Origin of the sequence: Streptomyces sp. CBMA152 (genome assembly GCF_014596475.1) — a bacterium.
Taxonomy (GTDB): domain Bacteria; phylum Actinomycetota; class Actinomycetes; order Streptomycetales; family Streptomycetaceae; genus Streptomyces.
Window position 1 is genome coordinate 170826 of sequence record NZ_MECJ01000028.1, and the last position, 57671, is coordinate 228496.

At 71.0% G+C, this 57671-nt stretch carries 48 protein-coding genes and 1 pseudogene (2 of these 49 cut by a window edge); 25 read left to right on the forward strand and 24 right to left on the reverse strand.

The annotated features are described in order from the left end of the window. Positions 1-1135, forward strand: the 3' portion of a protein-coding gene (locus BG418_RS24275; protein WP_188276096.1) for a TPM domain-containing protein. Its footprint begins 377 nt before the window's first position; only the last 1135 of its 1512 coding nucleotides appear in the window; the start codon falls outside the window, past its left edge; it ends in the stop codon at positions 1133-1135. A gap of 41 nt (positions 1136-1176) precedes the next feature. After that, a complete protein-coding gene (locus tag BG418_RS24280; RefSeq protein WP_188276097.1) occupies positions 1177-1914 on the forward strand; it encodes a PspA/IM30 family protein in 738 nt (245 codons plus the stop codon). 20 nt (positions 1915-1934) lie between these two features. Here BG418_RS24280 and BG418_RS24285 read toward each other — a convergent pair whose 3' ends face one another. The 6 genes from BG418_RS24285 to BG418_RS24310 all read right to left on the reverse strand — a co-directional run bounded on the left by BG418_RS24285 (position 1935) and on the right by BG418_RS24310 (position 8318). Then, on the reverse strand, positions 1935-4487 hold the full coding sequence (locus BG418_RS24285) for a SpoIIE family protein phosphatase (RefSeq protein WP_399000067.1): 2553 nt from the start codon (positions 4485-4487) through the stop codon (positions 1935-1937). Positions 4488-4655: 168 nt separating this feature from the next. Further along, entirely contained in the window at positions 4656-5060 is a 405-nt protein-coding gene (locus BG418_RS24290; RefSeq protein ID WP_188276098.1) for an anti-sigma regulatory factor, read from the reverse strand. A gap of 147 nt (positions 5061-5207) precedes the next feature. Continuing rightward, complete coding sequence (locus tag BG418_RS24295; RefSeq protein ID WP_188276099.1) at positions 5208-5636, reverse strand: (deoxy)nucleoside triphosphate pyrophosphohydrolase; 429 nt, start codon at positions 5634-5636, stop codon at positions 5208-5210. A 47-nt stretch (positions 5637-5683) separates the two neighbouring features. Further along, a complete protein-coding gene (locus tag BG418_RS24300) occupies positions 5684-5863 on the reverse strand; it encodes an SPOR domain-containing protein (protein WP_188276100.1) in 180 nt (59 codons plus the stop codon). 242 nt (positions 5864-6105) lie between these two features. Next, on the reverse strand, positions 6106-6858 hold the full coding sequence (locus BG418_RS24305; RefSeq protein ID WP_188276101.1) for a GntR family transcriptional regulator: 753 nt from the start codon (positions 6856-6858) through the stop codon (positions 6106-6108). Positions 6859-7037: 179 nt separating this feature from the next. Further along, the gene (locus BG418_RS24310) at positions 7038-8318 is read right to left on the reverse strand and encodes a DUF4190 domain-containing protein (protein ID WP_188276102.1); all 1281 of its coding nucleotides are present in this window, start codon (positions 8316-8318) and stop codon (positions 7038-7040) included. 165 nt (positions 8319-8483) lie between these two features. Between BG418_RS24310 and BG418_RS24315 the strand changes: the two genes are divergently transcribed. Then, positions 8484-9638 carry a pyridoxal-phosphate dependent enzyme gene (locus BG418_RS24315; RefSeq protein WP_188276103.1) on the forward strand — a complete coding sequence of 385 codons (1155 nt, stop codon included), beginning with the start codon at positions 8484-8486 and terminating at the stop codon, positions 9636-9638. A 149-nt stretch (positions 9639-9787) separates the two neighbouring features. Here BG418_RS24315 and BG418_RS24320 read toward each other — a convergent pair whose 3' ends face one another. Both BG418_RS24320 and BG418_RS24325 read right to left on the reverse strand, forming a co-directional pair. Beyond that, positions 9788-10669, reverse strand: a complete 882-nt coding sequence (locus BG418_RS24320; RefSeq protein WP_188276104.1) for a carbon-nitrogen hydrolase family protein — start codon at positions 10667-10669, stop codon at positions 9788-9790. 77 nt (positions 10670-10746) lie between these two features. Then, positions 10747-11193 carry a MarR family winged helix-turn-helix transcriptional regulator gene (locus BG418_RS24325; protein WP_188276105.1) on the reverse strand — a complete coding sequence of 149 codons (447 nt, stop codon included), beginning with the start codon at positions 11191-11193 and terminating at the stop codon, positions 10747-10749. 147 nt (positions 11194-11340) lie between these two features. Here BG418_RS24325 and BG418_RS24330 point away from each other — a divergent pair, with 147 nt between their 5' ends. From BG418_RS24330 to BG418_RS24340, 3 genes are all read left to right on the forward strand, one after another. Further along, complete coding sequence (locus tag BG418_RS24330) at positions 11341-12336, forward strand: superoxide dismutase (RefSeq protein ID WP_317453744.1); 996 nt, start codon at positions 11341-11343, stop codon at positions 12334-12336. 39 nt (positions 12337-12375) lie between these two features. Further along, positions 12376-12957 (forward strand): Uma2 family endonuclease, encoded by a 582-nt coding sequence (locus BG418_RS24335; protein WP_188276558.1) that lies wholly within the window; start codon positions 12376-12378, stop codon positions 12955-12957. 162 nt (positions 12958-13119) lie between these two features. After that, complete coding sequence (locus tag BG418_RS24340; protein WP_188276106.1) at positions 13120-13593, forward strand: hypothetical protein; 474 nt, start codon at positions 13120-13122, stop codon at positions 13591-13593. A 64-nt stretch (positions 13594-13657) separates the two neighbouring features. Here BG418_RS24340 and ychF read toward each other — a convergent pair whose 3' ends face one another. Further along, positions 13658-14746: a redox-regulated ATPase YchF gene (ychF, locus tag BG418_RS24345; RefSeq protein WP_188276107.1), complete on the reverse strand. Its 1089-nt coding sequence runs from the start codon at positions 14744-14746 to the stop codon at positions 13658-13660. Positions 14747-15007: 261 nt separating this feature from the next. Between ychF and BG418_RS24350 the strand changes: the two genes are divergently transcribed. Next, positions 15008-15604, forward strand: a complete 597-nt coding sequence (locus tag BG418_RS24350) for a DUF6542 domain-containing protein (RefSeq protein WP_399000077.1) — start codon at positions 15008-15010, stop codon at positions 15602-15604. Between the two features lie 72 nt (positions 15605-15676). On the opposite strand, the gene ppgK is transcribed toward BG418_RS24350, so the two are convergent. Next, entirely contained in the window at positions 15677-16417 is a 741-nt protein-coding gene (gene ppgK, locus BG418_RS24355; protein WP_188276108.1) for a polyphosphate--glucose phosphotransferase, read from the reverse strand. 77 nt (positions 16418-16494) lie between these two features. After that, a complete protein-coding gene (locus BG418_RS24360) occupies positions 16495-17484 on the reverse strand; it encodes a 4-hydroxy-3-methylbut-2-enyl diphosphate reductase (protein ID WP_188276109.1) in 990 nt (329 codons plus the stop codon). A 123-nt stretch (positions 17485-17607) separates the two neighbouring features. Here BG418_RS24360 and BG418_RS24365 point away from each other — a divergent pair, with 123 nt between their 5' ends. The 4 genes from BG418_RS24365 to BG418_RS24380 all read left to right on the forward strand — a co-directional run bounded on the left by BG418_RS24365 (position 17608) and on the right by BG418_RS24380 (position 21719). Then, positions 17608-18975 carry an APC family permease gene (locus BG418_RS24365; protein WP_188276110.1) on the forward strand — a complete coding sequence of 456 codons (1368 nt, stop codon included), beginning with the start codon at positions 17608-17610 and terminating at the stop codon, positions 18973-18975. A gap of 165 nt (positions 18976-19140) precedes the next feature. Beyond that, complete coding sequence (xseA, locus tag BG418_RS24370) at positions 19141-20355, forward strand: exodeoxyribonuclease VII large subunit (RefSeq protein WP_188276111.1); 1215 nt, start codon at positions 19141-19143, stop codon at positions 20353-20355. Between the two features lie 10 nt (positions 20356-20365). Next, positions 20366-20617 carry an exodeoxyribonuclease VII small subunit gene (locus BG418_RS24375; RefSeq protein WP_188276112.1) on the forward strand — a complete coding sequence of 84 codons (252 nt, stop codon included), beginning with the start codon at positions 20366-20368 and terminating at the stop codon, positions 20615-20617. Positions 20618-21128: 511 nt separating this feature from the next. Beyond that, a complete protein-coding gene (locus BG418_RS24380; protein ID WP_188276113.1) occupies positions 21129-21719 on the forward strand; it encodes a malonic semialdehyde reductase in 591 nt (196 codons plus the stop codon). A gap of 75 nt (positions 21720-21794) precedes the next feature. Here the strand turns inward: BG418_RS24380 and BG418_RS24385 are convergent, their stop codons facing one another. Continuing rightward, the gene (locus BG418_RS24385) at positions 21795-22331 is read right to left on the reverse strand and encodes a DUF4245 domain-containing protein (protein WP_188276114.1); all 537 of its coding nucleotides are present in this window, start codon (positions 22329-22331) and stop codon (positions 21795-21797) included. A 125-nt stretch (positions 22332-22456) separates the two neighbouring features. On the opposite strand from BG418_RS24385, the gene glpX reads away from it, so the two are divergent. Then, positions 22457-23488 (forward strand): class II fructose-bisphosphatase, encoded by a 1032-nt coding sequence (gene glpX / locus BG418_RS24390; RefSeq protein WP_188276115.1) that lies wholly within the window; start codon positions 22457-22459, stop codon positions 23486-23488. A 66-nt stretch (positions 23489-23554) separates the two neighbouring features. On the opposite strand, the gene BG418_RS24395 is transcribed toward glpX, so the two are convergent. After that, positions 23555-23911: a WhiB family transcriptional regulator gene (locus BG418_RS24395; protein WP_188276116.1), complete on the reverse strand. Its 357-nt coding sequence runs from the start codon at positions 23909-23911 to the stop codon at positions 23555-23557. A 148-nt stretch (positions 23912-24059) separates the two neighbouring features. Further along, positions 24060-24752, reverse strand: a complete 693-nt coding sequence (locus BG418_RS24400) for a DUF1707 domain-containing protein (protein ID WP_188276117.1) — start codon at positions 24750-24752, stop codon at positions 24060-24062. Between the two features lie 217 nt (positions 24753-24969). On the opposite strand from BG418_RS24400, the gene BG418_RS24405 reads away from it, so the two are divergent. Further along, positions 24970-26640, forward strand: coding sequence for a fumarate hydratase (locus tag BG418_RS24405; protein ID WP_188276118.1), 1671 nt, complete (start codon positions 24970-24972; stop codon positions 26638-26640). 596 nt (positions 26641-27236) lie between these two features. Here BG418_RS24405 and BG418_RS24410 read toward each other — a convergent pair. Both BG418_RS24410 and BG418_RS24415 read right to left on the reverse strand, forming a co-directional pair. After that, complete coding sequence (locus BG418_RS24410) at positions 27237-29837, reverse strand: GNAT family N-acetyltransferase (RefSeq protein WP_188276119.1); 2601 nt, start codon at positions 29835-29837, stop codon at positions 27237-27239. A gap of 76 nt (positions 29838-29913) precedes the next feature. Beyond that, positions 29914-31455, reverse strand: coding sequence for a ricin-type beta-trefoil lectin domain protein (locus BG418_RS24415; RefSeq protein ID WP_188276120.1), 1542 nt, complete (start codon positions 31453-31455; stop codon positions 29914-29916). 107 nt (positions 31456-31562) lie between these two features. Here BG418_RS24415 and BG418_RS24420 point away from each other — a divergent pair, with 107 nt between their 5' ends. The 4 genes from BG418_RS24420 (at position 31563) to BG418_RS24435 (ending at position 37600) form a co-directional block, all read left to right on the forward strand. Next, entirely contained in the window at positions 31563-32954 is a 1392-nt protein-coding gene (locus BG418_RS24420; RefSeq protein ID WP_188276121.1) for an aspartate ammonia-lyase, read from the forward strand. Positions 32955-33012: 58 nt separating this feature from the next. Next, positions 33013-33687: a DUF402 domain-containing protein gene (locus BG418_RS24425; protein ID WP_188276122.1), complete on the forward strand. Its 675-nt coding sequence runs from the start codon at positions 33013-33015 to the stop codon at positions 33685-33687. A gap of 270 nt (positions 33688-33957) precedes the next feature. Beyond that, the gene (locus BG418_RS24430) at positions 33958-36015 is read left to right on the forward strand and encodes a SpoIIE family protein phosphatase (RefSeq protein WP_188276123.1); all 2058 of its coding nucleotides are present in this window, start codon (positions 33958-33960) and stop codon (positions 36013-36015) included. 124 nt (positions 36016-36139) lie between these two features. Continuing rightward, positions 36140-37600 (forward strand): catalase, encoded by a 1461-nt coding sequence (locus BG418_RS24435; RefSeq protein WP_188276124.1) that lies wholly within the window; start codon positions 36140-36142, stop codon positions 37598-37600. A gap of 65 nt (positions 37601-37665) precedes the next feature. On the opposite strand, the gene BG418_RS24440 is transcribed toward BG418_RS24435, so the two are convergent. Further along, positions 37666-40047: a transglycosylase domain-containing protein gene (locus tag BG418_RS24440; protein WP_188276125.1), complete on the reverse strand. Its 2382-nt coding sequence runs from the start codon at positions 40045-40047 to the stop codon at positions 37666-37668. Positions 40048-40306: 259 nt separating this feature from the next. Here BG418_RS24440 and BG418_RS24445 point away from each other — a divergent pair, with 259 nt between their 5' ends. From BG418_RS24445 to BG418_RS24465, 5 genes are read left to right on the forward strand one after another with little or no spacing between them, the layout of a single operon-like run. Further along, entirely contained in the window at positions 40307-41014 is a 708-nt protein-coding gene (locus BG418_RS24445; RefSeq protein ID WP_188276126.1) for an ABC transporter ATP-binding protein, read from the forward strand. Next, positions 41011-43353 (forward strand): ABC transporter permease, encoded by a 2343-nt coding sequence (locus BG418_RS24450; protein WP_188276127.1) that lies wholly within the window; start codon positions 41011-41013, stop codon positions 43351-43353. Before BG418_RS24445 ends, BG418_RS24450 begins: the two co-directional genes overlap by 4 nt. 44 nt (positions 43354-43397) lie before the next feature. Further along, positions 43398-43922: a PadR family transcriptional regulator gene (locus BG418_RS24455; protein WP_188276128.1), complete on the forward strand. Its 525-nt coding sequence runs from the start codon at positions 43398-43400 to the stop codon at positions 43920-43922. Further along, positions 43919-44611 carry an ABC transporter ATP-binding protein gene (locus tag BG418_RS24460; protein ID WP_188276129.1) on the forward strand — a complete coding sequence of 231 codons (693 nt, stop codon included), beginning with the start codon at positions 43919-43921 and terminating at the stop codon, positions 44609-44611. The genes BG418_RS24455 and BG418_RS24460 overlap by 4 nt, the downstream gene beginning before the upstream one ends. Continuing rightward, positions 44608-46941, forward strand: a complete 2334-nt coding sequence (locus BG418_RS24465) for an FtsX-like permease family protein (protein ID WP_188276130.1) — start codon at positions 44608-44610, stop codon at positions 46939-46941. Before BG418_RS24460 ends, BG418_RS24465 begins: the two co-directional genes overlap by 4 nt. A 276-nt stretch (positions 46942-47217) precedes the next feature. On the opposite strand, the gene BG418_RS24470 is transcribed toward BG418_RS24465, so the two are convergent. Beyond that, the gene (locus tag BG418_RS24470) at positions 47218-48204 is read right to left on the reverse strand and encodes a LysR substrate-binding domain-containing protein (RefSeq protein WP_317453765.1); all 987 of its coding nucleotides are present in this window, start codon (positions 48202-48204) and stop codon (positions 47218-47220) included. Positions 48205-48356: 152 nt separating this feature from the next. Between BG418_RS24470 and BG418_RS24475 the strand changes: the two genes are divergently transcribed. Both BG418_RS24475 and BG418_RS24480 read left to right on the forward strand, forming a co-directional pair. Further along, a complete protein-coding gene (locus BG418_RS24475; RefSeq protein ID WP_188276132.1) occupies positions 48357-48911 on the forward strand; it encodes a peroxiredoxin in 555 nt (184 codons plus the stop codon). A 17-nt stretch (positions 48912-48928) separates the two neighbouring features. Further along, positions 48929-49462, forward strand: coding sequence for an alkyl hydroperoxide reductase (locus BG418_RS24480; RefSeq protein ID WP_188276133.1), 534 nt, complete (start codon positions 48929-48931; stop codon positions 49460-49462). Between the two features lie 132 nt (positions 49463-49594). Here BG418_RS24480 and BG418_RS24485 read toward each other — a convergent pair whose 3' ends face one another. The 4 genes from BG418_RS24485 to BG418_RS24500 form a co-directional block, all read right to left on the reverse strand. Next, positions 49595-51088 (reverse strand): AI-2E family transporter, encoded by a 1494-nt coding sequence (locus BG418_RS24485; RefSeq protein WP_188276134.1) that lies wholly within the window; start codon positions 51086-51088, stop codon positions 49595-49597. A gap of 173 nt (positions 51089-51261) precedes the next feature. Further along, complete coding sequence (locus BG418_RS24490; protein ID WP_188276135.1) at positions 51262-51960, reverse strand: transglycosylase SLT domain-containing protein; 699 nt, start codon at positions 51958-51960, stop codon at positions 51262-51264. A gap of 367 nt (positions 51961-52327) precedes the next feature. Further along, on the reverse strand, positions 52328-53650 hold the full coding sequence (locus BG418_RS24495) for a PhoH family protein (protein WP_188276136.1): 1323 nt from the start codon (positions 53648-53650) through the stop codon (positions 52328-52330). A 276-nt stretch (positions 53651-53926) separates the two neighbouring features. After that, on the reverse strand, positions 53927-54688 hold the full coding sequence (locus BG418_RS24500) for an isoprenyl transferase (protein WP_188276137.1): 762 nt from the start codon (positions 54686-54688) through the stop codon (positions 53927-53929). A gap of 146 nt (positions 54689-54834) precedes the next feature. Between BG418_RS24500 and mgrA the strand changes: the two genes are divergently transcribed. After that, the gene (mgrA, locus tag BG418_RS24505; RefSeq protein WP_317453745.1) at positions 54835-55878 is read left to right on the forward strand and encodes an L-glyceraldehyde 3-phosphate reductase; all 1044 of its coding nucleotides are present in this window, start codon (positions 54835-54837) and stop codon (positions 55876-55878) included. A 244-nt stretch (positions 55879-56122) separates the two neighbouring features. Here mgrA and BG418_RS24510 read toward each other — a convergent pair. Next, positions 56123-56510 (reverse strand): annotated as a pseudogene (locus BG418_RS24510) (winged helix-turn-helix transcriptional regulator). Positions 56511-56553: 43 nt separating this feature from the next. Beyond that, a protein-coding gene (locus BG418_RS24515) for a DUF2079 domain-containing protein (RefSeq protein ID WP_188276138.1) crosses the window boundary here: on the reverse strand, positions 56554-57671 show its 3' portion. It continues 385 nt past the right edge of the window; the window shows 1118 of its 1503 coding nt (coding positions 386-1503); the start codon falls outside the window, past its right edge; the stop codon is at positions 56554-56556.

Genomic DNA, 57671 nt, shown 5'->3' on the forward strand with positions numbered 1-57671 from the left:
GCTGGGCGCTCTCGACACCGGGAGCAAGGAGGCGCTGGTCGCCGCCGATGACGCCATTCGTACGAGTGAAGAGGAACTGGGTTTCGCCGCCGACCAGTTGGAGGAAGAGGCGGTCCGCCCGTTCGCGGAGGCCGTCGCGTACGCCAGGTCGGAAGTGTCGGCGGCGTTCAGGCTGCGCCAGCAGCTCGACGACGGTGACCCGGAGGACGACGAGGCCCGGCGGGCGCTGCTCGACGAGATCGTCTCGCGCTGCGCCGACGCCGACGAACGCCTCGACGCCGAGGCCGCCGCCTTCGACCGGCTGCGCGACCTGGAGCACAACGCCCCGCAGGCGCTCGCCGCCGCCGAAGCGTCCTTCCGTACGCTCACCGGCCGTACGGCGGCGGCGGATTCGACGCTGACCGCACTGCACCAGCAGTACGAGCCGTCGGCGTTCGCGCCCGTCGCGGGCCATGTCGAGGAGGCCAAGGACCGTCTGGTCTTCGCGACGACCACCCTGAACCTGGCCCGCCAAGCACTCGACGCGGACGACAACGACACGGCGGCGGTGTACGTACGCGCCGCCGAGGGTGCGGTCGCCCAGACGACGTTGCTGGTCGAGGCGGTGGAGCGGCGCGGGCGCGAACTGGCCGACGCCGAGGGGGCGGTGGGTGAGGGGAAGGTGGACGAGGGGAAGGTGGACGAGGGGACGGCGGTCGGCGCGGAGACCTCGGTCGCCGAGGTGGAGGCCGCCGTCGCCATGGCCGAGGTCTACATCACCACGCACCGGGGCGCGGTGGGATGTGAGGCCCGCACACGGTTGTACGCGGCCCGGCGCCACCTCGAACTGGCCGGTGGCGCGGCCGAGTCGGGCCCGGCGGGCGCGCTGGCCCGGCAGGCACAGAGCCTCGCCGAAACCGACGTTCACTCGTTCGAGGAAACCGGGAACACCGGCGAATCGGCACTCGTATCACGAGGGGAAGGCGGGCTGAGCGGGGCGGTGCTCGGCGGGATCATCCTCAGTGGAACGGACACAGACGGAGCAGGGGGTGGCGACGGGACAGGGGGAACAGGGGACTTGGGCGAGACAGGCGGACCGGGCAGCTTCGGGGGCGGGGGCACCCGGCGACGGAAAGGTGGTGGTGGCCGCTTCTGACCATGGGCGCAGTCGCCCCGATCGGTGCAAGGAGAAGAACCATGAGCGACAGGCAGTCGGTTCTCGGCCGGGTCGGCCAGCTGGCGAAGGCCAACATCAACGCGCTCCTCGACCAGGCCGAGGACCCGCAGAAGACGTTGGACCAGCTGATACGGGAGTACACGAGCAACATCGCGGAGGCGGAGCAGACAGCCGCCGCCACCCTCGGCGAACTGCGCCTCATGGAGCAGGACCGGCACGAGGACCTGGTGGCCGCCAAGGAGTGGGGCGACCAGGCGCTCGCTGCCAGCCGTAGAGCCGATGTGCTGCGCGCCGACGGCTCGGCCGACGAGGCCGACCGCTTCGACCGCCTCGCCAAGGTGGCGATCGGCAGAGAACTGCAAGCGGAGAAGGAGGCGCGTACGGCCGAGCCGACGATCGCCGCACAGACGGGGGTGGTGGAGAGATTGAAGTCGGGCGTGGAGCAGATGAGGTCGAGGTTGGCCGAACTGGCGTCGAAGCGGGATGAGTTGGCGACCAGCGCCACGTCGGCGGCACAGACATCGACATCGGCGACGGCACCGAGCCGGATGGCGGACGTGGTCAAGGGCATCAGTGTGCTCGACCCGACCGGCGAGATATCCCGCTTCGAGGACAAGATACGGCGCGAGGAGGCGCGGGCACGGGGCACGCAGACGCTCGAAGTGTCGTCGCTGGACGCCCAGTTCGAGCAACTGGACGCCTTCGACGACACGGCGGAGGTGGCGGCGAGACTGGCGGCACTGAAGGCGACGACGTAGCACTCGGTGGTCCGCGGGGCTCAGAACATGCTCAGCAGTTGCTCCTCCGTGAGCTCGGTGGGGCCGGACTCGCCGTCGGGCAGGGAGAGTTCGAACCAGACCGTCTTGCCGCGCGGGGTGCGGCGCGAGCCCCACGACGCGCTCAGCAGGCCGACGAGCTGGAGACCCCGGCCGCCCTCGTCGGTGTCGCGGGCGCGCCGCCGTCTGGGCTGGACCAGGCCCGCGTCCCACACCTCGCAGACGAGGGCGCGGTCGCGCAGCAGCCGGAGTCTGACCTCGCCCTCGCCGTACCGCAGGGCGTTGGTGACGAGCTCGCTGACCAGGAGCTCGGTGGTGTCGACGAGGTCGCCCAGATCCCAGGCGAGCAGCTGGGCGCGGGCGAGCTCACGGGCGCGGCCGACCGAGCGGGGCTCGCGCGGCAGTCGCCAGTCGCCGACCGCGTCCGACTCCAGGCCCTGGATACGGGCCATGAGCAGGGCGATGTCGTCCTCGCCATGGCGGGTGTCGAGGGTGTTGAGGACCTGGTCGCAGACGTCCTCCAGTTCGGCGACCGGGTCGCTGATGGCCTTGCGGAAGGCCCGTAGGCCCTCGTCCAGGGGGTGGTCGCGGGACTCCACGAGGCCGTCGGTGTAGAGGGCCAGCAGGGCGCCCTCGGGTAGTTCCACCTCGATCTCCTCGAACGGCTCGCCGCCGACGCCGAGCGGCAGGCCGGGCGGCATGTCGAGGAAGAGCGCGGGCTCACCGGGCTCGACCAGGACGGGAGGGAGATGGCCGGCGTTGGCGATGGCGCAGCGCCGTGTCACCGGGTCGTACACCGCGTACACACAGGTCGCCAGGTAGACCTCGGAGAGGTCGGCCTCGCGGGACTTGTGAGAGCCGCGCGAGCCGGGGCGGCCGCGTCGGGCACCGCCGGAGTCGCGGTCGGGGCCGCCGGGGTCGCCCAGGCCCCGGGCGATCTCGTCGAGGTGCGAGAGCACCTCGGCCGGCTCCAGGTCGAGCATGGCCAGGGTCCGTACGGCGGTGCGCAGTTCGCCCATGGCGACGGCGGCCCGCAGACCGCGGCCCATCACGTCGCCGACGACCAGGGCGGTGCGGTGGCCGGGGAGTTCGATCACGTCGAACCAGTCGCCGCCGACCTCGGTGGCCGCGTTGCCGGGCAGATAGCGGCAGGCGATGTCGAGCCCGGCGGCCTCGGGGTCGCCGGGCGGGAGCAGGGAGCGCTGGAGGATCAGCGCGCGTTCGTGCTCCCTGCGGTAGAGGCGGGCGTTGTCGATGCAGACGGCGGCGCGGGAGGCGAGTTCGGTGGCGAGCGCGCGGTCGCGGTCGCCGAAGGGCTCGCTGCCCTTGGCGCGGGAGAACTGGACGAGGCCGACCACGGTGTCGTGGGCGACCATCGGGACGGCGAGCGTCGTGTGCACCAGGCTCCCCTCGTCGCCCGGTACGGCATGCAGACGGCCGGTGCGCAGGGCGCCGGCACAGGGCGAGTGGAAGAGGTAGCGATGGACATCGCCGACGGCGACCACCGGGCCCGGGCCGGACCCGGTGAGGGGCCCGTCCGAGACGGCGCTGGCGAACGCGACGCGGCGCAGCTCGGCGCTGCCGTCGGCCCGGTTCTGGAGGGCGTCGTCCCCGGCGAGCAGGGCCGTGTAGAGGTCGACGGAGGCGAGGTCGCAGAAGCCGGGGACGGCGACGTCGAGGAGTTCGCGGGCGGTGGTCTCCAGGTCCAGCGAGTTGCCGATCCGGTTGCCCGCCTCGTTGAGCAGGGCGAGGTTGCGGCGGGCGTCGGCGGCCTCGCGGGCCGCGTTGTGACGGCGGGTCACATCGATGCCGAGGCTGGCGACGCCGATGGGCCGGCCGGTGCCGCTGTGCACCCGGTAGAGGTTGATCGACCAGTGCCGGCGGGCCGGGTCGCCGGGTGCGGTGCCGACGAGCTGGAGGTCGGTGACGGACTCGCCGGTCTCCAGGACGCGCTGGAGGGCGGCGGCCATCCGGTCGGCCTCGGCGCGGTTCAGATAGTCGTGGACGGTGTGGCCGCGGTGGTCGGCGGGGTCGCCGCCGAAGACGGTGGCGAAGCGCTTGTTGGCCCGGAGCACGGTGAGGTCCGTACCGAACAGCAGGAAACCGAAGGGAGATTGGCCAAAAATGGCCTGCGACGCGGCGAGGTCCGTCTCGATGCCGCGCAGCGCCCGGACGTCGACGACGATGCAGAGCGCGCCGCGTTCACCGGCCGCCGTCTCACTCGGCATCACATAGAGCTCGGCGAACCCGTGCCGCCCCTCGTTCTCCGGCAGCCGGAACGGGACGATGCCCGTCCACTCCCGGCCGTCCAGGATCTCGGTGACCCGTCGATGGCCCTGCGAGCGCAGCTCAGGAGGCATGAAGGCGTCCACCGGGTCGAGCCCCACGACCTCGCGGGCGGCCAGGCCGAACTGCTCCTCGGCCCGCAGGCTCCACTGCTCGATCAGCCCGTCGGGTCCGATCGAGAACGAGGCGACCCTGATGTAGTCATAGATCGAGCCAGGCGGGCTGCTCTGCCACACGACACCGCCAGACGTCTCAGGTATCTCGCTCACGCGACCGTCCCCTCCAGCTCACCGCACCGGACCGGCCTTGACCGCAGTATTCAGTACTACGGCCCCCACCGACACGGCGTTCACGATCACATCCCGGTCTCGTTCTTTTCCGGCCGCCGCGCGACCTCGTCGTCCGAGGCGGTGGTGATCGTTCGTCCCTCCCTCCTTCTAACCAGGCAGGGCCAGCTCGAACCACACGGTCTTGCCCGTCCTGCCGCGTCTGGTCCCCCACCGCCGAGCAGAACAAGCCACCAACTGAAGTCCCCGGCCGCCCTCGTCGTCCGGCCCGGCGTCCCGCTCGACGGGCTCCTCGGGCAGCGGGTCGGAGACCTCCACCAGCAGGGCGCCGGGCTCCAGGCAGGCCATGCGGACCCCGATGGGCCCCGACGCGTACCGCAGGGAATTGGTCACGAGTTCGCTGACCAGCAGCACCGCCACATCGCTCACGGCCGGGTCGAACGACCAGCCGCGCAAGGTGTCCCTGACGGCGTGCCGAGCGGTGCGCACGGCACCCGCCTCCGCCGGGAAGGTCCACTCGGCGCAGCCGCCGGAGGTGTCGATCACACCGCTCACCCGCATCCGACTCTTCGGGGGGTTTAGAAGGATTAATAGCCACATACCCGATATATGACGTCAACTATCCCCACGCGGGGCGCACGGTGGCACGAACGGCGTACGGCGTGGAGCGCGGGGTGCTGTCCTGCCGCGCGGGGACCCCGGTCAGCTCCCCGCGTGCCGCTCCCCCGCCGCCAGGGTGCGCTCGGCGAGGATGCGGGCCGCCCGCGCCACCGCCGGGCGGTCCTGGGGCAGCCAGTCGACCTCGTCCGTAGCGTCCGGGGCGAGCCAGCGCAGGGCGTCGTGGTCCTCCAGGGGGCGCGGGTCACCGGAGAGCAGCCGGGCGGTCCACACCCACAGCACATAGCCCGGCTTGAGCGGCCACTCCCCAGGGATCCGCTCCAGCGTCTCGACCTCCACGCCCAGTTCCTCGCGCAGCTCGCGCACCAGGGCCTGCTCGGGGCTCTCGCCCGGCTCCACCTTGCCGCCGGGCAGCTCCCAGCGTCCGGCGAGCTCGGGCGGGGCGCTGCGGCGCGCGGCCAGCAGCCTGCCCCCGTCGAACACGGCCCCGGCCACCACCACACGATCGTCCATGCGCCGGAGCGTAACCCGCACCCGGCGCGGCCCCACCCACGGGCCCGTTACTGCGCCGGCTGGCCGATGCGCTCGACCCAGTAGAGCTGCCGGTGGCCCCGGTCGTCGAGGCTGTCGACGATCTTCTGCGCCTCGGCGCGAGTGGCGTACCTGCCGACGCGGTAGCGGTTGCCGTTGTCGTCCTGGCGTATCACCTGCCAGGAAAGCACCGTTCCGCTCTCGTTCATCGCACCCCTCCCGCCGTCGGCATGCAGGTCGGCCGAGATCCCCAGGAAACCGCATTCCGCATATGCCTGAGCCTACGCCTGACCTTTACGCACCGGATACGTGTTCTCACAAAGAGATACGGATCCGGCCACAGAGGGCATGCCGACGGGGGCGCACTCATTCGAGTGCGCCCTCGTTACGGGAGTTGACACTGTGTCAGCCCGTCGTCGTCACCCCCACGTAACCGACGCGCGGTAGGCGGTCACTTCACCGGCAGGTGGTACGCGATCCGGTAGCGGTCCGCCGGGACGACGACGTCGGCCGTCTCCACGGCGAGCCCCGACGCGTAGTACGTCCGCTCGATGACCAGCACCACATGGCCCGGGACCCCGCCGAGCGCCAGGAGCTCCTCCGCCAGCCCCGGGCGCGCGCCGACCTCCTCCACCACGTTGTCCACGACCACCTCGATCGCGGCCATCCGCTCCACCACGCCGCACCCCCCGAGCGGGCCCTCCTCGGGCAGCATCACCGGGGTGCGCCCGGTGACCGCGAGCGGCTCCCAGGAGGTGGAGAGCATCATCTGCTCGCCCGCGTCCCGGTACACGTACCGCGTGCGCATGACCCGGTCGCCGACCCGGATGCCGAGCCGCTTGGCGATCTCGGGGGACGCCTCCTCCTGCTCGCTGCCCGACTCCCAGGTGCCCCGGGTGCCGTCCTCGGCCTGCTCCTGGCGAAAGGGGCTGGCCCCCTTGGCCGGGCGGTACCCGGAGCGGGCGATCCGGCGCGGGACCGGGCGCTCGCGCACGTACGTACCCGACCCGGAGCGGCCCTCGACCAGGCCCTCCGCCATGAGGACCTTGCGGGCCTCCAGGGCGACGGTGTCGGACACCCCGTACTGCTCGCGGATGCGCGCCTGCGAGGGAAGGCGGGTGTGCGGCGGCAGCGAACCACTGACGATCTTCTGCCGGAGATCGCTGGCGACGCGCAGATAGGCCGGCTGCTCACCGAAAGTCACTGGCCACTCCCATCAGGTTGACAGACTGCAACAGCGTGGCAACCGTCGGTTGTGCGCCGCAAGCCAAGGCCAGAGTTTCACCCGATGTGATGACGTGGCTTTTACGCAGGGCGTACCGCGGGTATCCAACCGATCAGCCGGCTGTCCGGCCCCAGGGGGCTACCCGTCCCATCCTCGCCTCAGACCGATTTGGAACCGTCACTTCCGGTTCCGCTGCCCGACCCGTTGCCGGATCCGCTCCCGGTGCCGGGTCCGGCGTCCGTGCCGCCGTTGTCGGACTCGCCGGTGGAGCCGCCATCGGCGCCGCTGGTACCGCCCGTGCTGCCGCCGGAGTCGGTGGCCGGCGGGGTCGTGGCGAGGTGCAGCGCGCGCCGGGCCGCGATCTCCGTGGCCTGCCGCAGCGCGTGGTCCGCCGCGCCCGAGTGCAGATAGAAGGCGTCCGCGTCGGTGGCCGTGGCCGCCTTCGCCCATTCCTTCTGCGCGAGTTCGAACTCCTTGATCCGGGCCTGGACCTGCGCGTCGGCGCTCGCGGGCCAGGTGCGCCCGCGCAGCCGCGCGCTCTCCTGCGTCAGTACGTCCGAGAGCTTCCCGGCCCACTTCCTGAACCCGTCGAGGTCCTCCTCGACCCGGTCCTTGTCGGGGGCGGACGCGAACGCGCGGTCGTACGCGTTGGAGGACCGCAGATACGTCATCTGGTCGGCGTCGAGCCGGAGCGCGTCATTGCGCACCGACCCGTGGAGCTTGCCGCTGGAGGTGGCGAACGCGCAGGTCACGGAGTGGTCGCCGAGCCGCCAACTGCGTTGGCTCGGCGTGTAGTAGTACGACTCGGCCTCGGCCGGCAGGGCCCAGCTGTCCATCGCGTACTCCTGCTCGACCGGCCAGCAGCGGCGGTCGGCGAGCGCGGTGATGGCCTTGTCGCCGGGGAAGGCGGACCCCGACAGCTTGAAGGAGCCGGAGACCTCGCCGTCGTGCGGCTTGTCGCACGGCACGACCGTGACGTTCACGACCTCGCGCTCCAACTCCCCTCCGGGGACGTTGAAGCAGTCGCCCCTGCGCAGGTTCATGGTGCTGCGGGTGTGCTGGGCGTCGTGGACACCGCTCTTGAACCCGTCCCAGAACGAGCCCGCCGCGCCGCTGACGACGAAGACCACCGCCAGGACCGTACTGACCGAGGAGAGCACCACACCGGTGACGGCCATGCCCTTGCCGCGCAGCCCCTTCTTCCTGATATGCCCGAGCGCGACGCCGCCGAGCACCGCGCCGAGCGGCGGCACACAGCAGACGATGCCGGTGACCAGCGAGGCGACGGCCAGACCACTGGTCCTGGCCGGCTCCGGGAACGGCTGCGGATACGGGTACCAGGGCTGCTGCGGCCCGGGATACGGGGGCGGCCAGCCGGGGCCGTGGCCCTGGCCCGGCTGCGGGTGCGGCTCGGGCGCGGGCGGCGGCGGTATGTCCACGGGTAAGGGCTCCTCGTCGAGGTCAGACGAACTGCTGCGCGAATCGTACGCGGGGGCGGGGTAGGGGTGACGGGGGTTGTGGACCGCCGCGTTCCGGGCGTGCGCGGTCCGCCTGGCGGCGAGCTCGGCACGGGTGGATTCCCGGAGTCGATCTAGGGTCGTCGTATGACCTCTCTGAACGCGACGCTTCCCGGTGCGCAGGAGCGGGCGGCGGTCTACCGCTGCCCCGAGGACGGGACGCGCGTCCCCGTCGAGGCCGCCGCCCCCTGGTGCTGCCCGGTCTGCCGGGGCCCCTGGGACCTGGACTTCTCCCCCGCGCCGGTCGACCTCAAGTCGCTTGCCGGACGCGTCAATTCGCTCTGGCGCTACGCGGAGGCACTGCCGCTCGACGGACCGCCGCCGGTCACCCTGGGCGAGGGCCGCACCCCGCTGGTTCCGCTCACCGACACCGTCTCGGCCAAGCTGGACTTCCTGATGCCGACGCTGTCGTTCAAGGACCGGGGCGCGGTCGTACTCGCCGAACTGGCACGGCGGTTGGGGCCCGAGCGGGTGGTCGCGGACAGCAGCGGCAACGCGGGCACGTCCGTCGCCGCGTATCTGGCCCGGGCCGGTCTGCCCTGCACGGTGTACGTGCCCGAGTCGACCTCGCCGAAGAAGGTCGAGCAGATCGGGGCGCACGGGGCGCGGGTCGAGCGGATCCCCGGCGACCGCGAGGCCACGGCCCGGGCCGCCCGTTCCGCCGCCGACGCGCCCGGCACGTTCTACGCCTCGCACGTCTTCAACCCGTACTTCCTGCACGGCACGAAGACGTACGTGTACGAGCTCTGGGAGGAGCTGGGCGGACGGCTGCCCGACGCGATCGTGGTGCCCGTCGGCAACGGCACGCTGCTGCTCGGCGCGGCACTCGCCACGTCCGAGCTGTACGCGCACGGGCTGATCGCGTCGCGACCCGCACTGGTCGCGGTGCAGGCGGAGGCGGTGTCACCGCTGGCGTCGGCGTTCCGGGCGGGGGCGGAGGGGTTGCTGGACGCGGGGGACTTGGCCGCCGCTGACACTCTGGCCGAGGGGATCGCCATCCCGCGGCCGCCCCGGGCACGGCAGATCCTGCGGGCGGTGCGTTCGTCGGGCGGTACGTTCCTGACGGCTACGGAGGCCCAACTCCACGCCGCACAACGGGACTTGGCGGGACGGGGTCTGTTCGTTGAGTCGACCGGGGTTGCCTGCTGGGCGGCGGTGAGCGCGGCGGCGGACGCGTTCGCGGGGCGGAGTGTGGTGGTGCCGTTGTGCGGAGCGGGGCTCAAGACGGGCCTCAGCGGGTAGCTGGGTCGTTTGGCTGCGGACCGTAGGGGCTGATCGCGCAGTTCCCCGCGCCCCTGACTACCTAGGGGCGCGGGGAACTGCGCGAGCAACCCAGCACGATCCGCAGGCAAACAGGGTCCGGGGCGCAGCCCCACCCACCCCCGGAGGGTTTAGGGAAGGGGTGGGGTGGGGGCCACCGGCCGTACCGGGGTCGCCGCCCGTACCGACACCCTCGGCTCGCCCCCCGTCTCCCGCAAATCCCGCAGCATCGGCTCGGCCTCCCGCGCGGAGCGCAACGCGGCCGGGTCGAGGTCGGCGTACACGATCTCCTCGTCCGTGGGGCCCGCCTCGGTCACGACACGGCCGTCCGGGCCCCACACCGCGCTGCTGCCGCAGGTCGTCCAGTCGCCGGTGCGGCCGATGTGGTTGGCGAGGACCGCGTACACCGTGTTGTCGAAGGCCCGCGCGGGGAACCAGATCCGCGACTCGTGGTACCCGTTGCCGACGCTGAACAGCGCGCCCACCACGTACGCGTGGCAGCCGTCCAGAGCCGCCGCGCGCGCGTGCTCGGGGAACCCGGAGTCGTAACAGATCCCCAACCCGAGCCGCCACTCGCCCACTTCGAGGGTGCACCCGGCCCGGCCGTGCCGGTAGACGGCCTGCTCGGACTTGAACAGCGTCTGCTTGTCGTAGCGGGCGCGAACCCCGCTCCCGTCGATGACCAGCGCCGATACGTACAGCTCACCGCCGTCGTACACCGCCGCGCCGACGACCGCGACCACGCCGCTCTCCCGGCAGGCGTCCACGATCACCCCGAGCCGGGGGTCCCCGGCCCCGTTCACGGCGCACCGCTCGGGCTCGGCCCGGATGAGCTCGGGCTCGTACCCGCTCAGGAACTTCTCGGCGAGCACGACGACTTGCGCCCCACCGGCCCCGGCGGCCCGTACGAGCCGGGCGGCAGTGGCGGCGTTGGCGCCGACGTCACCGGCGACAACGTGCGCCTGAGCTGCGGCGATACGGAGGGGACGGGAGGGTATCGGGAAGTCGATCACGGATCTCGACCCTACCCCGGGGTGATCGCTTCCAGAAGGGCATCAGGATCCGGTCCACCCCTTCCACAGGTACGGCGTCAGGCTCCGGGACGCTCCCGCTCCAGCAGGGAGACGCACCGCCCGAGCAGCCCGATGAGCGCGTCCCGCTCCTCGTCCGTGAACTCGGCGGCCAGCGCCCGCTCCACCCGCACGGCCCGACCATCGGCGTCGGCCATGACCGCGCGGCCCTCGTCGGTGAGCCGGGTCTCCAGAACGTTGCGGTGCCACTCGTGCGGGGTGCGCACGATCAGCCCGCGCTCCTGGAGGTTCTTCAGGACCGTGTTCATCGTGGGCGGCGTGACCCCGCACAGGCGCGCGAGGGCCGCGGCCGAGATGCCCGGGCTCTCCGCGAGATGGAGCAGCGCCGCGTACTGCGGCACGGTCAGGCCCGTCGGCTTGAGCACGGCGGCCTTCGTCGCGATGAGGGCCTGTTCGGCCCGCTTGAGGTGGGAGCCGAGGCGCTCGGAGGCGGGCAGGGACGTCATCTCCGGATGATATCGACCGAACAGAAGCAAAGCATTCATTCAAAGATAACGATGTTGACGAGCATTAGAGCTCTAACCTAGATTCGTCCTCAAGCGGGGCCAGCCCGCCCACCCGCACCACCTCGGCCACACCCGAAAGGCATCGCCGTGTCCCGTACGCTCCTGCGCCGCTCCCTGATCGCCGCCGCCGCGGCAGCCCTCGTAGCGATCCCGTCGCAGGCATCAGCCCACACGCACCACCCCACCACTGGCATCTCCACGGCGTACGAACTCCCCGGCGACCACGCGTACCCGGAGGGGATCGCGGCCGACCCCCGCACCGGGGACGTCTACGTCGGCTCGTACACGACAGGCGCCGTCTACAAGGCCACCCCCGGACACCGCGCCGCCCAGGTCTTCCTGCCCTCGGGCACGGACGGCCGCAAGACGGCCAACGGGCTGAAGGTCGACCGGGTCGGACGGCTGTGGGTCATCGACTCGACGACCGGAGTCGCGGTCTACGACGTCCACAACCGCACGCTCCTGGCCCGCTTCGACGTGCCCACCGGCACGACGCGCTTCCTCAACGACCTGGCGATCGGGCCGGACGGCACGGCGTACGTGACGGACAGCCTGCGCCCGGTGATCTACCGCATCACCCCCGCGCAGCTGACCGACGCGGCGGCACACGGCGGCCGCGCCGCACTGGCCGACCACTACGACCTGAGCGCCGCGGTCCCGTCGCACCCCGCCGGCTCGTTCACCCTCAACGGCATCGCGGCGGACCCGTCCGGCCGCTACCTCCTCGCGGTCGACATGACCGGCGGCGGTCTCTACCGCGTGGACATCGCCTCGGGCACGACCAGCAAGGTGGCCCTGACCGGCGGAGACCTGGTGAACGGCGACGGCCTCGACCTCACCGGCCACACCCTGCGCGCCGCCCAGAACAAGTCGAACACCCTCACCCGCTGGCACGTCTCCCCCGACGGCACATCGGCCCGCCTGGAACGCCACGTAACCGACACGTCCCTCCAGATCCCCACCACCCTGATCCACGTCCAGGGCCGCACGCTGGTGGTCCGCTCCCAGTTCGACAAGGGCGGCCCGATGGGCCCGGGAACGCCGGAGACTCCGTTCACGGTGGCGTATGTGAAGGGCATCTGACCCGCGTCGGCCAGGGTCAGTCGCTACGGTGAAAGCATGATGACCGCACTGCCCGACTGGATGCGCCCACCGCGCGCGGAAGGCTGGTTCGCGGAGGACCTGGACCGCCTCCCCGAGGCACCACGCCACACCGAGCTGATCGATGGAGCACTTGTCTTCATGATGTCGCCCCAGCGGTGGTGGCACGGCCACCTCGTCACCATGCTCACCGTCGCACTGATGGAGCAGGCACCTCCCGACTCCCGAGTCAGCCGCGAAATGACCATCAAGCTCGATCCGCGCAACCGGCCTGAGCCAGATCTACTGGTGACCACTGCCGACTTCGACGGCGACCGCACCTGGTTCTCACCGGAAGAAGTTCGACTCGTCGTCGAGGTCGTCTCCCCGGAGTCCGCCCACCGGGACCGTACGGTCAAGCTCCGCAAGTACGCGGAAGCCGGCATCCCGCACTACTGGTGCATCGAGGACGAGGACGGAGCGCCCGTCGTCCACGTCTACGAGCTGGACGAACCGACCCGCACCTACGTGCCCGTCGGCATCTGCCGAGGCTCGCTCCAACGCCCGGTGCCCTTCGAGATCAGTCTCGACCTGGAGAAGCTGACTCCGCCCCGGCACACCTGACAGGCCGTACCGCCACGCGGCAGGGGCCGGACCCGAGCGGTTCCGGCCCCCAACTCGCCCACGCACCCGCCTGGTTATCCCTTTGGGCCCCTGCAATACGATCTCCAGTACGAATGCCGAGGCGCATGAGCGTCGGCGCGTGCGAGAGAGAAGGTGCCAGGCGTGAAACTGCTTCCCATCAATGTGGGCCCCCTCAATCCCACCGTGCCCGACCTCCTCATCGGCCTGGTGCTGTTCGCGTTCTGCTTCTGGATGCTGGCGGGGGTGCTGCTGCCGCGCGTGAAGCAGGTGCAGGAGGAGCGCGAGGCCCTCACGGCGGGCCGCTCCGAGGAGGCCGAGGCCATCCTCGCGGAGGCCGCGGCGATCCGCGCCCAGTACGAGTCCGAACTCGCCGCCGCCCGCCACGACGCGGCCCGCATCCGCCAGCAGGCCCACGAGGAAGGCACGGCGGCAATAGTGTCCGCGCGCGCCGAGGCCATCCGCGAACGCGACGAGATCGTGGCCGCAGGCACCGCGACCATCGCCACGGCCCGCGCATCGGCCGAATCCGAACTGCGCCCGTACGTCGACGTCATGGCCCTGGAACTGGCGGGCCGAATCCTCGGCGAGCCGGTCACGGCTCCGGCCGGCCGCTGATTTCCTGTTACGACAACGGGGTCGGCCTGAATCCCTCAGGCCGACCCCGTTTTGGCGTGCGCGACTAGACGTTGAAGCGGAACTCCACCACGTCCCCGTCCTGCATCACATACTCCTTGCCTTCCATCCGCGCCTTGCCCTTGGCGCGGGCCTCGGCCACCGAGCCCGTTTCGATCAGGTCGTGGAAGGAGATGACCTCCGCCTTGATGAAGCCCTTCTGGAAGTCGGTGTGGATGACACCGGCCGCCTCGGGGGCCGTGGCGCCCTTCTTGATGGTCCAGGCGCGGGCTTCCTTGGGGCCGGCCGTCAGGTAGGTCTGCAGGCCCAGGGTGTCGAAGCCGACGCGGGCGAGGGTGGCCAGGCCCGGCTCCTCGGCGCCGACGGACTGGAGGAGCTCCAGGGCGTCCTCCTCGTCGAGCTCGGCGAGGTCCTGCTCCAGCTTGGCGTTGAGGAAGATCGCCTCGGCCGGGGCGACCAGCGCGCGCTGGTCGGCCTTGAAGGCGTCGTCGGTCAGCTCGTCCTCGTCGACGTTGAAGACGTACAGGAACGGCTTCGTGGTGAGGAGGTGGAGGTCGTGCAGGAGCTCCGACTTCTCCGTGCCCTGGACGATGCCCTGCGAGAACAGGGTGTCGCCCTTCTCCAGGATCTCCTTGGCCGCCTCGACCGCCGCCACCTTCGGGACGACGTCCTTCTTGATCCGAGACTCCTTCTGGAGGCGCGGCAGGACCTTCTCGATGGTCTGGAGGTCGGCGAGGATCAGCTCGGTGTTGATCGTCTCGATGTCGTCCTTCGGGGACACCTTGCCGTCGACGTGGACGACGTTCTCGTCCTTGAAGGCGCGGATGACCTGGCAGATCGCGTCCGACTCGCGGATGTTCGCGAGGAACTTGTTGCCCAGGCCCTCGCCCTCGCTGGCGCCGCGCACGATGCCGGCGATGTCGACGAAGTCGACCGTGGCGGGCAGCTGGCGCTGCGAGGCGAAGACCTCGGCCAGCTTGCCCAGGCGGGCGTCCGGGACGCCGACGACGCCGACGTTCGGCTCGATGGTGGCGAACGGGTAGTTGGCCGCCAGCACGTCGTTCTTGGTCAGGGCGTTGAACAGGGTCGACTTGCCGACATTCGGCAGACCGACGATTCCGATCGTGAGCGACACGTTGGCGACTTCCCGGTACGAGGGTGGTGGTCCGTCCGCCCCCGGGCCGGGGGCCGACGCCCCCGCGAATGGGGGCCGACTCACCAGTTTACGGGCGCGCCGTGCCGTCAGCGACGGCCCTCACCGCGTCCGCGTCCGGGCGGCACCCGGGGCTCCCATTACCGCCCCCAGGGGCGGTTTCACGTCGAACGCAACGCCAACCTCACCCAAAGGGCGTGTCCCACGGGTGGTTACTCCCCCCTGTCGACCTACGTTGGTCCGGTGGAGCACTACAGGACGCAGACCCCGCAGCCCGGACAGCGAGCCCGCACGGCCGGTGGGCCGTCGGGACGTACGCCCGGAGGCGCGCCCGGACGTACGCCCCGGCGCGCACCGCTGGGGCCGCAGGCCGCCGGGGAGGCGGCCGCCGTGTACCGGGTGGCGGCCCGGCCCGCCCCGCCGTTCGTGCTCGCCCTGCGCCGGCTCCCCCAGCCCCGGCTCACCAGCCTCGGCGGCGGGCTCTTCGCCGCTGCTGTCATGTTCCTGGTCGGCTGTCTGGACTGGCTGATCTTCGACGGCTCGGCGGCCGTGTACGGCGTGCTGTTCCTGCCGGTCAGCGCCGTCACCGCGCTCTGGGTGCGCCCCGCCGACCTGGTCAGCGCGCCCATCAGCGTCCCGATCGCCTTCGCCTTCGGCATCGTCCCCATCGCGGACGGCGCCGGGGGCCTCGGCGGCCAGGCCATGGCCGTCGTCACCGCCCTCGCTCTGCACGCCGGCTGGCTTTACGGCGGCACGCTGGTAGCGGGTGTGATCGCGAGCGTACGGAAGCTACGGCTGATGGGGCGGCGCCGGCCGCGGCCCACCGCGCCCCGGCGGTAGGCCCCAGGAGCGACCTCGGTCGGCGGGCCCCGGGCGGTGGCCGGGCATCACGCGATGCCCGGCCGCGCCGACCTACCGCCGCCCCGCCGTCATCGCCGCCCCCACGATCCCCGCGTTGTTCTGCAGTTCCGCCGGGACCATCTCCGCGCGGATGCCCTCGATCAGGGGCAGGAACTTCTCGGCCTTGCGGCTCACGCCGCCGCCGATGATGAAGAGCTCCGGGGAGAAGAGCATCTCGACGTGGGCCAGGTACTTCTGGACGCGGTGGGCCCAGTGGGGCCAGGTCAGGTCCTCGTCCTCCTTGGCCTTGGTCGACGCGCGCTTCTCCGCGTCGTGGCCGTGCAGTTCGAGATGGCCGAGCTCGGTGTTGGGGACCAGGCGGCCGTCGACGAAGAGCGCGCTGCCGATGCCCGTGCCGAACGTCAGCAGGATCACTGTGCCCTTGCGGCCCCGGCCCGCGCCGAAGTTCATCTCGGCCACGCCCGCCGCGTCCGCGTCGTTCATGACGGTCACCGGCAGGCCGCCCAGGCGGGCGCCGAGCAGCCGTGCCCCGTCCACGCCTATCCACGCGGCGTCCACGTTGGCCGCCGTCCGGATCGTATTGCCCGTGACGACACCCGGGAACGTGATGCCGATCGGGCCCGACCAGCCGAAATGGCTGACGACCTCCGCGACCTTGCCCGCCACGCCCTCCGGCGTCGCGGGCTGCGGGGTCAGGACCTTGTACCGCTCCTGGGCCAGGTCTCCGCGCTCCAGGTCCACGGGAGCGCCCTTGATCCCGGACCCGCCGATGTCCACTCCGAACACGTTCATGGACACCACGTTACGGGTGGGCACTGACAGTCACCTGGAGAACGGCTCGCGCACCCCGTACGCGCACCGCCGGCCGCCTACTCCCCCGACAGCTCCGCCGCCTCCGCGCGCAGATCGCGGCGCAGCTCCTTCGGCAGCGAGAACGTGATCGACTCCTCCGCCGCCTTGACGATCTCGACGTCCTCGAAGCCTCGCTGGGCGAGCCATTCCAGTACGCCCTCGACCAGGACCTCGGGGACGGACGCGCCGGACGTCAGACCGACCGTGCTCACGCCCTCCAGCCACGCCTCGTCGATCTCCTCGGCGAAGTCCACCAGGTGGGCGTCGCGCGCGCCCGCGCCGAGGGCGACCTCGACCAGGCGTACCGAGTTCGAGGAGTTCTTGGAGCCGACGACGATGACCAGGTCCGCGTCCGCGCCCATCTGCTTCACCGCCGTCTGGCGGTTCTGCGTGGCGTAGCAGATGTCGTCGCTCGGCGGCGAGATCAGCAGCGGGAACTTCTGCTTCAGCGCGTCGACCGTCTCCATGGTCTCGTCGACCGAGAGCGTCGTCTGGGAGAGCCAGACGACCTTCGACTCGTCGCGGACCTCGACGTTGGCGACGTCCTCGGGGCCGTCGACCAGCGTGATGTGGTCGGGGGCCTCGCCGGAGGTGCCGATGACCTCCTCGTGGCCCTCGTGGCCGATCAGCAGGATGTCGTAGTCCTCGTTGGCGAACCGCACGGCCTCCTTGTGGACCTTGGTCACCAGGGGGCAGGTCGCGTCGATGGTGGCCAGCTTCCGCTCGGCCGCCTCCGCGTGCACGGTCGGCGCCACGCCGTGCGCCGAGAACATCACGATGGAGCCCTCGGGGACCTCCGCCGTCGCGTCGACGAAGATCGCGCCCTTCCGCTCCAGGGTCTGCACGACGTACTTGTTGTGGACGATCTCGTGCCGGACGTAGATCGGCGACCCGTACTGCTCCAGGGCCTTCTCGACGGCGATCACGGCGCGGTCGACACCCGCGCAGTAGCCACGGGGCGCGGCGAGCAGGACACGGCGGGCAGGCGTAGCAGTCATGCGGTCCATGGTACGGCCGGGCTGCGACAGCCCCGGGTACGCCCGCCCCGCCGCGTCCCACGCGCGCGTGGAGCGCGACACCCGTGGCCCGCCCGGCGGGCCAAAGATCGTCCGGGCCATGAGACTGGCCGCATGAGTGTGCACAGCGCCGAGGAGAGCGAGGAGCCTGCGGAGGCCGGTGAGCTGCGGCGGAGCCTGGGCTTCCGTGACCTGGTCGTGTACGGGCTGCTGTTCATCGCCCCCATGGCGCCCGTCGGGATCTTCGGCACGCTGGATGCCAAGTCGCACGGCGCCGTGGCGCTTGTCTATCTGGTGGCGACCGCCGCGATGGCGTTCACCGCTCTGAGTTACGCGCAGATGGTGCGGGTAGCCCCGCAGGCGGGTTCTGTCTTCGCCTACGCGCGCGCGGGCCTCGGCGAAGGCGCCGGGTTCATCGCCGGATGGATGGCGATGCTCGACTATCTGCTGATCCCGGCGGTCGCGTACCTCTTCTCGGGGATCGCCATGAACTCCCTGGTCCCCTCGGTCTCCCGGTGGGTGTGGACCGCCCTTGCCGTGGTGATCACCACGGCGCTCAATCTCTGGGGCGTACGGGCGGCCGCGCGCGTGGGGTTCGCGGTGCTCGCGATGGAGATCGGCGTGCTGCTCGTCTTCCTGGTCTCGGCGGTGGTCGTACTCGTACGGGACGGGACGCAGCGCGACTGGCTGTCGCCGCTGACCGGGGACGCCGGGTTCTCGCTGTCGGCGGTGCTCAGCGCGGTCTCGGTGGCGGTGCTCTCGTATCTCGGCTTCGACGCGATCGCCGCCTTCGCGGAGGAGGTCACCGGGGGTTCCGACAAGGTCGCGCGCGCGGTGCTGTTCTGTCTGGCGCTCGCGGGCGTGCTGTTCGTGGCGCAGACGTATCTGGCGGCGCTCCTGGAGCCGGTGCCGTCGGCGCGGCTGGCCGCCGAGCCGGCCCAGCAGGGCTCGGCCTTCTACGACACGGTCCAGGCGTCCATGGGCACCTGGCTGCACGATCTGGTGGCGGCGAGCAAGGCGATCGGGGCGGCGTTCGCGGCGCTGGCCGGGCAGGCGGCGGCCGGGCGGCTGGTCTTCGCGATGGCCCGCGAGCGGCGGCTGCCGAAGCTCCTGTCGCGGACCCAGTCGGGCGTACCGCGCGCGGCGCTGCTCGGCGCGGCCGTGGTGACGCTGGTGGCGGCGGTATGGGCGGCCCGGCGCGACGACGGCATGGACAAGCTGGTCTCGGTGGTCGACATGGGCGCCCTGACCGCGTTCCTGCTGCTGCACGCGTCGGTGATCGGCTGGTACGTGGTACGGCAACGCGAGGGCGCGCCCGACTGGCTGAGGCATCTGGTGCTGCCGCTGCTCGGCGGGGCGGTGATCGTGGCGGTGATGTGGGAGGCGACGCGTACGGCGCAGGTGGTGGGGTTCGTGTGGCTGGTGCTGGGGGTGGGGGTGCTGATGGTGCAGGGGGCGGAGCGGTTCGGGCGGGCGGGGTAGGGGGTGCGGTGGCGGGCGAGTGCGCTGCGGGTGCGTCAGGGTCGCGCTGGGGGCGCCTGGGTAGCGGGCGGGTACGCCGCGCCGGGACCTGTGTCGGGGCCGGTGCCAAGGGCGCGTCGCGGGCGGGTCGGGGCCGGTGTCAGTGGGGGCCGTTAGCCTGCGTACATGGGTCTGAATACGAGTGCCGAGGCGCCGCTGCCGGTCGGTGAGGTGTCGCGCCTCATCGGCGGGTGGATCGACCGGCTGGGGGCGGTGTGGGTCGAGGGGCAGATCACCCAGCTCTCGCGGCGGCCCGGCGCGGGCGTGGTGTTCCTGACGCTGCGTGACCCGGCGCACGACATCTCGGTGTCGGTCACCTGCTACCGGCAAGTGTTCGACGCGGTGGCCGACGTCGTCGCGGAGGGCGCGCGCGTGGTGCTCCTCGCGAAGCCGGAGTGGTACGCGCCGCGTGGGCAGCTGTCGCTGCGGGCCACGGAGATACGGCCCGTGGGGATCGGCGAACTGCTCGCGCGCCTTGAGCAGTTGAAGAGGTCCCTCGCGGCGGAGGGGCTGTTCGCGCTGGACCGCAAGCGGCCGCTGCCGTTTCTGCCGCAGCTCGTCGGGCTCGTGGTGGGCCGCGCCTCGGCGGCCGAGCGGGACGTCCTGGAGAACGCGCGGCGGCGCTGGCCCGCGGTGCGGTTCGAGGTGCGGAACGTGGCGGTGCAGGGGGTGCACGCGGTGCCGCAGGTCGTGGCGGCGGTGAAGGAGCTGGACGCGCAGGCGGACGTCGACGTGATCATCGTGGCGCGGGGCGGCGGCAGTGTGGAGGATCTGCTGCCGTTCTCGGACGAGCGGGTGGTGCGGACGGTGTCCGAGTGCCGTACGCCGGTGGTGTCGGCGATCGGGCACGAGCCGGACTCGCCGCTGCTCGACCTGGTCGCGGACCTGCGGGCGTCCACGCCCACGGACGCGGCGAAGAAGGTCGTCCCCGACGTCGGGGAGGAGCTGGACCGGGTCCGGATGCTGCGGGACCGCGCGCGGCGGCACGTCGTCGGGCTCGTCGACCGGGAGGAGCGGGGGCTCGCCGGGATGCTGGCGCGGCCCTGGATGGAGCGGCCGCACCGGATGGTGGACGACCGGGCGGACGAGGTGGACGCCCTGGTCCACCGTTCGCGCCGGGTCCTCGGCCATCTGCTCGACCGGGCCGACTCGGAGCTGTCCCACACCCGCGCGCGCGTGGTCGCGCTGTCGCCGGCGGCGACGCTGGAGCGGGGGTACGCGGTGCTTCAGCGGGCGGACGGGGCGGTGGTGCGGTCGCCGTCGGAGGTCGCCGGGGGCGAGGAGTTGCGGGCCAGGGTGGCCGAGGGTGGGTTCACGGTTGTCGTCGGGACGGATGCGTAGGGTGACGGGTATGGGTGCGAAGGATGTGGCCGAGCCGGGTGCGGGCGGTGCCTCAGGGGCGTCGGCGTCGTCCGAGTCGCTCGGGTACGAGCAGGCTCGGGACGAACTGATCGACGTGGTACGGCAGTTGGAGGCGGGGGGCACGACGCTGGAGGAGTCGTTGGCGCTGTGGGAGCGGGGGGAGGCGCTGGCGAAGGTGTGCGGGCGGTGGCTGGAGGGGGCGCGGGCGCGGCTGGATGCGGCGCTGGAGGTCGAGCGGTGACGTTCCCCACCCCACCCCTTCCCTGAACCCTCCGGGGGTGGGTGGGGGTGAAGGTGGCTACCCGGGGGCTGCGCCCCCGGACCCCGAGCGGGGCTGCGCCCCCTGAACCCCCTGGGAGCTCCGCCCCCTGAACCTCTCGCGGGTCCTGCGGCCCCTGCACCCCGCCCCGGAGGGCGTTCGTCTGCGGATCGTGCTGGGTTGCTCGCGCAGTTCCCCGCGCCCCTAACTACCCAGGGGCGCGGGGAACTGCGCGACCAGCCCCCACCGGCCCGCACCTGAACACGCACCTCGGGGTCCGGGGGCGCAGCCCCCGGGCGACCACCCACCCACCCCCGGAGGGTTTAGGGAACGGGCAGGGTGGGGGCCAACCCTGGCTGGAAACCGACCCCCCTTGTGAACCCCATCACCCGACCCCCCATTTAGTTGAAAGTTAACCTAACTCCGTCGTACCGTGGCGACACCGCTTGATCCCCCGCAAGCGGACCCCGTAAGTCCGGAAGGTACGTACGCAATGTCTCTCGCCCTTGACCCCACCGCCCAGGACCTCCTCTTCCGTGAGGCCCGTACCGCCAACACGTTCACCGACGAGCCGGTGACCGAGGAGCAGGTCCAGGCGATCTACGACCTGGTCAAGTACGGGCCGACCGCCTTCAACCAGACGCCGCTGCGGATCGTCCTGGTGCGGTCGGCCGAGGCCCGGGAGCGGCTCGTGGCGCAGATGGCCGAGGGCAACCAGGCCAAGACCGCCGCCGCCCCGCTGGTCGCGATCCTCGCCGCGGACAACGAGTTCCACGAGGAGCTGCCGAAGCTCTTCCCGCACTTCCCGCAGGCCAAGGACGTGTTCTTCAGCGAGCGCCCGGTCCGTGAGAGCGCCGCCGGTCTGAACGCCGCCATGCAGGCCGCCTACTTCATCGTCGGCGTCCGCGCCGCCGGGCTCGCCGCCGGCCCGATGACCGGGTTCGACGCCGCCGGCGTCCAGAAGGAGTTCCTGGACGGCGACCACACCCCGCTGATGGTCGTCAACATCGGCAAGCCGGGCGAGGGCGCCTCGTTCCCGCGCAGCCCCCGCCTCGCCTTCGACGAGGTCGTCACCACCGTCTGAGCCCCACAGCAACGCCGAAAGGCCGCCGCACCGATCCCACCGGTGCGGCGGCCTTTCGCCGTCTGGACTGCGCCTTTACGACTTCTTCAGTTCCAGCGCCGCCGCCACCTTCTCCAGCTGCGCGAACGGCGCCGTGCCGGTCACCACCGTCGTGGAGCCCTTGTCCTCGCGTACGAGCGCGTGGTACTTCGGGCCGTCCCAGCGGCGCCAGGTCGCTCCCGCGATCTGCTGGGTGTGGTCCGTCTTCGTCGCCTGCTTGGCGACCGACCCCACGAACTTGTCGCGGTCCGGCGCCGAGGACTGCTCGATCCCCACGTACTGGGTGTCGGGGTCGAGGAAGCCCAGGTGCCAGGCGTTGTTGTCCTTGCCGTCGAAGGTGACCGAGGTCGCCTTCCACTTGGCCTGGTCGGGGAGCCCCACCGGTGCCGCCACCGGGTACGGCGCGGCGCGCCGGGCCGTCAGGAGTTCGACGCGGTAGTCGATCGCCTTGACGTTCGGGTCCTTGTTCTCGTCGTGCGGGACGAACATGTAGATCACAGCCACGGCGATACCGATCACCGCCAACGACTGCAGCATGTTCCGCACACTCTGCTTGCCACGCGTTCCTGCCACGCACCCATGGTCTCAGGTCATGTCGCTGCTCATACGTGGCCCCCTCTGCTCATTTTGTCGACGTACCGATAGAGTCGGGGCACCCTCTTTTCCCCGGCCGTCGCCGTACAGAAAGGTGCGCTCCGATGACCGAGCACAACCTGCCGCCCCAGCTTGAGGTCTCGCCCGAGGCTCCCGACCGCAACCTCGCCCTGGAGCTGGTCCGGGTCACCGAGGCCGCCGCCATGGCCGCGGGCCGGTGGGTCGGTCGCGGCGACAAGCTCGGCGCGGACGGCGCCGCGGTCAACGCCATGCGCACCCTCGTCTCCACCGTCTCCATGAACGGCGTCGTCGTCATCGGGGAAGGCGAGAAGGACGAAGCTCCCATGCTCTACAACGGGGAGCGCATCGGTGACGGCACCGGCCCCGAGGTCGACATCGCGGTCGACCCGATCGACGGCACCACGCTCAACGCCAAGGGCATGCCCAACGCGATCGCCGTCCTGGCCGCCGCCGACCGCGGCACCATGTTCGACCCCTCGGCCGTCTTCTACATGGACAAGCTCGTCACCGGCCCCGAGGCCGCCGACTTCGTCGACATCAACGCCCCCGTCTCGGTGAACATCCGCCGCGTCGCCAAGGCCAAGAACTCCGCACCCGAGGACGTCACGGTCGTCATCCTCGACCGCCCCCGCCACGAGGGCATCGTCAAGGAGATCCGCGAGACCGGCGCACGCATCAAGTTCATCACCGACGGCGACGTCGCCGGTTCGATCATGGCCGTCCGCGAGGGCACCGGCGTCGACCTGCTCATGGGCATCGGCGGCACCCCCGAAGGCATCATCTCCGCCTGCGCCATCAAGTGCCTCGGCGGCACCATCCAGGGCAAACTGTGGCCCAAGGACGAGGCCGAGAAGCAGCGCGCCCTCGACGCCGGCCACGACCTGGACCGCGTGCTCAGCACCAACGACCTGGTCTCCGGCGAGAACGTCTTCTTCGTCGCCACCGGCATCACCGACGGCGAACTGCTGCGCGGCGTGCGCTACCGCGGCGAGACCGCGACCACGCAGTCGCTCGTCATGCGCTCCAAGTCCGGCACCATCCGCCAGATCGACTCCACCCACCGCCTCTCGAAGCTGCGCGCCTACAGCCAGATCGACTTCGACCGCGCGAAGTAGCGAGCACGTACTACGTACGTGAAGGGGCGCCCCCGTTGTGCGGACGGGGGCGCCCCTTCACGTACGTCAGGCGGCCGACGCGGCCTTCTTGAGCTCCACCTCGCGCCGGCGCCGCCGGGCCAGCACCACACGCCGCTCCGCCGCCGTCAGGCCGCCCCACACCCCGTACGGCTCGGGCATGAGCAGGGCGTGCTCGCGGCACTCCACCATCACGGGGCAGCGCGCGCAGACGCGCTTGGCCGCCTCCTCGCGCGACAGCCGGGCGGCCGTCGGCTCCTTCGAAGGGGCGAAGAAAAGTCCCGCCTCGTCCCGGCGACAGACCGCCTCCGTGTGCCACGGGCCCGCGCCGTCCTCCCGTACTGGGCCGCGCTGCGGCGGTACGGCGGCGGCGACCTGCAGGGACTGATGCGGCGGATGCAGCACGGCCAACTCCTGACGACGGCTGACGACGGCTTCGCGAGCGAGCGACGATGCGACAGTCCCTACCCGCTGTGCGCGCGCCTATGCACTGAGTTCCCTTGGCGGAACTCCGATCGTGCGCCGGTGTCCAAAAGTGTGCGGTTGCGATGGGTCAGGAGTCGAGGCGTTTGCGCAGGCGGTCGTGGAGGTCGGCGATCCGCTTGCCGCGCTTGGGCTTGGCCTCGATGTTGCCGAATACCGAGTACCCGTTCACGACCACGACCGGCGCCTCGGGATGCTCGGCCTCCAGCGTGTCCACTTCGAAATTCCCGAAGACGTTGGTGCCGCTGCCGCGCAGCGTCAGGTTCTCCGGCACCCGGACCTCGATGTTGCCGAAGATCGAGGTCGCGTTGATGACGGAGAGACGCTGCTCGAAGTACGCCTCGGTGAGGTCGATCTCGACGCTGCCGAAGAGCGCGAACGCGTTGGTCCGGCGCCCGATGCGCCAGCGGCCCTTGCGGGTCGAGCTGGAGAAGACCGCCACCAGGTTCTCGGCGGCGACGGGCCCCGCGGCCTCGTCCTCGGCGCGTGCGGTCGCGTACGAGGGGTGCGCGGCCGGGGCGGCGAAGCGGGGCGCGCCGTCGGCGGCCGCGGGCAGGTCCCGTACCAGCGGCTCCAGTTCGCTCATGGTCTTCGCGCGGTACACACCGTCGACGCGCTCCGCGTGCTCCTCCGCGTCGAGCCGCCCCTCGGCCAGGGCCTCGCGCAGGATGTCGGCGACCCGGTCCCGGTCGGCGTCGGAGGCCCGCAGGGCCCCGGCGGTCGGCGCGGGCTGCGGCGGCTGGGCGTGCTTTTCGAGATCCACGGTTTCAGCGTACCGAGACGCGATAGATCGCGACTAGGGGGCGACCGGCGGATCAGGGGCGGATCAGGGGTGAACTCAGGGTCCGACCAGGGTCGCGTCAGGGATGGGCGGAACTGAGCCTTACCTCACAGAATCACCACCGCGTCGGCCGCATACGCTTGAGGGTGCTGCGCCAATGGAGGTTCAGTCGCTGTCTGCCGAGTGAGGAATGGCCGTAATGCCAGAGTTTGCGTACTCCGATCTGCTCCCCCTGGGCGAGGACGCCACCCCGTATCGCCTGGTGACCTCCGAGGGTGTCTCCACCTTCGAGGCCGACGGCCGTACGTTCCTCAAGGTCGAGCCGGAGGCGCTGCGCAAGCTCGCCGCCGAGGCGATCCACGACATCCAGCACTATCTGCGCCCGGCCCACCTGGCCCAGCTGCGCAAGATCATCGACGACCCCGAGGCGTCGAGCAACGACAAGTTCGTGGCGCTCGACCTGCTGAAGAACGCGAACATCGCGGCGGCGGGCGTGCTGCCGATGTGCCAGGACACCGGCACGGCGATCGTGATGGGCAAGCGCGGGCAGAACGTGCTGACCGAGGGCGGCGACGAACAAGCCCTCTCGCGCGGCATCTACGACGCGTACACGCAGCTCAACCTCCGCTACTCGCAGATGGCTCCGCTCACCATGTGGGAGGAGAAGAACACCGGCTCGAACCTGCCGGCGCAGATCGAGCTGTACGCGACGGACGGCGGCGCGTACAAGTTCCTCTTCATGGCGAAGGGCGGCGGCTCGGCCAACAAGTCGTTCCTGTACCAGGAGACGAAGGCCGTCCTCAACGAGGCCTCCATGATGAAGTTCCTGGAGGAGAAGATCCGCTCGCTCGGTACGGCGGCGTGCCCGCCGTACCACCTGGCGATCGTGGTCGGCGGCACCAGCGCCGAGTTCGCGCTGAAGACCGCGAAGTACGCCTCCGCGCACTACCTCGACGAGCTGCCCACCGAGGGCTCGGCGACCGGGCACGGCTTCCGTGACCAGGAGCTGGAGCAGAAGGTCTTCGAGCTGACGCAGAAGATCGGGATCGGCGCGCAGTTCGGCGGCAAGTACTTCTGCCACGACGTACGCGTGGTGCGTCTGCCCCGGCACGGCGCCTCGCTGCCCGTCGCCATCGCCGTGTCCTGCTCGGCGGACCGCCAGGCGGTCGCGAAGATCACGGCCGAGGGTGTGTTCCTGGAGGAACTGGAGAAGGACCCGGCGCGGTTCCTGCCGGAGACGACGGACGAGCACCTGTCCGCGGACTCGGACGACGTCGTACGGATCGACCTCAACCGGCCGATGGACGACATCCTCGCCGAGCTCACCAAGTACCCGGTCAAGACCCGGCTCTCGCTGACCGGCCCGCTGGTCGTGGCGCGCGACATCGCGCACGCGAAGATCAAGGAGCGGCTGGACGCGGGTGAGGAGATGCCGCAGTACCTGAAGGACCACCCGGTGTACTACGCCGGTCCCGCGAAGACTCCGGAGGGTTACGCGTCCGGCTCCTTCGGGCCGACGACGGCCGGCCGTATGGACTCGTACGTGGAGCAGTTCCAGGCGGCGGGTGGGTCCAAGGTGATGCTGGCCAAGGGGAACCGGTCGGCGCAGGTGACCAAGGCGTGCGACGCGCACGGCGGGTTCTACCTCGGCTCGATCGGTGGCCCTGCGGCCCGGCTCGCCCAGGACTGCATCAAGAAGGTCGAGGTCGTCGAGTACGAGGAGCTCGGGATGGAGGCGGTGTGGAAGATCGAGGTCGAGGACTTCCCGGCGTTCATCGTGGTCGACGACAAGGGCAACGACTTCTTCCAGGCCCCGGCTGAGCCGCCGACGTTCTTGAACATTCCGCTGCGCGGCGCGACGCAGTCCTGACGCCGGGACAGCCCCCACCCCGCCCCTTCCCTAAACCCTCCGGGGGCGGGAGGGGGCGGAGGTGTTTTCCCGGGGGCTGGGCCCCCGAACCCCCAAGCGGGGCTGCGCCCCTGCACCCCCTGGGTGCTCCGCCCCCTGGACCCCGGGCGGGCCTGCGGCCCCTGCACCCCGCTACGGGGCTCCGCCCCGGACCCTGCTGGGTGGGTGGGTTGCGCGGCTGCGCCGTTGGGGGTGGGTGGGTTACGGGGCTCGCCCCTGGGGGTGGGTGGGTTACGGGGCTCGCCCCTGGGGGTGGGTGGGTTACGGGGCTCGCCCCTGGGGGTGGGTGGGTTACGGGGCTCGCCCCTGGGGGTGGGTACGCGGGGCTGCGCCCCTGCACCCCGCTTTGGCTGCGGATCGTGCTGGGTTGCTCGCGCAGTTCCCCGCGCCCCTAAGAGGGCCCTTCGGGCCCATCAAGGAGGGCCCGAAGGGCCCCTTAAGGGGCGCGGGGAACTGCGCGACCAGCCCCCACCGGCCCGCAGCCGAAAAACGGGGTCCGGGGGCCTCGCCCCCGGGAAGTCGCCCTCCACCCACCACCCGGCCGCCCGCCCAGGGCTTTAGGGAAGGGGTGGGGTGGGGATCGAAGAACGGTCCAAGAACGCCAGTCGCGCACGCTTCTCCGGCTTCGTCACCTCCGGGCCGAGGACGAACCCCGAGCGGACCATGCGCGCGATGGACTTCTCGTTGCGGACGTCCGGCTCGACCACGAGGCGCAGATGCGCAGGGTCCTGGAACGCGTACGCCGTCAGGACCGACATCAGGACGCCCGTGAACCCGGCGCGGGGCGACGACGACGGGGCCACCAGGATGTGGACGCCCCAGTCCCCCGGCCGCACCTCGTAGCACTCCCCCACCGGATCCGCCGCAGGGTCGTACGTCTGGAACAGCCCGACCGGCTCATCGTCCAGATGCACCAGGAACGCGTGGTGCGTGGCGAGCGACGCCACGTACTCGTAGGTGGCGCGGACGTCATCCAGCGACGCGTCCCGCATGCCCCAGAACTCCGCCCGCTCCTCCGTCACCCACCCATGGACGACCTCCGCGTCCCCCGCCGGATCCAGCGGCAACACCCGTACCGTTCCGAACCCTTCGACCTTCTGCTCGTACACGCTCGCCCGCACCGCGCCCACTTCTCTCCTCAACTCGTTCCAGTCCGTCACCACGGGCGCCAACTCCCCCGCCCGCCACAGCGGAAGCTGGTCCCGCTGGTGGGGGCTCCCGGGCACCCCGGAGGCGCCCAGCGGGACCACCCACAGGCTGTTGTCGCGGTTCGCCAGGTCCCAGACGTAACGCGCCGCCGGGCCACGGGCGCTGAGGTGCGTCACGCCCGGCACGCTGCTCGTCGACAGCACGCAGTCGTGGTCGCCCGCCAACCCCGGCCACTCCTCGGTCGTGGGCAGCGCCTGCCACGGGGCCAGCCGGTGCGCCTCGCCCCACGCGGCGAACTCCTGCCCCGCCACTTCCTCCAGCGCCGAACGCACCGCCCCCACCCGGTCCAGATCCGGCAGCATCCACTCCGCCGTCAGGATCGTCTCCAGCGCGAAGGCAATGCGCGGGGTCAGCGCCAGCCACGGCAGGAACAGGTCCGGCAGGGGCGGGAGTTCGGTCAGGTCCGAGAAGGCGGGCGCCGCCGCCAGGTTGCGTACCACCGCCGCGCGGACCGTCGCGTACGCCATCGCGTCGCTCGAATCCGCCTCCATCCGGCGGTCCCAGGCCATCAGACGATTCCTCAGCCCCTCCGCCGCCGGGCTCAGGCCCGTCAGGGAGCAGAGCAACGACAGGAGCGGCGCCGCCGACTGGAGGTGCGTGTCCGTGTGGATCCGCGCCATCCCGGCCGGCGTCCAGGCCGTCTGCGTCGACAGCAACTGCCGTATACGGTCCGCCCGGTACGGCGGCGCGAACTCCACCCCGAGCGGCTCCGCCAGGCCCCGCTGGTTCGCCATCACCGCCGTCCCGGACACCTCCGCGCGCGGCATCTCCGCCCAGCCCGTCCACTCGTGACCCGGCTCCCAGGCCGGTACGACCCGTACGCGGTTGTCGCCGTGCCGCAGGGGTACGCGGCCCGCCACCCGGTGCAGTACGCCGCCCTCGGTGTCCGCCGCCTGGACGACGTTGACCGGCTCGACCCAGGCGTCCACCGCCCTGTCGATGTCGTCGGAAGTCTTCGCTCGGAGCAGCGCCGGGAGCACCGCGAAGCCCAGGTCCGCCGTCGCCCGGGGCGGGTGGCGCAGGCTGATGGCGTCCGACGCGTCGGGGCCGCCGATGATCACCGGGCCGCGTTCGGTCTCGATCACCTCGACCGTGGCCGGGGCCGCGCCCGCCACCTCGATCGTCTCCGTGTGGGCGGGTACGGGGCGCCAGCCGTCGGGGCCCAGCGCCTCCACTCCCGTATCGCCGCGGCGCAGGCGTTCGCGGTAGAGGTCCTGGTAGTCGGCCATGGCGTTGGTGATGGCCCAGGCGACCGAGCCGGTGTGGCCGAAGTGGGCGATGCCGGGGACGCCGGGCACGGCGAGGCCCACGACGTCGAACTCCGGGCAGGCCAGCCGGATCTGCTGGTAGACGCCAGGGTCCTCGATGAAGCGGTGCGGGTCGCCCGCGATGAGCGCGGCGCCGGTCGCGGTGTGCTCGCCGGTGACGAGCCAGCCGTTGGAGCCGGAGGTGCCGGGGCCGTCGGTGGCGAACAGGTCCACCGCGTCCGGGCCGAGCAGGGCCAGCGCCCGCTCGCGCCACAGCTTGGCGGGGAATCCGGCGAACAGGATGTGCGTGGAGAGCCACACGCCCAGCGGGGTCCAGGGCTCCCAGCGGCCCGGAGCGAGGCCGACAGCCGCGAACTGGCCCTCGTGGACGCTCACTTCGGCCAGTCCCGCGTTGACCCCGGCCACGTACTCCGTGACCCACTCCGCCGTCTCCGCGTCCAGCGCCTCGAAGCACCGCCGGGCGGTGTCCGCGAGCCGCGTCTGGCGGGCGAAGCGGTCCCAGCCGAGGGCGTCGGGGCCGAGGAAGGCGGCCGTGGTGCCCTGCACCCGGTGCCGTTCGACCTCGATCTGCCAGGCCCGGTCGACGGCGGTGACCCGTCCCTGTGCGTACGCCAGCTCACGGGCGTCGGCCGCCCGCAGATGCGGGACGCCCCAGGTGTCGCGATAGACCTCGGCACTCACACCCGATCCCCTCCCTGTAAGTTAGGACAGCCTAACCTAAAGGGAGGGGTCGTCGGCTATGCGGAGGCCTTCGTCGTCACGCGAAGGTCTGCGCCGCCGATCCGTCGCACGCCCTCAGCGTCAGCGGGTCCTTCGCCGCCGACAGCGTGGCGCACAGGCCCGTGGCCGCCGCCGGGCGCAGGGTGGAGCCGTCCCGTACGAACTCCTGGTTGGCGCCGCCGTGGCAGTTCCAGATGATCAGCCTGGCCCCGGCCGTGTAGTTCGCGCCCGGGACGTCCAGGCAGCGGTCCTGGGTGAGCTGGGTGTGCAGCGACCTGCGGTCGGTGTCGTACCACCAGCCCTGGTTGCGGCCGCCGTGGCAGTCCCAGCCGATGACGGCGGTGTTGTTCGCGCTGCTGGCGCCCGACACGTCCAGGCAGCTGCCGGTGGCCGTGTTCTTCAGCGGCTGGTACGCGTCGTCCCAGGCGAGCGGGTAGAGCACCGGCGAGCCGGTGGACGCGGGGTCGGCGCAGCTGCCCTCGCGTACGTCCGCGTCGTAGATCTGGGTGAGGCAGGACGCGAAGGCGCCGTGGCCCCGGTAGTTGGGGTGGAAGGACTGGCGGACCGAGTTGGAGTCCGGCAGGCCGGGCTTGGAGAGGTCGATGTACAGGCCGCGCGCCCAGGTGTCCTCCATGCACACCTCATGGCCGTTGAAGAGCCGCGAGTTGTCGAGGAAGACCGCGCCGGTGTCGGCGGCCGCCTTGCGCATCCCGCGCTCGAAGGCGGGCACCGCGGTGTTGCGGCCCCAGACGGTGTCGGAGTCGTAGCCGAGGCCGCCGCAGACGAGCTTTCCGGGGAAGTTCGGGTTGTCGTGGAAGTCGGGGCCGATCGGGCTCGGGTAGCCCATCACGACCAGCTTGTAGTCGCCGTCGGCGTACCCGGCGTCGCGCATCACGGTCTTCAGGTCGTTGACGGTCGCCTCGACCTTGGGCACCAGGCCGTCCACCCTCGCCTGCCAGCCGGGCGCGTACTTGGACTCGCACGGGCCCTGGAGCAGCAGATACCGCTCGACGCAGTCCGTCATCACCGGGCCGAACTGGAGGTCGTCGTTGGCCCCCGCGACCAGCAGCACCATCTTGATCCGGGTGTTGCGGGCCTTGATGGCGAGGCTGTCGCTCTGGACCAGTTCGTCGGCGTACTGCTTGGTGCCGCCTATCTTGATGTTGCCGGTGTACGCGCCGGAACACGCCACGTTGTACGTCTCGTCGGCGGGGATGCCGGTGCGGTGGATCGCGGAGTCGGGGGCGCGGTGGCACCAGTTGTCGGGGCCGTTGGTGCCGGCCTCGTAGGTGCCGACGCCCTCGCCGGAGATCTCGCTGTCGCCGAGCGAGATCAGCCCGGTCTTGCGCTGATCCATGGGCCGCTCGGCGGAATCCCCGTACAGCTTGACCGCCTCGGCGGCGCGGATCTTCTCCAGGTCGGGCGACAGAGGGGTCGACTGTACCGTCGCCCCGTGCGCGGTCGTCCCGGTCGTCGTCGCGTGCGCGGTCGCCGCTGTCGCCGTCATGCCGCCGAACGCGGCCGCCGCGGCCACGGTGGCCGCGAACGTGGTGCGAAGTCTGTGCCTGGTGCGCCTCATTGCGCCTCCCCGGTGGTTTGTTACCACCGGTATTTACCGGCCAGTAGGGCGCAGGGGGAATAGCTGGAACAAGACAACTGCTCAACTTTGCCAGGAGGTTCATCGACATGAACGACATTGCGTACCGCATCGAGCACGACTCCATGGGCGAGGTGCGGGTCCCCGCGCACGCCAAGTGGCGGGCCCAGACCCAGCGGGCGGTGGAGAACTTCCCCGTCTCCGGGCAGCGTCTGGAGCGCGCCCACATCGAGGCGCTGGCCCGGATCAAGGCGGCCGCCGCCAAGGTCAACGCCGAACTCGGCGTGCTCGACAAGGACATCGCGGGCGCGATCCAGGAGGCGGCCGCCGAGGTCGCCGAGGGGCGCTGGGACGAGCACTTCCCGGTCGACGTCTTCCAGACCGGCTCGGGCACCTCGTCGAACATGAACATGAACGAGGTCCTGGCGACGCTGGCGAGCGAGAAGCTCGGCCGGGGCGTCCACCCCAACGACCACGTCAACGCCTCGCAGTCCTCCAACGACGTCTTCCCCTCCTCCATCCACATCGCCGCCACCGCCGCCGTCACCGGCGATCTGGTCCCGGCCCTGGACCACCTCGCCGAAGCGCTGGAGCGCAAGGCCGCCGAGTTCGCGGACGTGGTGAAGTCGGGGCGTACGCATCTCATGGACGCCACTCCCGTCACCCTGGGACAGGAGTTCGGCGGCTACGCGGCGGCGATGCGATACGGCGTGGAGCGGCTGCGGGCCTCGCTGCCCCGGCTCGCCGAACTCCCGCTCGGCGGCACCGCCGTGGGCACCGGGATCAATACCCCGCCCGGGTTCTCGGCGGCCGTGATCGCCGAGGTCGCGCGCGCCACCGGGCTGCCGCTCACCGAGGCCCGCGACCACTTCGAGGCACAGGGCGCGCGGGACGGCCTGGTGGAGACGTCCGGCCAGCTCCGCACCATCGGCGTCTCGCTCACCAAGATCTCCAACGATCTGCGCTGGATGGCGTCCGGGCCTCGTACGGGATTGGCCGAGATCAGCCTTCCCGACCTCCAGCCGGGCTCCTCGATCATGCCCGGCAAGGTCAATCCGGTCATTCCGGAGGCCGTACTGATGGTCGCCGCGCAGGTCACCGGCAACGACGCCACGGTCGCGGCGGCGGGCGCGGCCGGCAACTTCGAGCTGAACGTGATGCTTCCGGTCATCGCCCGGAACCTGCTGGAGTCGGTGCGGCTGCTCGCCAACGTCTCCCGGCTGCTGGCGGACCGCACGGTCGACGGGATCACCGCGAACCGCGAGCGGGCCCGGGAGTACGCGGAGTCCTCGCCGTCGGTGGTCACCCCGCTCAACAAGTACATCGGATACGAGGAGGCCGCGAAGGTCGCCAAGAAGTCGCTGGCCGAGCGCAAGACGATCCGCGAGGTGGTGCTTGAGGGCGGTTACGTGGAGCGCGGCGACCTCACCGAGGCGCAGCTGGACGAGGCACTGGACGTCATGCGGATGACGCACCCCTGACGAGCAGGTCGTGACCTGCATCGCAGCGCCCCCTTGACCGTGCTCCTAAGATCTGCGCATGACAGGTACCGGAGGCATGCACCACTGGGCGCCGGGGGACCAGATCCTCTGGCGCTACCGCGACCATGCCCCCGGTCCGAAGCGCGGGTTCCACATCTGCCGCCCGGTCACCGTCGTCCAGGACACCGACGAACTGCTCGCGGTGTGGATGGCGCCCGGCACGGAGTGCGTCAAGCCGGTGCTCGCCGACGGCACGCCGGTGCACGAGGAGCCGCTGGCGACCCGGTACACCGCCCCGCGCACGACGGAGCGCGCGCGCTGGTTCGGCACCGGCGTGCTCAAGCTCGCGCGCCCCGGCGAGCCCTGGTCGGTCTGGCTGTTCTGGGAACGGGGCTGGCGCTTCAAGAGCTGGTACGTGAACCTGGAGGAGCCGCGCACGCGGTGGTCGGACGGGATCGACTCCGAGGACCATTTTCTCGACATCTCCGTCTACCCGGACCGCAGTTGGCAGTGGCGGGACGAGGACGAGTTCGCGCAGGCCCAGCGGGTCGGGCTGATGGACGCGGCCCAGGCCCGGCGGGTGAGGGCGGCCGGGGCGGCGGCGGTCGATGTCATCAAGGCGTGGGGCGGGCCGTTCTCCCAGGGATGGGAGCAGTGGCGGCCCGATCCGCGCTGGCCTGTTCCGGTACTTCCGGCGGACTGGGATCGCACCCCGGCGCATATGCCGTCGTGAGACCCTTGATGCGCCCCCGGGGTTCAAACGTAGGATCGTCCTCCGCAAGGCTGCGCATCAGCAACGAGGGAACCCAGGGCGCAAATTGACCGTATGTCACTTCAAGGGGGGTCGAGACGTGACCGGTGTCGCGGCCGCCCGGCGAATGGGGCCGTCCCCGCTCCGCAGGAGCCCGGGGACGGGTATACCGCGTGAAGCGACTGCCTCGCGCATCCAAGACCTGCCCCCAGCACGGTGGATGTCTCACTCCGGACGGACGGAACCCGACGCGTGACGGAGCACCAGCCCACTTCGCACGAGAGCCGGCAGCAGGACCAGCTGGCCCGGCCGCCAGAAGCGGCCCGACCGCGCCCGGACGAGCCGGGCGCGGGCTCCGCCGCGCCCGCCCCCGGGGCCGCGGACCGGACGGGCGTACGGCGGGGAGCGGCCCGCGCGGCCACCGCGTCCGTGTCCGTGCCCGGCCAGCCCGACCCCGGCGCCCGTGACCTCGCCCGCGACTCCGGCACGGGAGCCCCGACAGGCGGGGGCTTCTCCGGCACCCCCGGCGGCGGCTCCGCAGGCTCCGGCGGCGACAGCGGCGGCGGGAACCCGCCGGGCGGCGAGAGCGCGGCCGTGGCCCGCCGCGAGGGCGACCGGCTGCGGTTCGTGGGCGCCGCGACCCGGCGGATCGCGCGCGGCATCGACCTCGACGAGATCGTGCTGGGGCTGTGCCGGGCCACCGTGCCGACCTTCTCCGACGCGATACTCGTGCATCTTCGCGACCCGCTCCCGGTCGGTGACGAGCGCCCAGCCAGCCCCTTCGTGCTGCGACTGCGCCGTACCGACCGGCTGCGTTTAGTCGATGAATCGCTTCAGGAGCCGGAGGCGATCGACGCCCTGTCGCTGCTGAACGCGCAGACGGATCTGACCCCGGCCGCCGAGCTCTGCGAGGTGCGCACCGGCGGCGCGCTCGCCGAGGTGCTGCGCGGGGTGCGGCCGGTCTTCGGCGACTCCGTGCCCGCCCGGCTCGCCCTCGCCGAACTGCTCGGCCCCGACCGTCCGGTCCCCGCGGGCCACCGGACCATACTCGCCCCGCTCCGGGGCAGGCGCCGCGTCATCGGCGCCGCCGTCTTCGTGCGCGGCCTGGAGCGGCCCGCCTTCGAGGCCAACGACCTGCTGGTCGCCGCCCAGTTGGCGACGCACACGGCCCTCGGCATCGACAAGGCCGTCCTGTACGGGCGCGAGGCGTACATCGCCGACGAGCTCCAGCGGACCATGCTGCCCGACTCGCTGCCCCAGCCGACCGGCGTCCGCCTCGCCTCCCGCTACCTCCCGGCCGCCGAGACCGCCCGGGTCGGCGGCGACTGGTACGACGCGATCCCGCTGCCCGGCAGCCGGGTCGCGCTCGTCGTCGGCGACGTCATGGGCCACTCGATGACCTCGGCCGCGATCATGGGCCAGCTGCGCACCACCGCGCAGACCCTGGCCGGGCTCGACCTGCCGCCGCAGGAGGTGCTGCACCACCTCGACGAGCAGGCCCAGCGCCTCGGCACCGACCGCATGGCGACCTGCATGTACGCGGTGTACGACCCGGTCGCCCACCGCATCACCATCGCCAACGCCGGACATCCGCCGCCGGTCCTGCTCCATCTGGGCGGGCGCGCGGAGGTGCTGCGGGTGCCTCCGGGCGCGCCGATCGGCGTGGGCGGGGTCGACTTCGAGGCGGTCGAGCTGGACGCCCCGGCGGGCGCCACCCTGCTCCTCTACACGGACGGGCTCGTGGAGTCCCGGCTGCGGGACGTGTGGACCGGCATCGAGCAGCTGCGCGAGCGGCTGGCCGCGACCGCCCAGCTCACCGGCCCGGACCACTCGCCACCCCTGGAGGCGCTCTGCGACGACGTCCTGGACATGCTGGGCCCCGGCGACCGCGACGACGACATCGCGCTCCTCGCGGCCCGCTTCGACGGAATCGCGCCGTCCGATGTGGCGTACTGGTTCCTGGACCCGGAGGACTCGGCCCCCGGCCGGGCCCGCCGCCTGGCCCGCCGGGCCCTTGAGCGCTGGGATCTCGGCGAGCTCACGGACTCGGTGGAACTGCTGGTCAGCGAGGTCGTCACCAACGCCGTGCGGTACGCGGAGCGGCCGGTCACCCTGCGCCTGCTCAAGACCGACGTGCTGCGCTGCGAGGTCGGCGACGACTCCCCGCAGCTGCCCCGCCAGCGCCGGGCGCGCGACACCGACGAGGGCGGGCGCGGGCTGTTCCTGGTGAACCGGCTGGCCAGGCGGTGGGGCGCGACCCGGCTCTCCGGCGGCAAAGTGGTCTGGTTCGAGCTGCCCACCCCTACGTAAGGACCCTGTCCGTACTTAGGCCAAGACTGGACCGGGTCCAAGTGTTGCCGACACCCCGTCGGCGGAGTTGACTGGCGTCGTGGACGAAGCGACCTCATAGACCCCACGCGACGGGAGAACGCTCGTGTCGGACGCACCCCAGACCCCGTACACGACCAACAACGTCGGTATCCCGGTGGAGAGCGACGAGCACTCGCTCACCATCGGGCACACCGGACCGATCCTGCTCCAGGACCACTACCTCATCGAGAAGATGGCCCAGTTCAACCGGGAACGGGTGCCCGAGCGGGTGGTCCACGCGAAGGGCGCGGGTGCGTACGGCACGTTCGAAGTCACCAACGACGTAAGCCAGTTCAGCAAGGCCGACCTCTTCCAGCCGGGCAAACGCACCGAGATGCTGGCCCGCTTCTCGACCGTCGCCGGTGAGCAGGGCTCCCCCGACACCTGGCGCGACCCGCGCGGCTTCGCCCTCAAGTTCTATACGGAACACGGCAATTACGACCTGGTCGGCAACAACACGCCGGTCTTCTTCGTCCGCGACCCGCAGAAGTTCCAGGACTTCATCCGCTCGCAGAAGCGCCGCCCGGACAACGGGCTGCGCGACCACGACATGCAATGGGACTTCTGGACGCTGTCCCCCGAGTCGGCGCACATGGTGACCTGGCTGATGGGCGACCGGGGCATCCCGAGGACCTACCGCCACATGAACGGCTACTCCTCGCACACCTATCTGTGGGTGAACGGCGGCGGCGAGCGGTTCTGGGTCAAGTACCACATGAAGACCGACCAGGGCATCGAGTTCTACACCCAGACCGAGGCCGACGACATGGCGGGCCGCGACGCCGACGTCCACCGCCGCGATCTGTACGACTCGATCAACTCCGGGAACGCGCCGAGCTGGACGATGAACGTGCAGGTCATGCCGTTCGACGACGCTCCGGACTACCGCTTCAACCCGTTCGACCTGACCAAGGTGTGGCCGCACGGCGACTACCCGCTGATCGAGGTCGGCCGGATGACGCTGAACAAGAACCCCGAGGACTACTTCGTCCACATCGAGCAGGCCGCCTTCGAGCCGTCCAACATGGTGCCGGGCATCGGCCCGTCCCCCGACAAGATGCTGCTCGGCCGGCTCTTCTCCTACCCGGACACCCACCGCTACCGGATCGGCCCCAACTACTCCCAGCTGCCGCCCAACCGGGCCCGCTCGCAGGTCAACTCGTACGCGAAGGACGGGCCCATGCGCTACGAGCCCGCCCGCACCGGCGCGCCGTACGCGCCCAACTCCTACGGCGGCCCGGCGGCGGCCACCGAGCGGTTCGGCGACATCGCCGGGTGGCAGGCGTCCGGCGAGATGGTCCGCGAGGCGTACCAGCTGCACCGCGAGGACGACGACTGGGGCCAGGCGGGCACCCAGGTGCGCCAGGTGCTCGACGACGCCGCGCGCGAGCGGCTGGTGGGCAATATCGCGGGCCACCTCAAGGACGGCGTGAGCAGGCCCGTCCTGGACCGCGCGATCCAGTACTGGCGCAATGTCGACAAGGCGCTCGGCGACCGGGTCGCCACGGCGGTCAACGGGACCTGACGCCAGCTGATACGAGGACGGCCCCCGCCGGGGAAGGGCGGGGGCCGTCGTCGTGTGCAAGGGCGCTAGGGCAGCGTGCCGCCGCCTTGTGTCGGGTCGGCCGTGCCGCCGCCGGGTCCGGCGGTCGTGCCGCCGTTGGCCTGGCCGGTGGTGGTCCCGCCGTTGGCCTGCCCGGTGGTCGTGCCGCCGTTGGCCTGCCCGGTGGTCGTGCCGCCGTTGGCCTGGCCCGTACTGGTCCCGCCGTTGGCCTGCCCGGTGCTCGTCCCGCCGGTCGTGGGCGACTTGGTCGGGGTGTGGGTCGGGCTGTGCGTGGGGGACTTGGTCGGATCCTTGCTCGGGGTGTGCGACGGCGTGTTGGACGGAGTGTGCGACGGCGTGTTGGAGGGGACGACCTCGTCCGGCTGGACGGCGGCGCCCTGGTCGGTGTTCAGGTCGAACTTGGAGTCGTCGCTGCCGACCGCGTCGAAGGTGTACGCGGACCAGATCTTCGCCGGGAGGCCGCCACCGTTGACCCGGCCATCGGTGCCGGCCGCGTCGGTGAGGGGGACCTGACTGCCCTTGCCGACCGTGACGTCCTTGCCGTCGACCTTGATCGTGCGGGGACCCGCGGCCTCGCCCCACAGGCCGACCGAGGTGACCAGGGACGGGGTGTAGCCGGTGAACCAGGCCGACTTGTTGTCGTCGGAGGTACCGGTCTTGCCCGCGACCGGCTGCCCGTCCCGGTTCGGCGCGTCCCGCACCGAGGTCTTGGCCGTACCGTCGTCGACCACACCGGTGAGCACCGAGGTGACGGAGTCGGCCGCCTCCCGGCTGATCACCTGGTCGCCGATCGGGTCCGGCTTGTTGTACTTGGCCACCTTGTGCGTCGCCGACTTGACGATGGACGGCGTGACCAGCTTGCCGTGGTTGTCGAGCGTGGCGTACGCGCCGGCCATCTCCATCGGGCTCGCGCCGTAGGAGCCCAGGGTCATGGAGGGCTCGGCACTGACGCCCTTCATGTGGTTGAGGCCGAGCGCGACGGCCGTGTCCCGCAGCTTGGGCAGCCCCACGTCCACGCCCATCTGGGCGAAGACGCTGTTCACGGACTTGTTCATCGCCGTCTGGACGGTGATAGGGCCGTAGCTCATGTCGTCTTCGTTGGGCGGGTTGTAGCTCTTGCCGCCGTCACCCTTCACCGGCCGCTTGCTGTCACCGTTGTAGATGGTGCTGGCCTTGATCTCCTTGCCGTCCTGCGTCTCGGACTTGTTGTTGAGCGCGGCGGCGAGGATCAGCGGCTTGAAGGTCGAGGCGGGCTGGTAGGCGGCCGTCCTCGCGTTGCTGAGCTGGTGCTTCATATAGTCCTGGCCGCCGTACAGGGCGACGACCGAACCGGTCTTCGGGTCGACCGAGACGGCGCCCGCCTGGATGTCCTGGTCGACCTTGCGCTTCTTGTCGAGCTTGCTGGTCAGCTCCTGCTTGACCGCGCCCTCAAGGAGAGCCTGCTTCTTGGGGTCGATGTTGAGCGTGATGGTCCAGCCGCCCTTGGCCAGGTCCGCCTCGCTGATGCCGTTGCGCACCAGCTCGGCCTTGGCCGCCTGCACGAAGTAGCCGGTCTGGCCCTCCATGCCGGGGTCGGGCTTGGGCTCCATGGGCGTCGGGAACTTCATCCCCGCCCGCTGGGCCGCATCCAGCTCATTCATCTTGACCATGTTGTCGAGGACGTAGTTCCAGCGGGCCGTCACCAGCTTCTTGCCGGTCTCCGAGGCCACCGCCCAGTCGTACTGGCTGGGGGCCTGGAGCAGCGCCGCGAGGTAGGCGCCCTGCTCGGTGGTCAGCTTGGAGGAGTCGACCCCGTAGTACGCCTGCGCCGCGGCCTGGATGCCGTAGGCGTTGCGGCCGTAGTAGCTGGTGTTGATGTACCCGGCCAGGATCTCCTTCTTGTCGTACTTCTGGTCGACCTTGAGGGAGATCACCAGCTCCTTGAGCTTGCGGGTGACCGTCTGGTCCTGGCTGAGGTAGAAGTTCTTGACGTACTGCTGGGTGATGGTCGAGCCACCCTGCTTGCCCTTGCCGGACAGGGTGTTGAGCAGACCTCGGGCGGTGCCCCTGAAGTCGACGCCGGAGTCCTTGTAGAAGGACATGTTCTCGGCGGCCACGAAGTCCAGCTGGACCTTCTCGGGGATCTTGTCGAGCCCGACGACCTCACGGTTGAGCTGCCCGGTGCGAGCGATGATCTTGCCGTTGGAGAGCTTGTAGACGTTGCTCTCCAACTGCGCCGCCGCGTTCGCCTTCGGGATCGGCGTCATCAGATAGATGATGTAGAAGCCGCCCATGACCAGCAGGATGAACCCGAAGAACGCGCCGAGCATCTTCTTCCAGGTGAAGAGCCTGCGTATCCGCCCGCCCTTCTTCTGCTGGTCCCGGCGCGCACCGCGCTGCCGGGCCCGCCGCTCTTCCGCTCGGCCCATAACCTCAGTCGCTCGCCTTCTTGACTCGCCAGATCAGCTCAGAAAACTAACACCGCACGTACGGACAAAGAGGAGCCGATCACGTCTTTTCCGTACGTGACAATCAGCACCCGGTCCATGGGAACCGACTGCCAAACGGTGTACAAGGTTGCCAGACCTTTGGATCCTGCCCGTTTTTGCCAGGGAATGTCATGCTCGCCGGGTCACTATGCACGGGGGGTATACACACCGCGTATACCTAGTGCGTATAGTCGTCGGCATGTCATACGGCTCTTCCCTCGGACCGCTGCTCGCGGCCACCGGTCTGCGCAAGGCCTTCGGCTCCACCCCGGCGCTCGACGGCGCGGACTTCGCCATCGCGCCCGGCGAGATCGTCGCGGTCATGGGCCCGTCGGGCTCCGGCAAGTCCACGCTGCTGCACTGCCTGGCCGGGATCGTGCCGCCCGACGAGGGGACGATCACGTACGACGGCCGTGAGCTGACCGCGCTGAACGACGCCCGGCGCTCCGCGCTGCGCCGCTCGGACTTCGGCTTCGTCTTCCAGTTCGGCCAGCTCGTCCCGGAGCTGACCTGCGTAGAGAACGTGGCGCTCCCGCTGCGGCTCGACGGGGTGCGGCGCAAGGACGCCGACCGCACGGCCCTGCACTGGCTGGAGCGGCTTGAGGTCGCCGAGCTGGCCAAGCGGCGGCCCGGCGAGATATCCGGCGGCCAGGGCCAGCGCGTCGCCGTGGCCCGCGCCCTGGCCACCTCGCCCCGCGTGGTCTTCGCGGACGAGCCGACCGGCGCCCTGGACTCCCTCAGCGGCGAGCTGGTGATGAAGCTGTTCACCGAGGCCGCCCGCGACTGTGGCGCGGCCGTGGTCCTGGTCACCCATGAGGCCCGGGTCGCCGCCTACTCCGACCGCGAGATCACCGTCCGGGACGGAAAGTCCCGCGACCTCACCCTCGCCGGGAGCGGCGCGCGATGATCCGCCGGCTCCACCAGCTCGCCCTCGGCGCCAAGTTCGCCGTCACCGGTGGCCGCGAGGGCTGGATCCGTACGGTCCTCACCGCGATCGGGGTCGGGCTCGGCGTCGCCCTGCTCTTCGTCGCCGCCTCGATCCCGCACGTCAACGAGGCCAACACCCGGCGCGGCGACGCCCGGGTGCCCGCCGCGTCCGGCTCCGCCAAGGGGTTCGCGCACACCGACGCCTCGGTGCTCTTCAACCCCGCCCACACCGAGTACCACGACGACGGCATCGCCGGACTGCTGCTGCGCCCCGAGGGTGCGCACCCCGCCGTTCCGCCCGGTCTGAGCGCCCTGCCCGGCCCCGGCGAGATGGCCGCCTCGCCCGCCCTGCGCGATCTGCTCGCCTCCCCGTCCGGTGAAGTACTGCGCAAGCGGCTCCCGTACAAGATCACGGCGTCGATCGGCGACGCCGGTCTGATCGACCCGAACGAGCTCTTCTACTACGCGGGCAGCGCCACCCTCTCCAAGGCCGACGGCGCGAGCCGCACCAACGCCTTCGGCGGCCACCTCGACAAGGTGCCGCTGACGCCGACCCTGGTGGCGCTCACCGTGGTCAGCTGTGTCGTCCTGCTCACCCCGGTCCTGATCTTCATCGCCACCGCCGTACGGTTCGGCGGAGAGCGGCGCGACCGGCGGCTCGCCGCGCTGCGCCTGGTCGGCGCGGACACCGCGATGACCCGCTGGGTCGCGGCCGGTGAGGCGCTCGCGGGCTCGGCGTTCGGGCTCGTGCTCGGCGTGGCCCTCTTCCTCGGCGGCCGTGAGCTCATCGGGGGCGTCCAGCTGTGGAGCTTCGCCGCCTTCCCCGTCGACTTCACCCCGGTCCCGGCGCTCGCCGCCCTGGTGCTGCTCGCGGTGCCGCTGGCCGCCGTGGTGGTCACGCTGTTCGCGATGCGCTCGGTGACGGTCGAGCCGCTGGGTGTCGTACGCGAGAGCAGGCCGCGCCGGCGCAGGCTCTGGTGGCGTCTGGTGCTGCCGGCCCTCGGGGTCGCGGTCATCGCCCTCTCCCCGACCGGCGGCCTCGACCGGGTGACGCCGGACCCCGACCTCGTCGCCTTCGGCACGGTCCTCACCCTGTTCGGTCTCGCCGCGCTGCTGCCGTGGGTGGTGGAGGCGGCGGTGGCCCGGCTGCGCGGCGGCCCGGTCTCCTGGCAACTGGCCGTGCGCAGGCTCCAGTTGAGCGGCGGCACCGCGAGCCGCGCGGTCGGCGGGATCACCGTGGCCGTGGCGGGCGCGATCTCACTGACGATGATGTCCGCCGGGATCCACGACGACTTCGTCCGGACGAACGACCACGATCCCAGCCGCGCCCAGATCGACGTGGTGTCACAGATACCGAGCGGCGAGCGGGCCCAGCGGATGATCTGGGACTTCCGCGAGACCACGGGCGTCACGTCGGTGATCGGCACGGTGGAGACGTACGCGACCAGGCCCGGCCCCGTCGCCGAGGGCGACATTCGGCCCACCACCACCCTGACCGTCGGCGACTGCGCCACCCTCGCCGAACTCGCCCACGTCGGCTCCTGCAAGGACGGCGACACCTTCGTCGTCCATCCCACCGACGACAAGAAGCAGGCCGCCTGGGTCGACCGGTCGGCCCGCCCGGGCGAGGCCGTCAACCTCGACACCACCGCGGACTACGACTCCTCGGTCGAGCCGCTCCTGTGGACCCTGCCGAAGTCGGCCCGCCCGGTCGACTCCCGCCCCGACCCGATGGGCGAGCAGCGCTCCGGCATCTTCGCCACCCCCGGCGCGGTCGACGTCACCAAGCTGCCGTCGGCCGAGACGAAGGCGATGGTCAAGGTCGACCCCGAGCTGCCGGACGCCGTCGAGTACGTACGCAACACGGCGGCCGCGATCGACCCGGCCATGACCGTGCGTACCATCAGGAACGTCGAGCGCGACAAGAACTACGCCAGCATCCAGAAGGGCCTGCGGGCCGGGGCGATCGCCACGATGCTGCTGATCGCGCTGAGCCTGCTCGTCTCCCAGATCGAGCAACTGCGCGAGCGCAGGCGGCTGTTGTCGGTCCTGGTGGCCTTCGGCACCCGGCGCTCCTCGCTCGGCCTGTCGGTGCTCTGGCAGACGGCCGTGCCGGTCGTCCTCGGCCTCGCGGTCGCCGTGACGGGCGGGACCGCCCTGGGCGCGGCCCTGCTGCACATGGTCGACAAGGAGATCACCGACTGGTGGACGTTCGTGCCGCTGGCCGGGGCGGGCGCCGCCGCGGTGCTCGTGGTGACCCTGCTCAGCCTGCCGCCGCTGTGGCGGCTGATGCGCCCCGACGGACTCCGCACCGAGTGACCCCCCACCCGTACGCAGACTTGACCTTCAGAAAGGCTCCGAGCATGTCGATCGGCCACACCCTCCTCGGACTCCTTGAGTCGGGCCCCCGCCATGGGTACGACCTCAAGCGTGCCTTCGACGAGAAGTTCGGGCACGACCGCCCGCTGCACTACGGGCAGGTCTACTCGACCATGTCGCGCCTGCTCAAGAACGGCCTCGTCGAGGTCGACGGCGTGGAGGCCGGCGGCGGTCCCGAGCGCAAGCGGTACGCGATCACCGACGCCGGCATCACCGATGTCGAGGCCTGGCTCAAGCAGCCGGAGAAGCCCGAGCCGTACCTCCAGTCGACCCTCTACACCAAGGTCGTGCTCGCCCTGCTCACCGGCCGCAGCGCCGGTGAGCTCCTGGACACCCAGCGGGCCGAGCATCTGCGGCTGATGCGCATCCTCACCGACCGCAAGCGCCGGGGCGACCTCCCCGACCAGCTGATCTGCGACCACGCCCTGTTCCATCTGGAGGCGGACCTGCGGTGGCTCGAACTGACCGCCGCCCGCCTCGACCAGCTCGCCACGGAGGTACGCGCATGACGCCCGCCGGTTCTCTGCTCATCGCCCGGGAGCTGCGCAAGGCGTACGGGCCCACCCCCGCGCTCGACGGCGCCGAGTTCTCCATCCACCCCGGCGAGGTCGTCGCGGTGATGGGCCCCTCGGGGTCCGGCAAGTCGACGCTGCTGCACTGCCTGGCCGGGATCGTCACCCCCGACTCGGGGTCGATCGTCTACAACGGCCGTGAGCTCTCCTCGATGAAGGACGCCGAGCGCAGCGCGCTGCGGCGTACCGAGTTCGGCTTCGTCTTCCAGTTCGGCCAGCTCGTCCCCGAGCTGACCTGCGTGGAGAACGTGGCCCTGCCGCTGCGGCTGACCGGCGTGCGGCGCAAGGAGGCCGAGCGCACGGCCCTGTCCTGGATGGAGCGCCTGGAGGTCGACGACCTCGGGCACAAGCGGCCCGGCGAGGTCTCCGGCGGCCAGGGCCAGCGCGTCGCGGTCGCCCGCTCCCTGGTCACCTCGCCCCGGGTGGTCTTCGCGGACGAGCCGACCGGCGCCCTCGACTCGCTCAACGGCGAGCGCGTGATGCAGCTGCTCACCGAGGCCGCCCGGTCCACCAACGCGGCGGTCGTCCTGGTCACCCACGAGGCCCGGGTCGCCGCCTACTCCGACCGCGAGGTCGTCGTACGCGACGGCAAGTCCCGCGACATGATGCTGGAGCACTCCGTATGAACCGCCTGAGGGACCTCGCCCTGGGGGCCAAGTTCGCGCTCACCGGCGGCCGCGAGGGCTGGACCCGCACGCTGATGACCGCGCTCGGCGTCGGCCTCGGCGTGGCGCTGCTGCTCGCGACGACCGCGCTGCCCGGCGCGCTCAGCGCCCGGGACGCGCGCGAGGTCGCCCGCAACGACTTCGGCGCCGACGTCACCTCGGGCCCGGCCGCCGACACCATGCTGCTCGCGCGCACCGACACGGTGTACCGGCACGACGACATCCGCGGCCGTCTGCTGCAGCCCGAGGGCGACAAGGCCCCGGTGCCGCCGGGCCTGTCGGCGCTGCCCGCGCCGGGCACGATGGCTGCCTCGCCCGACCTGCGCGACCTGCTGGAGTCCCCGGCGGGCGCGCTGCTGCGCGAGCGGATCCCGTACAGGATCACCGCCACGATCGGCGACGAGGGCCTGCGCGGCCCGCATGAACTCGCCTACTACGCGGGCAGCGACACACTGAAGGCCCGCAAGGGGTCGGGCTCGGAACGGGGCGAGGTCGACCGGATCAGCTCGTTCCCGGACAAGGCCCCGGGTGACAGGATCGACCCGATCCTCGCCCTCCTGATCGTGATCATCTTCGTGGTGCTGCTGCTGCCGGTGGCGGTGTTCATCGCGGCGGCCGTACGGTTCGGCGGCGAGGGACGCGACCGGCGGCTGGCCGCGCTGCGCCTGGTCGGCGCGGACAGCCGGATGACGCGCTGGATCGCGGCGGGCGAGGCGCTGGCGGGCTCGGCGCTCGGACTCGTCCTCGGCACGGTGTTCTTCCTGATCGTGCGGCAGTACGTGGGCGACATCACGATCGCGCAGCTCAACGTCTTCCCCTCCGACGTGAACCCGAGCGTGGGTCTCGCGCTGCTCGTGGGGGTGGCGGTCCCGGCGGCGGCGGTCGGCGTGACGCTGTTCGCGCTGCGCGGTGTGGTGATCGAACCGCTGGGTGTCGTACGGAAGTCGGTGCGGCGGGGCCGGCGGCTGTGGTGGCGCGTACTGCTCCCGGTCGTGGGCCTCGGTCTCCTCGCACCCATGATGGGCAAGGGCCGAGACCGAGGGTTCTTCAACCAGGCGCAGGTGATCGGCGGCACGGTGCTGCTGCTCATCGGCGTGACCGCGCTGCTGCCATGGCTGGTGGAGACGGTGGTACGACGGCTGGGCAGCGGCGGGCTGGGCTGGCAACTGGCCGTCCGCAGGCTCCAGTTGAACTCCGGCGGCGCCGCCCGCCTGGTGAACGGCATCGCGGTGGCGGTCGCCGGGGCGATCGCGCTGCAGATGCTGCTCAGCGGTGTCGAGAGCGACTACGTGACGTCGAGCGGCGAGGACACGGCGCGGGCGCAGATGTACGTACCGATGAACGCCGACGTATCGAAGGCGGAGCAGCAGCGCAGGGTGTCGATCCTCCGCTCGACGCAGGGCGTCACGGGCACCGTGACACTCGGCCACGCGACCCTGGGCAGCCGTCCGGCGGACCCCGACCAGTACGCGGCGGCGACCATCGGGGACTGCGCGGCGCTGCGGGAGGTCGGCGAACTGCCGTCCTGCAAGGACGGCGACGTGTTCGTCGCCACCGGGAACGAGTTCGGCGGCACGGCGGCGAAGCCGGGCGCGAAGCTGTACTTCGAGCCGTCGTACGGCGAGAACAAGGGTGTCGGGCTGGCGTACACGATCCCGCGCGAGGCGAAGACGGTCCCCGCCCGCCGGGACCCGATGGGCAGCCACACGAGCGGTCTGCTGGCCACGCCGGGCGCGCTGAAGCTGAAGGGGTTCGAGCGGGTCCCGGTCCAGTCCACGACGTTCGTGACGCTGCGGCCGGGCGATGCCAAGGCCGCGGACCGGGTCCTGAACGCGTCGTGGGCGGCCGACCCGCTCACCGGCGCGCGGGCGCTCAACGACCAGAAGACGGCGACGAAGTTCGCGGGGGTGCGGCGCGGGCTGTACATCGGGGCGGCGGCCGTCCTGATGCTGATCGGCACGAGCCTGCTGGTCTCGATGCTGGAGCAACTCCGCGACCGCCGCCGCCTGTTGTCGTCCCTGGTGGCTTTCGGCACCCGCCGCACCACCCTGAGCTGGTCGATCCTGTGGCAGACGGCGGTCCCGGTGGCCCTGGGCCTGGCCCTGGCCACAGCGGTGGGCCTGGGCCTCGGCGCCATGCTGCTGCGCATGGTGGGCCGCCCCCTGCACGTCGACTGGCCGTCGGTACTGGGGATGGTGGGCATCGGGGGAACGGTGGTCCTGATGGTGACGGCACTGTCACTGCCACCGATGTGGCGCCTGATGCGACCGGATGGACTGCGGACGGAGTAGGGCGGCAGTTGCCCCACCCCGCCCCTTCCCTAAAGCCCTGGGCGGGCAGCCGGGTGCTTTGGCTGCGGGCCGGTGGGGGCTTGTCGCGCAGTTCCCCGCGCCCCTAGGAGGTACCTGGCAACCCGGGATGCGACCGTCGACCTTTAGGGGCGCGGGGAACTGCGCGAGCAACCCAGCACGGTCCGCAGACGAAACGGGGTGCAGGGGCGAAGCCCCGCCGGGTCCGGGGCGCAGCCCCGGGAAACCCTCCTCGACCCCCACCCACTCCCGGAGGGTTTAGGGAAGGGGCGGGGTGGGGGTTCGAACCGGGAGCTTGCGCATCGCGGACCGCAGCGCGGAAGCGAACTCCTCGAATTCGTCCTGCCGCGCCGTACCCGTACGGATCGCCAGGGCGACGCGACGCGACGGCGCGGGATCCGCGAAGTACCCCGTCACCAGCCGATCGTTGCGAGCCGTCTCCACCTCCACAGCCGTACGCGGCAGAAGCGTCACCCCCAACCCCCCGGCCACCAACTGGACCAGCGTGGACAACCCCGCCGCCGTGGTCGTGACCGCCGCCCCCTCCTCCCGCCCCGCCTCCCGGCAGATGTCGAGCGCCTGATCGCGCAGGCAGTGCCCCTCGTCCAGCAGCAGCAGATCCAGCTCGCGCAACGCCTCGCGCGGCACGTCCGAACGCCCGCCCAGCCAGTGCTCACGCGGCATCACGAGCACGAAGTCCTCGTCGAAGAGCGGGAGTTCGGTCACACCGGGCACGCCCAGCGGGACCGCGAGCAGCAGCACGTCAAGCCGCCCCGCCGCCAGCCCGTCGAGCAGCGACGCCGTCTGCTCCTCGTGCACCTGGAGGTCGAGCTCGGGATACCGGTCGCGTACCAGCCGCAGCACCGTCGGCAGCAGATACGGGGCCACCGTCGGAATCACCCCGAGCCGCAGCACCCCGGTGAACGGGGCCCGTACCGCCTCGGCCTCCTCCAGGAGCTCACCCACCGCGTCCAGGACCACCTGCGCCCGGACCGCGAGCCGCTCCCCGGCCGGCGAGAGCAGCACCCGCCGGGTCGTACGCTCCAGGAGCTGCACCCCCAGCGTCTCCTCCAGCGCCGACACGGCCCCGGACAGCGCGGGCTGGCTCATGCCGATCGCGGCCGCCGCGTCCCGGAAGTGCAGATGCTCGGCCACGGCGGCGAACGCCCGCAGCTGCGCGAGGCTCGGCTGCTTGGCGGCCCTGGGCGCGGTCCTCGCGCGATGCGCCGCGCCACCACCGCCCACACCATTACTTACGGCCACTGATAACCACCTCCGATCACGATGACCGAGTCTAGCTATTTCACTGATCAATGCCTCCTGTGACACCATCCGTAATCCGTCCAACCCCCAGGGAAGCCCTCAAAAAGGACCCTTCCCGATCGCAAGGAGTGCGCGTGCTCACTGTCGGTGACAAGTTCCCCGAGTTCGACCTGACCGCCTGCGTCTCGCTGGAGAGCGGCCAGGAGTTCGAGCAGATCAACCACAAGACCTACGAGGGCAAGTGGAAGATCGTCTTCGCGTGGCCCAAGGACTTCACCTTCGTGTGCCCGACCGAGATCGCCGCGTTCGGCAAGCTGAACGAGGAGTTCGCCGACCGTGACGCCCAGGTCCTCGGCTTCTCCGGCGACTCCGAGTTCGTCCACCACGCCTGGCGCAAGGACCACGCCGACCTGCGTGACCTGCCCTTCCCGATGATGGCCGACTCGAAGCACGAGCTCATGCGCGACCTCGGCATCGAGGGCGAGGACGGCTTCGCCAAGCGCGCCGTCTTCATCGTCGACCAGAACAACGAGATCCAGTTCTCCATGGTGACCGCCGGTTCCGTCGGCCGTAACCCCAAGGAGGTCCTGCGGGTCCTCGACGCCCTGCAGACCGACGAGCTGTGCCCGTGCAACTGGTCCAAGGGCGACGAGACCCTGGACCCGGTCAAGCTCCTCTCGGGCGAGTGAGCGGGAGCTGACCTGACATGGCTCTCGACGAACTCAAGTCCGCCCTGCCGGACTACGCCAAGGACCTCAAGCTGAACCTCGGCTCGGTCATCGGCAACAGCGAGCTCCCGGCCCAGCAGCTGTGGGGCACGGTCCTCGCCTGCGCGATCGCCTCCCGCTCGCCGAAGGTCCTGCGCGAGCTGGAGCCCGAGGCCAAGGCCAACCTCTCCGCCGAGGCGTACACCGCCGCCAAGTCCGCCGCGGCGATCATGGCGATGAACAACGTCTTCTACCGGACGCGTCATCTGCTCTCCGACCCGGAGTACGGGACGCTGCGCGCGGGTCTGCGGATGAACGTCATCGGCAACCCGGGCGTGGAGAAGGTCGACTTCGAGCTGTGGTCGCTGGCCGTCTCCGCGGTCAACGGCTGTGGCCAGTGCCTCGACTCCCACGAGCAGGTGCTGCGCAAGGCCGACGTCTCCCGCGAGACGATCCAGGAAGCCGTCAAGATCGCCTCGGTGATCCAGGCGGTGGGCGTCACCCTGGACGCGGAGTCCGTGCTGGCCGAGTAGGTAGGTACGTGATGTGGCCCCCGCCGATGATGTCGGCGGGGGCCTTCGCGTACGTACGGCGCGGCCGTTATGCCTTTAGGGGCGCGGGGAACTGCGCGAGCAACCCAGCACGGTCCGCAGGCGAACACGCACCTACTTCTCCGCCGGAGTCGGCGCCGGCGCCGGCGCCGGGTCCACGTCCGGTACCGGTACCGGCTCCGGCGACGGCGGCGCCGCGCTGCGCAGTGCGTTCTCCTTCGCCGTCGCCCGCAGATAGCCCACCACCGTGTTCGTCACCGCGACCAGCGGGACCGCGACCACCGAGCCGCCGATGCCGCCGATCAGGCCGCCGGCCGCGACCGAGAGGACGACCGCGAGGGGGTGGACCCGGACCGCGCGGCCCAGGATGAAGGGCTGGAGGACGTGGCCCTCTATCTGCTGGACGAGCAGGACCACGACCAGCACCATCACCGCCGTGAACACACCCTCGGTGACCAGCGCGACCACCACCGCCAGCGCGCCCGAGATGACCGCGCCCACCAGCGGGATGAAGGCGAACAGGAAGATGAAGACGGAGAGCGGTACGGCCATCGGGACGTGCAGGAAGTAGATCCCGAGGCCGATGAAGATCGCGTCGATCAACGCCACTATCACCGTGCCCCGCACATACGCCGTGAGCGTGCGCCAGGCGCGCGGCCCCGCTCCCGCCACGCTGTCCCGGGCCTGGGCCGGGACCAGGTGCAGCACCCACTGCCAGATGCGCGGGCCGTCGTAGAGCAGGAACAGCGTCGAGAACATCGCGAGCAGGATGCCGGTGAGGACTTCGACCAGGACGGTCACGCCCTGGAGGCCCGCGGACGTTATCTCGTTGGTGTTGTGGCCGATGGTGTCGCTGAGGTTCTTGGCGACCTGGTTGATCTGGTCCTCGGTCACATGGAACGGGCTGTTGAGGAGCCAGCGTTTGAGCTCCTCGATACCCGCTCTGACCTTCTCGGAGAGCGTGTCCAGGTTGTCCATGACCTGCCAGACCACGAACCAGCCGAGCAGGCCCATCACGATGAAGCCGAAGATCGCGGTCACGGCGGTCGCCAGACCGCGCGGCAGACCCATCCGCTTCAGGCGGGACACCGTCGGCTGGAGCAGCGCGGTGATGAACAGCGCGGCCACGAACGCCAGGACCACCAGCCGTACGGCACTGATCACCCGCATCAGGACCCAGAGCGTGCCCGCGAGGACGAGAAGCCGCCAGCCGATCTCGGCGGAGACCCGCATCCCCCACGGCACGGCGGCCACGGGGTCGGGCCGCGCGGCGACGGCGGGGGCGTACGCGGGCGGCGCCGGGACGTGCTCGGGGGCCGGGCGTCCGGGCCCGGCCCCGTTCGAGGAGGAAGCCCCGTTCGAGGAGGCGGTGTCGGCCGGCGTGGGCGTCGCGGCCCGGGCGGCCACATCGTCGACCGCAGGCTTGGCGACCTCTACGGGAACGACCGGCGCCTCGGCCGGAACGACCGCCTCCGGGACGGCTGCGGTCCCGGCGTCGGGCACGTCCGCGTCGCGCCCCTCCGTCTCCACCCGGCGCTCGTCCAGGCGTTGTCCCATCTTCGTGAGACTCGCGCCCAGCGCTCCGAGCAGTCCCGGCACTTTCGACATGATGCCGCCGCTTCCCTTTCCCCCGCCGATGCTCCCCACCACTCCCCTCCCACTGGAGTCGTCCCGCATGACCGTACACGGGCGAAGCCCCTCACCGAAGGACGGTGAGGGGCTTCGAAAGGTTGACGTGTGCGAGGTAAAGATCGTGACCGGAATACCTCGCGCGCGGCCGCCTAGTACCAGGAGTTGGCCTGCCAGAACGACCAGGCGCCGCACGGGCTGTGGTAGCTGTCGTTCATGTAGTTCAGGCCCCACTTGATCTGGGTGGCCGGGTTGGTCCGCCAGTCGGAGCCGACGGACGACATCTTCGAGCCCGGGAGCGCCTGGACCAGGCCGTACGCGCCGGAACTGGAGTTGACCGCGAGGTAGTTCCAGGTCGACTCGTTGTTCACGATGTTGCTGAAGCACTGGAACTGGTCGGCGGGCACGATCTGCCGTGCGATCGCCTTGACCTCGTCCACCGAGTACGAGCTCTGCACCGGGAACGACGAAGGGTCGCGGGTCGCGGAGCGGCTGGCGACCTGCTCCTGCTCGCGGTCCTTGGCTTCCTTGGCCTTCTGGTCCGCCGAGTCCTTCTTGGACTTGGCGTCCTTGGCTGCCTGGAGGCGCGCGGACTCTTCCGCGGACTTCTTCGCGGCGGCACTGGCCTGGGCCGACTGGGCGTCGGCCTGCTGCGTCAGGGACGCGGTCTGCACCTGGGCCTGCTGGCCCGCGGGGATGTCCGCCAGGAGCGTCGTGTCGGCAGCGGTCGCCTCGACGTTGTCGTTCGAGGCGGTCTGGGGCGCGCCCGAGGCAACGCCGACGACGGCGCCGACAGTGGTGACCGCAGTGGCTGACGCCACCGCGAATCCCCGGACCGAGATCCGGCTCACACGGTTTCCTTCCAGCAGCGCCCGCACTGGTGACCTGACGGACGCAATCGTGCCCCTGGCTCTCTCCTCCCAACTGCTCAGGTCACGGGAGGAACTGACCCGGTGGGCAACTCCCTTGCGGGAGCGCCGCGTGGTGCTCGGGCGGCATACGGCGACGCTATTGAGTTACGAGGTACAGGTGTGCCGTATGCGGGGCCTGACGGATGCAAGACTCTGCCGGAGAGCGGCGCCGCAAGGCAATTATTCGCCGGGTGTGAAACCTCACATCCCCTGCGGCCCAGGTGTTTTCCTCAATCCCTCGCACGCGAAGGCGCCGCCCGGCTAAGCTCAACAGCTTCGCGGGCGGCGCCAATTGGGACGTACAGGATCAGATCTGGCCGTCCTCCAGCATTTCGGTCACGAGTGCGGCGATCTGGGACCGCTCGGAGCGGGTCAGGGTGACGTGCGCGAAGAGCGGGTGGCCCTTCAGCTTCTCCACGACGGCGACCACACCGTCGTACCGCCCGACCCGGAGGTTGTCGCGCTGGGCCACGTCATGCGTGAGCACCACCCGCGAGTTCGCCCCGATTCGGGACAACACGGTCAGCAGGACGTTCCGTTCGAGCGACTGGGCCTCGTCCACGATCACGAACGCGTCGTGCAGGGAGCGGCCGCGGATGTGGGTGAGCGGCAGGACCTCCAGCATGCCGCGCGACGTCACCTCCTCGATCACCTCGCGCGTGGTGACCGCCGACAGCGTGTCGAAGACCGCCTGCGCCCACGGGCCCATCTTCTCGGCCTCGGAGCCGGGCAGATAGCCGAGCTCCTGCCCGCCCACCGCGTACAGCGGACGGAAGACCATCACCTTCTTGTGCTGGCGGCGCTCCAGGACGGCCTCCAGGCCCGCGCAGAGCGCGAGCGCGGACTTGCCGGTGCCGGCCCGGCCGCCCATCGACACGATGCCGACCTCGGGGTCGAGCAGCAGGTCGAGCGCGACGCGCTGCTCGGCGCTGCGGCCGCGCAGGCCGAACGCCTCCCGGTCGCCGCGCACCAGACGGACGTTGCCGTCGGCGGTGACGCGGCCGAGCGCCTTGCCGCGCTCGGACTGGAGCACCAGTCCGTTGTGCACCGGGAGGTCGGCGGCCTCCGGCACGTACAGCGTCTCCTCCTCGTAGAGAAGGTCCACCTGCTCGCCCGAGAGCGACAGTTCGGACATTCCGGTGAAGCCCGAGTCGGTGATGGCCAGTTCCGCCCGGTACTCCTCGGCGAGCAGGCCGACCGACGACGCCTTGATCCGCAGCGGCAGGTCCTTGGAGACGACGGTGACGTCGTACCCCTCGGCCTGGAGATTGCGGGCGACGGCGAGGATCCTTGAGTCGTTGTCCCCCAACCTGTAGCCGGCGGGCAGCACGCCGGGATCGGAATGGTTGAGCTCGACGCGGAGCGTGCCGCCGAGATCGCCCAGCGGGATGGGGGCGTCGAGGCGTCCGTACCGGACCCGGAAGTCGTCGAGCAGGCGCAGGGCCTGACGGGCGAAATAGCCGAGTTCCGGATGGTGCCTCTTGGCCTCCAGTTCCGTGACCACGACGATCGGGAGCACCACTTCGTGCTCGTCGAACCGGGTCATGGCGCTGGGGTCGGCCAGCAGGACGCTGGTGTCGAGGACGTAGGTGCGCCGGTCGGGCATGCGGCGCTTCGTGCTGGTCACCACGGAAGGACGTACCCCCTCAGAAGAGGTCGGGGTGCGACGGCGTCGCGGGGGTGGGGGCCGGGCTGTGGCCGCGGTGCGCGGGCCGAGCGCCGGCCCTCCGCTCCGTCCGTGCTCAGCGCACGTGCGTCGTGGTGCAAAGGGCCTCCCGGGTGAGTGGCCATTTCGAGCCGCTCAACTGGAGGTGGTATTCCCTCGAACAAGCGCAGCCATGCACAGGCATATTCGCTTGGTGGGGACCAAACGGGTTGACCCCAGGTCAGGAGCGATCGCGTCCGGTCAGGTTCCGTAACGCCGGTGCCTGGCCGCGTAGTCGCGCAGCGCACGCAGGAAGTCCACCTTGCGGAACGCGGGCCAGAAGACTTCACAGAAGTAGTACTCGGAGTGAGCGGACTGCCACAGCATGAAGCCGGACAGGCGCTGTTCGCCGCTGGTGCGGATCACGAGGTCCGGGTCGGGCTGGCCGCGCGTGTAGAGATGCTCCGAGATGTGGTCGACGTCGACGATTTCGGCCAGTTCCTCGAAGCTGGTCCCCTTCGACGCGGCGTCGAGGATCAGCGAGCGGACCGCGTCCGCGATCTCCTGGCGGCCGCCGTAGCCCACGGCGACGTTGACGAGTATGCCGCCGACGTCGTGGGTGGCCTGCTCGGCCTCCTTGAGCACCGACTGGGTGCGCCCGGGCAGCAGGTCCATCGTGCCGACGTGGTTGACGCGCCAGCGCCCGTCCGCCGCGAGGTCGCGCACCACGCCCTCGATGATGCCCAGGAGCGGGACCAGCTCGTTGTCGGGACGGTCCAGGTTGTCCGTGGACAGCATCCAGAGCGTCACGACCTCGACGTCCGTCTCGGCACACCAGCCGAGCAGCTCGTGGATCTTGCTGGCGCCCGCCTGGTGCCCCTGCTCGGGGCTCCCGCCGGACGCCTTGGCCCAGCGCCGGTTGCCGTCCAGGATGACACCGATGTGCTTGGGCACCTGGTCGTGGTCGAGGCGTCCTTCCACCCGGCGTGCGTAGAGCCCGTACACCAGGTCGCGCAAGTTCACCGATTCCACCCTCTCGTTGCCTTCCGGGGGCCGCCGCTGCGCCGTATACGGCCCGCTGCCGGGCTGCCCCAGGGAAGGCACAGTACTGCGGACGGGTCACAGCGGCCCAACTCGGTGGGTCACAAGTCCGTGATAAGCAGGGAAACGTGACTGAATCCCTCCCCCTGAACTACCTCGCCGCCCCCCACCGCTACGACTCCATGGAGTACCGGCGGACCGGTCGCAGCGGCCTGAAACTGCCCGCGCTCTCCCTCGGCCTGTGGCACAACTTCGGCGACGACCGGGCGCTGAGCAGCCAGCGCGCGATTCTGCGCCGCGCCTTCGACCTGGGTGTCACCCACTTCGACCTGGCCAACAACTACGGCCCGCCGCCCGGCTCCGCCGAGCTGAACTTCGGGAAGATTTTCGGCCAGGACTTCCGGGCATACCGGGACGAGCTGATCATCTCCACCAAGGCGGGCTACGAGATGCACCCCGGCCCGTACGGCGAGTGGGGCTCGCGCAAGTACCTGCTGTCCTCGCTCGACGCCTCGCTGAACCGGATGGGCCTCGACTACGTCGACATCTTCTACTCGCACCGCTTCGACCCGCACACCCCGCTTGAGGAGACGATGGGCGCCCTGGCGTCCGCCGTCCAGCAGGGCAAGGCGCTGTACGTGGGTGTGTCCTCGTACAACAGCGAGCAGACGGACCAGGCGGCGCGGCTGCTGCGCGAGATGGGGGTGCCGGCCCTGATCCACCAGCCGTCGTACTCGATGATCAACCGCTGGACCGAGGACGACGGGCTGCTCGACACGCTGGAGACGGCCGGGATGGGCTGCATCTCCTTCGTGCCGCTGGCACAGGGGCTGCTCACCAACAAGTACCTCACGGGCATCCCGGAGGGCTCGCGGGCAACCCAAGGCAAGTCGCTGGACCCGGACCTGCTCAGCGACGAGGTGCTGCGGCGTCTGAACGGGCTGAACGAGATCGCCGCCCGGCGCGGCCAGTCGCTCGCCCAGCTGGCGATCTCCTGGGTGCTGCGCGACCCCCGGATGACCTCCGCGCTGATCGGCGCGTCCAGCGTGAAGCAGCTGGAGGAGAACGTGGCGGCGCTCGCCGGACCGCCGCTGACGGCCGAGGAGTTGAAGGAGATCGACACCTTCGCCGTGGACACCGCGGGCACCAACATCTGGGCCGGGCGCGGCTGATCACCTAGGTGATCGCCAACTCACAGCGCGCGCACAGAAAACCGGGCACAAAAAAACGGGCCGGTCCGTGGGGGGGATACGGACCGGCCCGAGGGGGGGTTTCCACCATAACCCTTCGTAAGTGATGGTGGGGCCCACGGCGTGCCGGAATTACGCTCCGAAACCGCCGGGACACCGGAACGGACCGCCCACGGGTACCTCCCAAGGGGTACCCGATGGCGGAACGCTTCTTTGACCGTGCAGGTCAGGGGCCGACCGGCGCCGCCTCGGCCGGACCGCGCTGCTCGATCTTGAGATCCAGAATGCGGTCCATGTGTGCCTCACCCCACTCGCCCAATGGAGCGAGTGCCGTGTTCAGCGCCTCACCCCTGCGCAGTCAGCGAGTACTCCACCCGGGGCGGGACCTCCCGGTAGACCTCGCGGTGGACGATCCCGTCCGCCTCCAGCTCGCGCAGCTGCTGGATGAGCACCTTCTCGGTGACCCCGCCCACCTGGCGCCTGAGCTCGCCGAAGCGGTGGGTGCCGGCGTGCAGCGCCCACAGGATCAGCGGCTTCCACTTCCCCCCGACGACGTCGACCGCCGCGTCCAGCCCGCAGTTGTAGGTGATACCGCCTTTGCTGTGCTTGGTCATACCTGAGCTCCCTCTCCCCTGTGCTTCCTTCGCGTCCGTGATCTCAACGCCTGAGCAGGGTGATTCCCTCCCGCTGGGCGACGACCCGGTAGCCGTACGCCTGCTCCGCCTTGATCAGCTCGGCCTCCTGGCGCTCCCTGGGGTAGGGCCAGTAGCCCGGCGGATACGGCCAGGACTCCGCGGGCACCCGGTCGTACACGATCCACTGGGCGGTCGGCGGGGGAACCGGCGCGCCGGTGTCGTAGAGCCGCCAGTGGACGGGGTAGGTCGGGAAGAGCACCACGTCCGTACGGGAAGTGAGCTGCGGGACAAGGCGGTTGGAGGCGGCGACGGTCGCGCCGTCCGGGATGCGGCGCAGCAGGTCGCGGGCGGCGGCGACGTGCGCGGTGGAGCGCCAGGTGGAGCGGTGGGCGAGCTGGGCGAGCGGGAAGGACGGGAGCAGGACGGCCGTCACCGCGAGGGTGGTGGCGAGCGAGGCGCGCACATGGCGGCGGGCCAGGGCGTCGCCGGAGCGCCGGTAGGGGGCGAGCGCGTCGGTCAGGGCGGCGAGGACGACGGGCATCAGCACGGCCGTGTAGTGGAACGAGGTGCCCCAGTGGAACGGGTTCTGCGACAGCATCCGCCAGCCGAGCGTGGGCACGGCGAGCCAGGCGAGCGGTGAGCGCAGGGCGATCAGGGCGGCGGGCGCGAAGACGAGGACGAGGGTGGTGGCCTTGACCTCGGGCCGCACCGCGTCGAGCGGGGCGAGGGCGAGGGTGGTGAGCAGCGAGCCGTGGCCGGGCTCCAGGTTGGCGGCGTGCGCGTAGGTGCCGGCCGGGCTGAAGAACGGCATCAGCACCTTGAACTCCAGGGCGCTGCCCAGCAGTCCGGCGGCGGCGGTCACGAGCCCGAGGCGGCGGCGCCCCTGCCAGGCGATGTACCCGCCGATCGCGGCGAGGGTCAGCCCCAGGTCCTCCTTGACAAGGAGCAGCGGCGCGGCCCACGCCACGGCGAGCCGCCACCTCCGCAGCGCCAGCGCCTCCAGGGCGTACGCGACCAGCGGGACCGCGAAGCACACCTCATGGAAGTCGAAGGCGACGGCCGAGGCGATGCCCCAGCTCAGCCCGTACCCGAAGGCGATGACGTGCGCGGCGCGCCGCCCGAGCACCTGGTGCGCCCGCC

Excerpts from the sequence above, each read along its gene's own strand:
- BG418_RS24460 (WP_188276129.1), top strand. The coding sequence starts at position 43,919 with ATGACGCCCGCCGGTTCTCTGCTCATCGCCCGGGAGCTGCGCAAGGCG.
- BG418_RS24335 (WP_188276558.1), top strand. The coding sequence starts at position 12,376 with ATGACCGCACTGCCCGACTGGATGCGCCCACCGCGCGCGGAAGGCTGG.
- BG418_RS24280 (WP_188276097.1), top strand. The coding sequence starts at position 1,177 with ATGAGCGACAGGCAGTCGGTTCTCGGCCGGGTCGGCCAGCTGGCGAAG.
- BG418_RS24365 (WP_188276110.1), top strand. The coding sequence starts at position 17,608 with ATGAGTGTGCACAGCGCCGAGGAGAGCGAGGAGCCTGCGGAGGCCGGT.
- BG418_RS24485 (WP_188276134.1), bottom strand. The coding sequence starts at position 51,088 with ATGTCGAAAGTGCCGGGACTGCTCGGAGCGCTGGGCGCGAGTCTCACG.
- BG418_RS24425 (WP_188276122.1), top strand. The coding sequence starts at position 33,013 with ATGACAGGTACCGGAGGCATGCACCACTGGGCGCCGGGGGACCAGATC.
- glpX (WP_188276115.1), top strand. The coding sequence starts at position 22,457 with ATGACCGAGCACAACCTGCCGCCCCAGCTTGAGGTCTCGCCCGAGGCT.
- BG418_RS24480 (WP_188276133.1), top strand. The coding sequence starts at position 48,929 with ATGGCTCTCGACGAACTCAAGTCCGCCCTGCCGGACTACGCCAAGGAC.
- BG418_RS24315 (WP_188276103.1), top strand. The coding sequence starts at position 8,484 with ATGACCTCTCTGAACGCGACGCTTCCCGGTGCGCAGGAGCGGGCGGCG.
- BG418_RS24440 (WP_188276125.1), bottom strand. The coding sequence starts at position 40,047 with ATGGGCCGAGCGGAAGAGCGGCGGGCCCGGCAGCGCGGTGCGCGCCGG.
- BG418_RS24415 (WP_188276120.1), bottom strand. The coding sequence starts at position 31,455 with ATGAGGCGCACCAGGCACAGACTTCGCACCACGTTCGCGGCCACCGTG.
- BG418_RS24295 (WP_188276099.1), bottom strand. The coding sequence starts at position 5,636 with ATGGACGATCGTGTGGTGGTGGCCGGGGCCGTGTTCGACGGGGGCAGG.
- BG418_RS24325 (WP_188276105.1), bottom strand. The coding sequence starts at position 11,193 with ATGACGTCCCTGCCCGCCTCCGAGCGCCTCGGCTCCCACCTCAAGCGG.
- BG418_RS24450 (WP_188276127.1), top strand. The coding sequence starts at position 41,011 with ATGATCCGCCGGCTCCACCAGCTCGCCCTCGGCGCCAAGTTCGCCGTC.
- BG418_RS24405 (WP_188276118.1), top strand. The coding sequence starts at position 24,970 with ATGCCAGAGTTTGCGTACTCCGATCTGCTCCCCCTGGGCGAGGACGCC.
- BG418_RS24360 (WP_188276109.1), bottom strand. The coding sequence starts at position 17,484 with ATGGACCGCATGACTGCTACGCCTGCCCGCCGTGTCCTGCTCGCCGCG.
- BG418_RS24445 (WP_188276126.1), top strand. The coding sequence starts at position 40,307 with ATGTCATACGGCTCTTCCCTCGGACCGCTGCTCGCGGCCACCGGTCTG.
- BG418_RS24455 (WP_188276128.1), top strand. The coding sequence starts at position 43,398 with ATGTCGATCGGCCACACCCTCCTCGGACTCCTTGAGTCGGGCCCCCGC.
- BG418_RS24420 (WP_188276121.1), top strand. The coding sequence starts at position 31,563 with ATGAACGACATTGCGTACCGCATCGAGCACGACTCCATGGGCGAGGTG.
- xseA (WP_188276111.1), top strand. The coding sequence starts at position 19,141 with ATGGGTCTGAATACGAGTGCCGAGGCGCCGCTGCCGGTCGGTGAGGTG.
- BG418_RS24300 (WP_188276100.1), bottom strand. The coding sequence starts at position 5,863 with ATGAACGAGAGCGGAACGGTGCTTTCCTGGCAGGTGATACGCCAGGAC.
- ppgK (WP_188276108.1), bottom strand. The coding sequence starts at position 16,417 with ATGAACGTGTTCGGAGTGGACATCGGCGGGTCCGGGATCAAGGGCGCT.
- BG418_RS24465 (WP_188276130.1), top strand. The coding sequence starts at position 44,608 with ATGAACCGCCTGAGGGACCTCGCCCTGGGGGCCAAGTTCGCGCTCACC.
- BG418_RS24380 (WP_188276113.1), top strand. The coding sequence starts at position 21,129 with ATGTCTCTCGCCCTTGACCCCACCGCCCAGGACCTCCTCTTCCGTGAG.
- BG418_RS24375 (WP_188276112.1), top strand. The coding sequence starts at position 20,366 with ATGGGTGCGAAGGATGTGGCCGAGCCGGGTGCGGGCGGTGCCTCAGGG.